The 57,671-nt window shown below is 35.1% G+C and carries 42 protein-coding genes and 1 tRNA gene; 21 read left to right on the forward strand and 22 right to left on the reverse strand.

The annotated features are described in order from the left end of the window. The first annotated feature begins 941 nt into the window (after nt 1-941). Nucleotides 942-1,015: transfer RNA gene (locus tag ACHRV5_RS14160), tRNA-Thr, on the forward strand. A 356-nt stretch (nt 1,016-1,371) separates the two neighbouring features. On the opposite strand, the gene ACHRV5_RS14165 is transcribed toward ACHRV5_RS14160, so the two are convergent. The 3 genes from ACHRV5_RS14165 to htpG form a co-directional block, all read right to left on the reverse strand. After that, on the reverse strand, nt 1,372-2,088 hold the full coding sequence (locus tag ACHRV5_RS14165; protein WP_395427200.1) for a DUF4369 domain-containing protein: 717 nt from the start codon (nt 2,086-2,088) through the stop codon (nt 1,372-1,374). A 135-nt stretch (nt 2,089-2,223) separates the two neighbouring features. Further along, a complete protein-coding gene (locus ACHRV5_RS14170) occupies nt 2,224-3,045 on the reverse strand; it encodes a hypothetical protein (RefSeq protein ID WP_395427201.1) in 822 nt (273 codons plus the stop codon). 306 nt (nt 3,046-3,351) lie between these two features. Further along, entirely contained in the window at nt 3,352-5,235 is a 1,884-nt protein-coding gene (gene htpG / locus ACHRV5_RS14175) for a molecular chaperone HtpG (protein ID WP_395427202.1), read from the reverse strand. A 203-nt stretch (nt 5,236-5,438) separates the two neighbouring features. On the opposite strand from htpG, the gene ACHRV5_RS14180 reads away from it, so the two are divergent. The 3 genes from ACHRV5_RS14180 to ACHRV5_RS14190 all read left to right on the forward strand — a co-directional run bounded on the left by ACHRV5_RS14180 (nt 5,439) and on the right by ACHRV5_RS14190 (nt 7,708). Further along, the gene (locus ACHRV5_RS14180; protein WP_395427203.1) at nt 5,439-5,942 is read left to right on the forward strand and encodes a lipocalin family protein; all 504 of its coding nucleotides are present in this window, start codon (nt 5,439-5,441) and stop codon (nt 5,940-5,942) included. Between the two features lie 17 nt (nt 5,943-5,959). Beyond that, on the forward strand, nt 5,960-6,655 hold the full coding sequence (locus ACHRV5_RS14185) for an OmpA family protein (RefSeq protein ID WP_047774156.1): 696 nt from the start codon (nt 5,960-5,962) through the stop codon (nt 6,653-6,655). 102 nt (nt 6,656-6,757) lie between these two features. Beyond that, nucleotides 6,758-7,708, forward strand: a complete 951-nt coding sequence (locus ACHRV5_RS14190) for an ABC transporter ATP-binding protein (RefSeq protein WP_047774154.1) — start codon at nt 6,758-6,760, stop codon at nt 7,706-7,708. Nucleotides 7,709-8,107: 399 nt separating this feature from the next. On the opposite strand, the gene ACHRV5_RS14195 is transcribed toward ACHRV5_RS14190, so the two are convergent. After that, nucleotides 8,108-10,519 carry a prolyl oligopeptidase family serine peptidase gene (locus ACHRV5_RS14195; protein WP_395427204.1) on the reverse strand — a complete coding sequence of 804 codons (2,412 nt, stop codon included), beginning with the start codon at nt 10,517-10,519 and terminating at the stop codon, nt 8,108-8,110. A 276-nt stretch (nt 10,520-10,795) separates the two neighbouring features. On the opposite strand from ACHRV5_RS14195, the gene ACHRV5_RS14200 reads away from it, so the two are divergent. From ACHRV5_RS14200 to ACHRV5_RS14210, 3 genes are all read left to right on the forward strand, one after another. Beyond that, a complete protein-coding gene (locus tag ACHRV5_RS14200; RefSeq protein ID WP_047774151.1) occupies nt 10,796-11,803 on the forward strand; it encodes a 3-oxoacyl-ACP synthase III family protein in 1,008 nt (335 codons plus the stop codon). Nucleotides 11,804-12,074: 271 nt separating this feature from the next. Then, nucleotides 12,075-12,398: a GIY-YIG nuclease family protein gene (locus tag ACHRV5_RS14205; RefSeq protein WP_395427205.1), complete on the forward strand. Its 324-nt coding sequence runs from the start codon at nt 12,075-12,077 to the stop codon at nt 12,396-12,398. A 239-nt stretch (nt 12,399-12,637) separates the two neighbouring features. Beyond that, nucleotides 12,638-13,309, forward strand: a complete 672-nt coding sequence (locus ACHRV5_RS14210; RefSeq protein ID WP_395427206.1) for a copper homeostasis protein CutC — start codon at nt 12,638-12,640, stop codon at nt 13,307-13,309. A 282-nt stretch (nt 13,310-13,591) separates the two neighbouring features. Here ACHRV5_RS14210 and ACHRV5_RS14215 read toward each other — a convergent pair whose 3' ends face one another. Continuing rightward, nucleotides 13,592-16,012: a TonB-dependent receptor domain-containing protein gene (locus tag ACHRV5_RS14215; protein ID WP_395427207.1), complete on the reverse strand. Its 2,421-nt coding sequence runs from the start codon at nt 16,010-16,012 to the stop codon at nt 13,592-13,594. A 707-nt stretch (nt 16,013-16,719) separates the two neighbouring features. Here ACHRV5_RS14215 and argS point away from each other — a divergent pair. From argS to ACHRV5_RS14230, 3 genes are all read left to right on the forward strand, one after another. Beyond that, nucleotides 16,720-18,501: an arginine--tRNA ligase gene (gene argS / locus ACHRV5_RS14220; protein WP_395427208.1), complete on the forward strand. Its 1,782-nt coding sequence runs from the start codon at nt 16,720-16,722 to the stop codon at nt 18,499-18,501. A gap of 718 nt (nt 18,502-19,219) precedes the next feature. Then, nucleotides 19,220-22,420 (forward strand): SusC/RagA family TonB-linked outer membrane protein, encoded by a 3,201-nt coding sequence (locus ACHRV5_RS14225; protein ID WP_395427209.1) that lies wholly within the window; start codon nt 19,220-19,222, stop codon nt 22,418-22,420. 14 nt (nt 22,421-22,434) lie between these two features. Further along, nucleotides 22,435-23,892 carry a SusD/RagB family nutrient-binding outer membrane lipoprotein gene (locus tag ACHRV5_RS14230; protein WP_395427210.1) on the forward strand — a complete coding sequence of 486 codons (1,458 nt, stop codon included), beginning with the start codon at nt 22,435-22,437 and terminating at the stop codon, nt 23,890-23,892. A 192-nt stretch (nt 23,893-24,084) separates the two neighbouring features. On the opposite strand, the gene ACHRV5_RS14235 is transcribed toward ACHRV5_RS14230, so the two are convergent. Beyond that, nucleotides 24,085-24,993, reverse strand: coding sequence for a DUF6607 family protein (locus ACHRV5_RS14235; protein ID WP_395427211.1), 909 nt, complete (start codon nt 24,991-24,993; stop codon nt 24,085-24,087). 107 nt (nt 24,994-25,100) lie between these two features. On the opposite strand from ACHRV5_RS14235, the gene ACHRV5_RS14240 reads away from it, so the two are divergent. The 9 genes from ACHRV5_RS14240 to ACHRV5_RS14280 all read left to right on the forward strand — a co-directional run bounded on the left by ACHRV5_RS14240 (nt 25,101) and on the right by ACHRV5_RS14280 (nt 38,607). Then, a complete protein-coding gene (locus tag ACHRV5_RS14240) occupies nt 25,101-27,167 on the forward strand; it encodes a TonB-dependent receptor plug domain-containing protein (RefSeq protein ID WP_395427212.1) in 2,067 nt (688 codons plus the stop codon). Nucleotides 27,168-27,193: 26 nt separating this feature from the next. Continuing rightward, nucleotides 27,194-27,829 (forward strand): HmuY family protein, encoded by a 636-nt coding sequence (locus tag ACHRV5_RS14245; RefSeq protein WP_395427213.1) that lies wholly within the window; start codon nt 27,194-27,196, stop codon nt 27,827-27,829. A 227-nt stretch (nt 27,830-28,056) separates the two neighbouring features. Further along, the gene (locus ACHRV5_RS14250; RefSeq protein ID WP_395427214.1) at nt 28,057-29,817 is read left to right on the forward strand and encodes a T9SS type A sorting domain-containing protein; all 1,761 of its coding nucleotides are present in this window, start codon (nt 28,057-28,059) and stop codon (nt 29,815-29,817) included. A 34-nt stretch (nt 29,818-29,851) separates the two neighbouring features. After that, on the forward strand, nt 29,852-30,313 hold the full coding sequence (locus tag ACHRV5_RS14255; protein WP_230003201.1) for a DoxX family membrane protein: 462 nt from the start codon (nt 29,852-29,854) through the stop codon (nt 30,311-30,313). A 201-nt stretch (nt 30,314-30,514) separates the two neighbouring features. Next, complete coding sequence (locus ACHRV5_RS14260; RefSeq protein ID WP_395427215.1) at nt 30,515-31,996, forward strand: SGNH/GDSL hydrolase family protein; 1,482 nt, start codon at nt 30,515-30,517, stop codon at nt 31,994-31,996. A gap of 82 nt (nt 31,997-32,078) precedes the next feature. Next, nucleotides 32,079-33,410 carry a GDSL-type esterase/lipase family protein gene (locus ACHRV5_RS14265; protein WP_395427216.1) on the forward strand — a complete coding sequence of 444 codons (1,332 nt, stop codon included), beginning with the start codon at nt 32,079-32,081 and terminating at the stop codon, nt 33,408-33,410. Between the two features lies 1 nt (nt 33,411). Then, entirely contained in the window at nt 33,412-35,094 is a 1,683-nt protein-coding gene (locus ACHRV5_RS14270; RefSeq protein WP_395427217.1) for an MBOAT family O-acyltransferase, read from the forward strand. A gap of 1,159 nt (nt 35,095-36,253) precedes the next feature. Continuing rightward, nucleotides 36,254-37,606 (forward strand): signal recognition particle protein, encoded by a 1,353-nt coding sequence (gene ffh, locus ACHRV5_RS14275; RefSeq protein ID WP_047774126.1) that lies wholly within the window; start codon nt 36,254-36,256, stop codon nt 37,604-37,606. A gap of 119 nt (nt 37,607-37,725) precedes the next feature. Then, a complete protein-coding gene (locus ACHRV5_RS14280) occupies nt 37,726-38,607 on the forward strand; it encodes a bifunctional 5,10-methylenetetrahydrofolate dehydrogenase/5,10-methenyltetrahydrofolate cyclohydrolase (protein ID WP_047774125.1) in 882 nt (293 codons plus the stop codon). A 217-nt stretch (nt 38,608-38,824) separates the two neighbouring features. On the opposite strand, the gene ACHRV5_RS14285 is transcribed toward ACHRV5_RS14280, so the two are convergent. The 10 genes from ACHRV5_RS14285 to ACHRV5_RS14330 all read right to left on the reverse strand — a co-directional run bounded on the left by ACHRV5_RS14285 (nt 38,825) and on the right by ACHRV5_RS14330 (nt 48,318). Beyond that, a complete protein-coding gene (locus tag ACHRV5_RS14285) occupies nt 38,825-39,571 on the reverse strand; it encodes a LytTR family DNA-binding domain-containing protein (RefSeq protein WP_047774123.1) in 747 nt (248 codons plus the stop codon). Continuing rightward, a complete protein-coding gene (locus tag ACHRV5_RS14290) occupies nt 39,564-41,294 on the reverse strand; it encodes an ATP-binding protein (protein ID WP_395427218.1) in 1,731 nt (576 codons plus the stop codon). Before ACHRV5_RS14290 ends, ACHRV5_RS14285 begins: the two co-directional genes overlap by 8 nt. Nucleotides 41,295-41,338: 44 nt before the next feature. Continuing rightward, on the reverse strand, nt 41,339-41,809 hold the full coding sequence (locus tag ACHRV5_RS14295; protein ID WP_047774120.1) for a hypothetical protein: 471 nt from the start codon (nt 41,807-41,809) through the stop codon (nt 41,339-41,341). Between the two features lie 266 nt (nt 41,810-42,075). Further along, nucleotides 42,076-43,464: a DUF4173 domain-containing protein gene (locus ACHRV5_RS14300; protein WP_395427219.1), complete on the reverse strand. Its 1,389-nt coding sequence runs from the start codon at nt 43,462-43,464 to the stop codon at nt 42,076-42,078. 59 nt (nt 43,465-43,523) lie between these two features. Further along, a complete protein-coding gene (locus tag ACHRV5_RS14305) occupies nt 43,524-43,814 on the reverse strand; it encodes a transcriptional regulator (protein ID WP_047774117.1) in 291 nt (96 codons plus the stop codon). Nucleotides 43,815-43,818: 4 nt separating this feature from the next. Then, complete coding sequence (locus ACHRV5_RS14310) at nt 43,819-44,433, reverse strand: hypothetical protein (RefSeq protein ID WP_395427220.1); 615 nt, start codon at nt 44,431-44,433, stop codon at nt 43,819-43,821. A 152-nt stretch (nt 44,434-44,585) separates the two neighbouring features. Then, entirely contained in the window at nt 44,586-45,515 is a 930-nt protein-coding gene (locus ACHRV5_RS14315) for a magnesium transporter CorA family protein (protein ID WP_230003190.1), read from the reverse strand. A 270-nt stretch (nt 45,516-45,785) separates the two neighbouring features. Next, nucleotides 45,786-46,598 carry a 23S rRNA pseudouridine(2604) synthase RluF gene (rluF, locus tag ACHRV5_RS14320; RefSeq protein WP_047774461.1) on the reverse strand — a complete coding sequence of 271 codons (813 nt, stop codon included), beginning with the start codon at nt 46,596-46,598 and terminating at the stop codon, nt 45,786-45,788. Between the two features lie 198 nt (nt 46,599-46,796). Next, nucleotides 46,797-47,144, reverse strand: coding sequence for an antibiotic biosynthesis monooxygenase family protein (locus ACHRV5_RS14325; RefSeq protein ID WP_395427221.1), 348 nt, complete (start codon nt 47,142-47,144; stop codon nt 46,797-46,799). 19 nt (nt 47,145-47,163) lie between these two features. Beyond that, the gene (locus tag ACHRV5_RS14330) at nt 47,164-48,318 is read right to left on the reverse strand and encodes a cytochrome P450 (protein ID WP_395427222.1); all 1,155 of its coding nucleotides are present in this window, start codon (nt 48,316-48,318) and stop codon (nt 47,164-47,166) included. Nucleotides 48,319-48,395: 77 nt separating this feature from the next. On the opposite strand from ACHRV5_RS14330, the gene ACHRV5_RS14335 reads away from it, so the two are divergent. Beyond that, a complete protein-coding gene (locus tag ACHRV5_RS14335; protein WP_395427223.1) occupies nt 48,396-49,073 on the forward strand; it encodes an ArsR/SmtB family transcription factor in 678 nt (225 codons plus the stop codon). A 95-nt stretch (nt 49,074-49,168) separates the two neighbouring features. Here the strand turns inward: ACHRV5_RS14335 and ACHRV5_RS14340 are convergent, their stop codons facing one another. From ACHRV5_RS14340 to ACHRV5_RS14350, 3 genes are all read right to left on the reverse strand, one after another. Then, the gene (locus ACHRV5_RS14340) at nt 49,169-50,020 is read right to left on the reverse strand and encodes an alpha/beta fold hydrolase (RefSeq protein WP_395427224.1); all 852 of its coding nucleotides are present in this window, start codon (nt 50,018-50,020) and stop codon (nt 49,169-49,171) included. Nucleotides 50,021-50,331: 311 nt separating this feature from the next. After that, nucleotides 50,332-51,111: a zinc ribbon domain-containing protein gene (locus tag ACHRV5_RS14345; protein WP_047774104.1), complete on the reverse strand. Its 780-nt coding sequence runs from the start codon at nt 51,109-51,111 to the stop codon at nt 50,332-50,334. Between the two features lie 3 nt (nt 51,112-51,114). Further along, nucleotides 51,115-52,209 carry a Nif3-like dinuclear metal center hexameric protein gene (locus ACHRV5_RS14350; protein ID WP_395427225.1) on the reverse strand — a complete coding sequence of 365 codons (1,095 nt, stop codon included), beginning with the start codon at nt 52,207-52,209 and terminating at the stop codon, nt 51,115-51,117. Between the two features lie 122 nt (nt 52,210-52,331). Between ACHRV5_RS14350 and lpxK the strand changes: the two genes are divergently transcribed. After that, the gene (gene lpxK, locus ACHRV5_RS14355) at nt 52,332-53,348 is read left to right on the forward strand and encodes a tetraacyldisaccharide 4'-kinase (protein WP_395427226.1); all 1,017 of its coding nucleotides are present in this window, start codon (nt 52,332-52,334) and stop codon (nt 53,346-53,348) included. A 17-nt stretch (nt 53,349-53,365) separates the two neighbouring features. Here lpxK and ACHRV5_RS14360 read toward each other — a convergent pair whose 3' ends face one another. The 3 genes from ACHRV5_RS14360 to lipA all read right to left on the reverse strand — a co-directional run bounded on the left by ACHRV5_RS14360 (nt 53,366) and on the right by lipA (nt 57,495). After that, nucleotides 53,366-55,537, reverse strand: coding sequence for an ATP-binding protein (locus ACHRV5_RS14360; RefSeq protein ID WP_395427227.1), 2,172 nt, complete (start codon nt 55,535-55,537; stop codon nt 53,366-53,368). 27 nt (nt 55,538-55,564) lie between these two features. Next, entirely contained in the window at nt 55,565-56,563 is a 999-nt protein-coding gene (gene gap, locus ACHRV5_RS14365) for a type I glyceraldehyde-3-phosphate dehydrogenase (protein ID WP_047774097.1), read from the reverse strand. A 65-nt stretch (nt 56,564-56,628) separates the two neighbouring features. Continuing rightward, nucleotides 56,629-57,495: a lipoyl synthase gene (lipA, locus tag ACHRV5_RS14370; RefSeq protein WP_395427228.1), complete on the reverse strand. Its 867-nt coding sequence runs from the start codon at nt 57,493-57,495 to the stop codon at nt 56,629-56,631. Nucleotides 57,496-57,671 lie beyond the last annotated feature (176 nt).

Below are 57,671 nucleotides of genomic sequence, written 5' to 3' on the forward strand. Positions count from 1 at the left end.
GTCTACTATTATCTCAGGCAATAACAACTTAAGGATGTCGATAAAAGAATCTTGCATTTATATATAATTTCAAAATACAAATATCTAATTTTTAATATTTCCCCACAACAATATGTCTTGATCCTTTTTTAACTTAGCGACTCTGCGTCTTTGCGAGAAATGATTTGAATCAGATGTAAAAGTTGTAAAGTAGTAAAACAGGAATGTGAAAATTTAGTTTGTCTAAAAAACACAGTCCCCGTTTACAAAATACGCCCCGGTTTGTCCTTTCGACGAAGGAGAAATCACATCCGATATTCGACAAAGATTGGCGATTTTCTATGCGGAATTTCTTGTGTGATTTCTCCTTCGTCGAAATGACAGAACTGCAGAAAATCTCGCGAAGACGCAGAGTCGCTAAGTTTTTGTTCTAATTTTTTAACTTAGCGACTCTGCGTCTTTGCGGGAAATGATTTGAATCAGATGTAAAAGTTGGATCAGGTCCAAAAGCTGTACAGCAGTAAAAAGTTGAATGTAAAAATTTAGTTTGTCTGAAAAACACAGCTCCCGTTTACACAATACGCCTTCAGTTTGTCCTTTCGACGAAGGAGAAATCGCATCCAATATTCGGCAAAGATTGGCGATTTTCTAAGCGGAATTTCTTGTGTGATTTCTCCTTCGTCGAAAGGACAGAACTGCAGAAAATTTTATTTTAGCTTTCAATCCTGTTTTGCTGACAAAAGAGAGTGATATCCAGAGAGAAATGAACAGGGATTCTAATCAAAAGTCTAGGTATTTAAGGCGAAATTGAAGAAATTTTTATAAAAAGAGAAAGTTTTTTTAGGGTTTAAAAATCTCATTTTCAGTTCAGTGTTTGCAGTGCTTAAAAAAAAGATTGCTCAGAGTTAAAATTTATTTTGGAAAAACGAAAAACCGTACTATATTTGCACCCGTAATGAGTCGCCAGCGTAGCTCAGTTGGCTAGAGCAGCTGATTTGTAATCAGCAGGTCGTGGGTTCGAGTCCCTCCGCCGGCTCAACATAAATTAACCATCACTTTTGTGATGGTTTTTTTTTGCGCTGAACTTTTGGGCTTTTTACTCAAAAAAATAGACGTATTATTTTTGGACAAAGCCCAGAAGTTGTGGGGGAATAATAATTATAACCTTATAAGTGTTATAAGTTCATTAAAGAGATTCGCACAGATTGTCTAGTCATTTTAATCTTTTAATCTTTTAATCTTTTAATCTGTGGCAAAACAAAAACAAGTTATAGCGTAAATAGGTTTGTGATTTCTAGTCGGCAATATATTCCTTTGTAATTGGGAATTTCCACATAAAAAAAATGCCTTGTAAAATTTTACAAGGCATTTTTTTTATGGAAAAAGATAAAATTACTTTTGTTCCTGTTTTTTGATTTCGCTAACGTACTTTGTTAGTTTTTTACCATAAAGAGATTGTGCTACTTTTGGAGTCATTGATTTTTGTATCGTATCCAGGAATTTAACGTTGATATCGTAAATCTCAGCTAACGCAATATAAGGCGCTATTTCGTGATCTTTGTGGTTGATGGCAAAGTTTGTAGCGTATAAGTATTTTCTTTTGATATTGGACTGTTGTTTTGCGTCAATACTGTCAACCGCTTTTTGATCTTGTCTTTTTAACGCTTTAAATTTTGATTCAACCATAGAAAGGTTTTCGTCATTAAAACGGGAGTTTATTTTTTTATACTCTTCATATAATTCCTGATTTTTAGATCCGGTAATTTTAGCAGCGTATATAAAGTTGTCTAAGTTGGTTTCGATGTTAAGATTTCCCGGTTCTGCGAAAAATAAAATATTATTGTCCAAAGAGTTTGTTACACCGCGATCCAGAAATAAATAAAGCATTTCCGGAGATTCTAATTTGATGTCTTTTTCAAAAGTTGAATTCCCGTCTATTTTGATAGAGTCAATCGCAACCAGGGAAGTATCTGATACTCTTTGAATATATAAAGTTCCGTTTTTTAATCCTTTTATGTTTCCGGTAAGATGTAAACCGTCAGTAGTTTCTTTTTTGCTGCAAGATGCCAATAGGGCAAGTGTAACAAAGGCAATAATTGATTTTTTCATTGGTTTTTTAGATTTTGCTGCAAAATAAAGAAAATAGTTTGAATGTGGAGAAGTAAGGGTTTAATTTTTGTTAAAAATAAAAATCCCAATCTATTTCTAAATTGGGATGTGCTTATTTTTTTAAAAATGAATAAGTTACATAGTCAGATTATAGGTATTGCCATTTTCATGAGTGTAGGTATAAGCGCTGTTGCAGTCATTGTTTCCGTAATCTACAACTCCGTTTAAATAACCGCCTTGGATTTTTAATTTTCCTTTTGAAATAAATTCACAAGAATACTTTTTAACTAAAGTTTCCTGAACTGTCAAAGTTAATGTGGCATCTTTGTCTGAAGTTACAGTGTGCGTTCCTTCGGTCATTTCATAAACATTATCGGCTAAGGTTGGCGTCAAAACTCCTTCAGTTTGTCGTATTGAATAGGTTCCGGTATTTAAGTACGCTCGTCCGTCTGAATCGGTCAATTTTCCATTAAGTACTTTTCGGGTCCATTTTGGAATTGTCTGTTCTGTTGTGGTATTCACATACTCAATAGTGCCTTCCAGTTTTAGTTTGTTAATAAAATAATCAATTCTTTCGATTGTCATTTTACTTCCGGTTGTAGTAACTGGTCCGGTAAGTGTGATTTTTAGTTTTCCTTTTCTTGTGATTTGATCCGTGGCACAGCCTGTTCCGTAATCTACTGTGAATATTTTTGGATAATTTTCGGCAGTAGGTTTTTCAACTGTAATAGTACCGCAAATCCCGGGTGCAGTTTCGGCTGATTTTGATGTGCCGTTATTTGTGGTTACAAGCAATCCGGTTTTAAGGTCCATTTCGTTAACGGCATCAATTAAGACAGAAGCTTTAATAGCAGCGTTGTCAGTTTGATTGACGATTTCGTTGTCGTCATTTCCGCAAGAAACATAGAATAGTGCTGTTGCACAAAAAGTTAGCGATAGAAAAAAACTTTTTTTCATAGTGGTATTTGTTAAGTGTTAGATAATAGTGGGCGCTCAAAAATAATAAAAAAAGGTTTCGGTTGTCAGAAATTTTTTGAATCTGAGTTTGTAGGGAGGTTTTTTTTAAAGGTGCTGAGGTTCTGAGTGGCTAAGGTTCTGAGTTTTTGGTCTTAGGTTTAAATTGCGACTGGGGGATGTAAAATGTGAGACTGAGACTGAGACCGAGAACCGAGACTGAGAACTGAGAACAGAGACTTTTTAAAATATAAAAAGCCTGCAAGAGTAAACTTGCAGGCTTTGAGACCAATTTGTACTAAAATTGGATTATTTGATCATTTCAAAACTTCTTTTTACAAAAGCAGTTAAAGCTTCTCCTTTTAAAAGGTTTTGCGATAATTTAGCTAAGTCTAAAGCTTGTTTTACCAAGTGCTCCTGATGTGTTTTGTCTTCTGTATTTAAAATGTTTGTTGCTAAGTCAGAATTGGTGTTAACAACCAGATTGTACATTTCCGGCATATTTCCCATTCCGAACATTCCACCGCCGCCGGATTGGCTCATTTCTTTCATTCTACGCATAAATTCAGGTTGCGTGATGATAAATGGAGCTGACTGGCTGTCCATTGCTTCCAATTGTACCGAGTAGGCTTTTGGAATATAAGATTCTAAAGACGTTTTTAAAGATTCTTTTTCTTCGTCAGATAATTTAGAAATCGTAGTCTCTTCTTTTTTGATTAAGTTATCAATATGGTCAGAATCTACACGAACAAAAGTTAAACCGCTGTTATCTCCTTCAATTTTTTGAATCAAATGTGAAATAATAGGAGAGTCTAATAGTAACACTTCGTATCCTTTTGCTTTTGCAGTTTCGATATAAGAGTGTTGTGCGTCTTTATTTCCGGCATATAAAACAACCAATTTTCCGTCTTTGTCGGTTTGGTTTTCTTTTAGTTTTTCTTTTAATTCTTCAATAGTAAAGTAGGTGTCGTCAACTGTTGGATATAATACAAAGGCACCTGCTTTTTCGTAGAATTTATCATCAGAAAGCATTCCGTACTCTAAAACGATTTTAATGTCGTTCCATTTTTGTTCAAAATCAGCACGGTTTTCGTTAAACAAAGCTTTTAGTTTGTCTGCTACTTTACGCGTGATGTAGTTAGAAATTTTCTTAACGGCACCATCAGCTTGTAGACCTGAACGAGAAACATTCAAAGGGATGTCCGGTGAATCAATAACACCTTTTAACATTGTCAAAAATTCCGGTACAATTCCTTCTACGTTATCGGTAACGTAAACCTGGTTTTGGTACAATTGAATTTTATCTTTTTGGATCTGCATGTCAGAACCTAATTTTGGAAAATATAAAATTCCTGTCAGGTTAAACGGATAGTCAACATTTAAGTGAATGTGGAACAAAGGATCTTCGAATTGCATTGGATACAATTCTCTATAGAAGCTTTTGTAATCTTCGTCACTTAATTCAGTTGGCTGTTTGGTCCATGCCGGATTTGGATTGTTGATGATGTTGTCTGTCTCAACAGTCTCGTTGATATAATCTTCAGGAGCATCTTCCGGTTTTGGAAGTGTTTCTGTTCTTGTTCCGAATTTAATCGGAATAGGCATGAACTTATTGTATTTGTTTAATAAACCACTGATTTTTGAATTTTCTAAGAATTCAAGAGAATCTTCAGCAACATGAAGGATGATTTCCGTTCCGCGTGAAGTTTTGTCAGCTGGCTCTAAAGTAAATTCAGGACTTCCGTCACATGTCCAGTGCGCTGCTGGTTCGTCTTTATATGATTTTGTAAGGATTTCTACTTTTTCAGCAACCATAAAGGCAGAATAGAAACCAAGTCCAAAGTGACCAATAATTCCGGAATCTTTGGCAGAATCCTTGTATTTGTCCAGGAATTCTTCAGCACCTGAAAAAGCGACTTGATTGATGTATTTTTCTACTTCATCAGCAGTCATACCTAAACCTTGGTCGATGATGTGGATTTTTTTACCCTCTTTGTCTACTTTGATTTCAATAACCGGATTTCCGTATTCTACTTGGGCTTCACCGATGCTAATAAGATGTTTTAGTTTTAATGTAGCATCTGTTCCGTTTGAAATCAGCTCACGTAAAAAGATTTCGTGATCGCTGTACAAGAACTTTTTGATTAAGGGAAAGATGTTTTCAACCGAAACATTAATTTTACCTGTTGTCATATTTTTTAATTTTTTAGTTTAATGTGATGTCTTTCATTTAGTCAAATAGAATACCAATTACTTTTTGAGTGACAAAATGTCTGAGGTGTTAATTATGAAAGAAAAAAAACAGATTCTAAAACAAAAGATGTTTTAATGAATCGTATCTTTGCGGTACAATAATTGCTTAAATGTGTAAGTATTAACTTAAATAAATGTACAAAATGAAGAAAATTATTTTTATTTGCATGATTGCCACGATGGTGTTTGCGTGTAAATCAGCTTCGTCTTCAACAGCTTCAACGGAAGCACCAACACTTTCGACTAAACTTGACAGACCTACTCAGGTAGCTATTAAAGGGAATTGGGTACTAACCAACGTATCTTATCCGGGTTCTGATTATATTAAAGTAAACTCATTTGATCTTGCTGATTCAAAATGTTTTATCGGAAGTACCTGGAATTTTATTTCAAACAATAATAAAGGAACGATGACACTTACAGCTCCAAGCTGTACTGCATTTACATCTCCAATTGTTTGGAGTATTAACAATCAAGGGCTTTTCGTACTTAAAATTGTAGAGCCTGGAACAAAATCAAAAAATGTTAAATCGGGGTATTTATTAAAAGTAGCAGGTTTGACAGATAATTCCTTTCAGTTGATTGATAACATTAATGTTGGTGGACAAACGAAAGATGTAACGTACCAATTTCAAAGAGCAAATTAATATAAAATAGATAGAACATGAGAAAGATAACAGTATTTGGTTTAAGTAGTTTACTTGTATTAACTAGTTTTTTTACAAGTTGTGACTCTGTAAAAAACGCAAATAATACTCAAAAAGGAGCCGGAATCGGAGTGGTTGCAGGTGGGATTATTGGTGGTATTTTAGGTAACAATTTGGGACGCGGAGGAAATGCTGCATTGGGAGCTGCTATTGGAGCTGCTGTTGGTGGTGGAACCGGAGCTCTTATTGGAAATAAAATGGACAAACAAGCTCGTGAAATCGACCAAGCGTTGCCGGGTGCAGATGTAGAAAGAGTAGGAGAAGGAATTCACTTAACTTTAAACGAAAATGCAGTTCGTTTTGATACTAATAAATCAACATTGACCGCTCAGGCAAAAGCTAATCTGGACAAATTAGTTCCTGTATTTAATGAGTATGGCGATACTAATATTGAAATCTTTGGTTATACAGACAGCACAGGAAAGCCAGAATACAATTTGACACTTTCAGGACAAAGAGCGGCATCTGTTAGAACTTATTTAGTTTCTAAAGGAATTAAATCAACTCGTTTTAAAACTTCAGGTTTAGGAATAGCTGATCCGATCGCAACAAATGATACTCCGGAAGGAAGAACTCAAAACCGTCGTGTTGAATTTGCTATTACTGCAAATGATAAAATGGTAAATGATGCAAAAGCAGAAGCTGGAAAATAATTTCCATACAATATAATTTGAAAAAAGCTGTTCGTAATGAATGGCTTTTTTTTTGACTTTCGGTTTTAAAGATTGTAAATTTGCCCCCTCAATTATAACGCAATGCTTGACATAAAAAATATCTCCTTTTCCTATACGGATACACCGGTTATTAAAAACGTGACTTTTTCAATAGAAAAAGGGCAAAATATTGCGATCATAGGAGAAAGTGGTTGTGGAAAAAGCACACTGCTTAAATTGATGTACGGATTGTATAATCTGGATGAAGGGGAAATGTTTTATAATGAAAAACCTATCTTAGGACCCAAATACAATCTGATTCCCGGAATGCCTTTTATGAAGTATCTGGCGCAGGATTTTGATTTATCTCCATATGAAACGGTAGCAGAAAACGTTGGAAAGTTTCTTTCGAATGGTTTTGCCAACATGAAAAAATTACGCGTTCAGGAATTGCTGGAAATGGTAGAGATGGATCAGTTTGCTAACGTGAAGGCTAAATTTTTAAGTGGAGGACAACAACAAAGAGTTGCTTTGGTAAGGGTTTTGGCCTTAGAACCGGAAGTAATTTTGCTTGACGAACCGTTTAGTCAAATTGACGCATTCCGAAAAAATGCCTTGCGACGTAATTTGTTCCGATATTTAAAACAAAAAGGAATTACCTGTATTATAGCAACGCATGACAGTACAGACGCTTTGTCGTTTGCAGACGAGGCTATTGTAATGCGAAATGGCGAAGTGATCGTAAAAGATAATCCGACAACAATTTACGAGGATCCACAAACTAGATATGTGGCCTCTCTTTTTGGAGAAGTAAATGAGGTACCAACACATTTGTTAGTTCCATACGAAGACGAAGCGCATAAAACGCTGGTATATCCACACCAGTTTAAAATGGTGACGGAGTCTGATTTACCGGTAAAAATCAGGAGAACTTATTTTAGAGGGAATCACTATTTGATTGAATCGGTTTATAAAAGACAATTGGTTTTCTTTGAAAGTGAAATCGACCTGCCGCTTGAAGAAAATGTTTTCCTGAGTTTGAATTATTTGTAGTAGAGTCTCAGTCTTCGGTCTCAGTCTCGGTTTCAGTCTCAGTCTCAGTCTCGGTCTCAGTCTCAGTCTCAGTTCATGTTTTCAGCTGACGCCCACTATCTAAAACTTAGAGCCTTAGTTACTCAGAACCTTAGGAACTTTAAGAAAAATAGTCTCAGTTCACATTTCACATTTTCAGCTAACGCCCTCAATCTAAAACTTAGAGCCTTAGTTACTCAGAACCTTAGAAACTTTAAAAAAAATAGTCTCAGTTCACATTTCACATTTTCAGCTGACGCCCGCTATCAAATACTTAGAACCTTAGTTACTCAGAAACTTAGCAGCTTAAAAAAAGAAGAAGCCGACTCTACAACAAGGTAGAATCGGCTTCTTTTTTTTTATAATAATCAGATTGACAGATTAGTTTTTTAGGTTTTTTTCTAAAAACTGATCTTGTTCCCAAAGTAAGTGTAAGATGTTTTCTTTGGCAGCATATCCGTGAGATTCTTTAGGTAAAATTACCATTCTTGCAGGAGCTCCTAAACCTTTTAAGGCTTGGAAATAACGCTCTGTCTGTAAGGTAAAAGTTCCAGGATTGTTGTCTGCCTCACCGTGAACTAACAAAAGAGGTGTTTTCATTTTGTCAGCATTCATAAAAGGAGACATTGTATTGTATACTTCCGGAACTTCCCAGTAATTACGTTGCTCAGATTGAAATCCAAATGGAGTTAAAGTTCTGTTGTAAGCACCACTACGAGCGATTCCACAAGCAAAAAGATTAGAGTGTGTTAGTAAGTTAGCCGTCATAAAAGCACCGTAAGAATGTCCTCCAACAGCTACTTTCTTTCTGTTAATGTATCCTAATGCATCTACCGCGTTAATTGCAGCTTCTGCATTGTCTACTAACTGTGTAATAAAATTGTCATTAGGTTCTGTAGTTCCTTCACCAATAATAGGGAAAGAAGCATCATCTAACACAACATAACCTTTAGTAACCCAGTATACAAATGATCCGTAAGAAGGAAAAGTAAACTCATTTGGATTCTGAGTAGATTGTCCTGCACTGTTTCTGTCTTTATATTCAGCCGGGTATGCCCAGATTAATAAAGGCATCTTTTCTTTTTTAGCTTTATCGTAACCAACAGGTAAGTATAAAGTTCCTGAAAGCTCTACACCATCTTTACGTTTGTATTTAATTACTTCTTTGCTAACATTTTTAATGCTTTCAAAAGGATTTTTGAAAGAAGTAATTGGTGTCAGGCTGTTTTGTTTTTTAATGTTTCTGAAGTAATAATTTGGGTAATCACTTTTTGATTGGATCATTACTAAAACTTTTCCAGTTTTAAAATCTTCGATCTCAATTAAATCTTCTTTTTTGTCTTTGTAAGATGAAGTGTAAAGACGCTTGCTTTTTAGCGTTTTAAAATTGAACTCATCAATAAAAGGAAACTGACCGTCTTTTGTAAAACCGTCACCGATCAGGTAAGCATTGTTGTTCTCAATGGCTAAAACATTTTTGTTGTACTCATTTTTTCTGGTTTCAAATGAACCCGGGTCTGAGTAAACATCCTGATAGTTTCTGTCATTAAGTACTTTTGGCTGTTGGCCTGGAGTTGATGGGTTTATTAAATAGGTTTTTACATTACGAGTATCGTACCATGAATCAGAAAGAATTGCAATCGCATCGTTCCCCCAAGTGATACCTCCAAAACGTTGAGGTGTTTTTACCAATGTAATAGCTTCGTTTGTAAAAGGTGCATCCCAAAGAAAAACTTCATCTCTGAAATCTACTTTGTTAGCAGGATTACCTTCGTCAAGAGCAGAAACATATACTAAAGTCGCCGGTTTGTCATTTCTCCAGGTCATTTCTCTTTTTCCTTTTTGTACCGCCATAAATCCTTTTGGGATAATTTCGTTTAAAGGAACCTCATTTACAACTTTGATTTCTTTTCCTCTACTGTCGTAAACTACTGTTTTAGAAGGGAATCTGAACAATGGTACAACATAAGAAAATGGTTTTTGAATTGTAGTCAGCATGATGTAATTTCCATCAGGTGAAATTCTTTCTCCAGCAAACATGGCAGCTTCTTTAAATAAAGTAGCAGTTCCATTAATGTTTACTTTATATAATTCTGAAGTGATGATGTTTTCAAAATTAGCCTCATCATTTTTGTTTTTCAACATATCAGGATACGTTCTGTTTTGAGATTTCTCTCCTGAAGTGTTAGAAACGATAGGACCGGTTGGTAAGTCTTTTTTAGAATCCAGTAAAGGTTGTCTGTTTTTAGGAAGCATCTTTACCAAGATCGTTTCATTGTCTAAAAGCCAGCTAAACGGATTGCCAAGATTTGCATTTACATTTGCTTCGGTAAGTTTTGTAGCTTTTGCAGTAGCAACGTCCAAAACCCAAAGTTCAACCCCTGTACTTGTAGTATGAGAGAACAAGATTTTTTTGTCATTTGGTGACCAAAGGATGTTACTGATTCTTGGATTAGCAGGTAATCCGGCAACTTGTACTTCTTCTGTACCGTTTATTTTTCGTACTTTTAAGTTGTTGATGTAGGTTACGGTACTTGAGATGTTCGTTACAGGATTTATCCTTATACCAGCCAAACGAAGTTCGTCTTGGTTTAAATCATCTAATGTTTTGTAAGTGTTTCTGTAAGAAAGCAGCATGTATTCTTTTTTAGTATCCATTGATACTGAAGGAGCTCTTTCGTAATCGGCTAAATCCAGGATGGATTTGGAAGGCTTTTGATAGGTTAAATTTTCTTGCGCAATCGCAGAAAAACCTAAGGTTAAAAATAAAAAGAGAGTAACCTTTAATTTCATAATTTGAATTTTAGGGGGTTAAATTAAGTAGTATTATTAATAAGTTTGTCTAAAGTAGTACAGACATGTTACATTTTAATGGAGAATTTTATTTTTTTAAGATTTTTTTAAGGTTTTAATGTATTAACTGCTTTTTCAGAATTTAAAACGATTCTATATGTCGTATTATTGAAGTATATTAAATTGTCAATCACGAAAAAAATAGTAATTTGTACCGTTATATTTTAAAGTATACTTAGATTTGCAATCCAATTTTTTAACAAATAATAAAAGAATATGTATCATTCAAAAATAGCGGGCTTAGGATATTATGTTCCTTCTAATGTTGTGACTAACGATGATTTGTCTAAAATTATTGATACCAATGACGAATGGATTCAGGAAAGAACTGGAATTCAAGAACGCCGACATATTATTCGTGGAGAGGATACCACAACCTCTATGGGGGTAAAAGCAGCTAAAATTGCTATAGAACGTTCTGGCATAGCCAAAGAAGATATTGATTTTGTGGTTTTTGCTACCTTAAGTCCGGATTACTATTTTCCAGGACCAGGAGTTTTGGTACAACGTGATTTGGGATTAAGAACGGTTGGAGCTTTAGACGTTAGAAATCAATGCTCGGGTTTTATCTACGGAATCTCGGTTGCAGACCAATACATCAAAACGGGAATGTATAAAAACATTTTAGTAATTGGTTCTGAAGTACATTCAACGGGATTGGATATGACAAGCCGCGGACGTGGCGTTTCTGTTATTTTTGGAGATGGAGCAGGAGCGGCTGTTTTAAGTCGTGAAGAAGATTTGACAAAAGGAATATTATCAACACACCTACACTCAGAAGGACAACACGCCGAAGAGTTAGCGCTACAAGCACCGGGAATGGGAGCGCGTTGGGTAACCGATATTATAGCAGATAATGACCCAAATGATGAGAGTTATTATCCTTATATGAATGGACAGTTTGTATTTAAAAACGCAGTAGTTCGTTTTGCTGAAGTAATCAACGAAGGTTTAGAAGCAAATGGCCTACAGGTTTCTGATATTAATATGTTGATTCCGCATCAGGCTAATTTGAGGATTTCACAGTTTATTCAAAACAAATTCAAATTGTCAGACGATCAGGTGTATAATAATATTCAGAAATATGGTAATACAACCGCAGCATCGATTCCGATTGCTTTAACCGAAGCATGGGAGCAAGGAAAAATAAAAACAGGAGATACAGTTGTTCTAGCAGCTTTCGGAAGTGGATTCACTTGGGGAAGTGCTATTATTAAATGGTAATTTTTTGTTTAAATAATATACTAAACCTGTTCAGTTTCTGAGCAGGTTTTTTTTTGGAAGAATTAGAGGTGATAATTTACTGTATTATTTTTCGTACATTTACAGCTTTAAACGAACTGTCAAGCTGAGCGAAGTCGAAGCACTTTAAGATGAATAGCCCTTCGGCTTCGCTAAGGGAGATACACTAGGTTTAAGAAATGTTTTTAAAATAACAACTGTCAGGCTGAGCGAAGTCGAAGCCCCTTTTTTCACTCCAAAACTTCTATTTAAAATGAAATTTTATTATGTTTATATCTTAAAATGTTCTGATGATAGTTACTATACTGGAATAACAAATAATATGGATCGAAGACTCAAGGAACATAAGTCCGGTTTGCATAAAGAAAGTTATACGTATGATAAAAGACCATTGGAATTAGTGTTCTGTACTGATTTTAATGATGTCAATCAAGCAATCTCTTTTGAAAAACAAGTGAAAGGATGGAGCAGAAAAAAGAAAGAAGCTATAATAAATGATAAATGGGAGGACTTAAAAAAACTTTCAGAATGTTTAAATTTAACGAGTCATAAAAATTTTATTAAAAAAGATGTTTAGTAGTGAACAGCCCTTCGACTTCGCTCAGGGTGACACTAAGGATTTTAGAGATGTTTTTTAGATAACAACTGTCAGGCTGAGCGAAGTCGAAGTCCTTTTAAGATGAATAGCCCTTCGACTTCGCTCAGGGTGACACTAAGGATTTAAGAGATGTTTTTTAAATAACAACTGTCAAGGTGAGCGAAGCCGACTGTCAGGCTGAGCGAAGTCGAAGCCCTGCTTTACAACAAATGAATACAATGAAAAAAAACCAACTCGAAATAGCCTGTTTCAATTACGAATCGGCTTTGATTGCTCAGGAGAACGGAGCAGACCGAATAGAATTATGCGAGAATATGCAACTCGGAGGAACAACACCAAATTATATTTTGGGAGCCAAAGTCCGCGAGAAATTGTCAATCAAAATGCATGTTATTATCAGACCCCGCGGTGGGGACTTTGTTTATTCTGATGAAGAAATTATCGTAATGAAACAAGACATCAAACAATTCAAAAAACTGGGAGTTGATGGTTTTGTTTTTGGAATTTTAAACGAAGATGGAAGTGTAAATAAAAGCGTAAATGAAGAATTGGTTGCTTTGGCGGCTCCTCATTTCAGTACTTTTCACCGGGCTTTTGATGTGGTGGCTGATGTAGAGCAAGCTCTTGAAGACGTCATTGATTGTGGTTTTAACGCCATTCTGACTTCTGGACAAGGAACGAATGTTCTGGAAGGGATCGCAGTTTTAGAGAAAATTCATGAATTGGCAGGGGATCGAATTGTGATTATGCCAGGTGGAGGTTTACGGTCTTCGAATATTCAGTTGTTACTGGAGAAACTGCAACCAACATTTTTTCATACTTCTGCGATTACAAATAATACAGAAACGGCAGATCCTTTGGAGATAAAAAAAATACAGGCTTATTTTTAAGGATTGGATGCAAAAATTGGGGATTAGGCAAAAAAGATTGGGCAATCTGATTTTTTTTAAAGTTATATTTCTGGCGACTCTAAATGGATACTAAAAGCTTTTAAACCATATAAGTGATGTAAGTTCATATTAAATCTGCTTGCGTTTCCCTTGCGAAAATCTTTGCGCACTTTTGGTTAAAATAATCCGATTATAATAACAATAAAAAAGGCCTGGAGTTGGCATACTCCAGGCCTTTTTTGCTACAAGAAAATTATTTAAATCTGCTAATTAAGAGTGGGACTAAAACATTCCGCCACCACCTTGACTAGTGTTGTCTTCTCTTTGTTTACGTTGCAAGTTTTTGATTTTTGCTCCTCCAAAGTTGTAGGTTAAACCTAAATAAACCGTTTGGCTTTCCCAGGTAAATTGTCCTGCGTGTGGATAAGGATATTGTGAATCAAAAGCATATTTCATCGTATTGAAAACATCATTAAAACGAACACTTATGTTCATTTTGTTGTTCAATAAGGTATAACGTGAACCCATGTCGATTTTGTACATTTCGTGACTGTTATTTTGAAGACCGTCAGATGGGCCTTTGTAGAATCCGAACAATAAGAAGCTCAAACGTTTGTTTACTTTAAAGTTTGAATTCATACGGGCGTTGAAAGCAGAAACTGTAATTTTTCTTTCAACTTGATCGCTTTCCTTTGTTACAGGATCGAACAAAGAAACATATCCTTGTTGTTTGATACTTGAGAAATCAATAGAAGGAGAAATATCCCACCATTTTGCGATTTTATAATTGAAGGAAGCTTCAAATCCATAAGCAGTGTTGCGATCAAAGTTAGCATAAGACAAGATTACCTTATTACCGCTCTCATTATCGACATTGTCAGGATACAAAACTCTACTGATTTGATCATTGATACTTCTCACATAAACTCCCGCAGTGAAACTTCCTTTTTCTAAAGTTTTAGTATAATTTGCTTCTACTGAGTTTGTAAACTGAGGTCTTAATTCAGGGTTTCCTAACGAAGTTACTAATGGAGTAGAAAACTCACGAAGAGGTTTTGTCTGCTCTAAACTTGGACGGTCTACACGACGGCTATAGCTTAATTGCAAAGTATTTTTTTCGCTTAGGTTATAGGTCAAATAAGCTGATGGATATAAAGTGATATAGTCATCATCAAATTTTTGTTGACCACGATTTAAATTAGCCGCTACTTTATAGCTTTCAAAACGAGCACCCAATTGGTAGCTGAATTTTTTGTATTTCTGACCAAAAGTTACGTACGCAGAATAAATATCTGTATCGTAAGTATAATTTGAGTTTACATTTTGATCAGAAAATGTTACGCCTGTTCTGGTGTAATCATTTCCTGTTCTGGTGATTCTGGCTTCAGCACCGGCCTCAAGAGTTGTTTTTTCGTTCAACGGATTAACATAATCTATGTTTAGCGTACTTAATTTACGATCTCCTTTGATCAAGTCATTGTAAATTAGATTTTTTGCAGTATTGTTTGGAGCTGTAGTTTTAGTATCAAAATACGCATTCTGAGATTCTTTACTATCGCTATAGTTTCCTTCGAAATCAAGTGTATGTCCTTCTTTTTTGAAGATGTGTTTGTAGGCTAAATTGTAAGTTCCTGTTTTTTCAGGTCCTGAATATTTAGAAGTTTGGTAAATGTTTTTGATGTCCGGATCACCATTATTATAATCAATATCGGTGTTTACAAAACCTTTTCCGTTCGATTTGTTTTGGTTGGTATAAAAAGACAACGTATTATGGTCATCAATCAAATAATCCATTCCGATTTTATACAGATAAGAATCATTATCGTTCTTAACATCGATATTCTGAACAACGTCCTGATCAAATCTTTTGATGAAACCATCGTTAAAGTAAGTTCCGAAGTTTTGGCCAACGTTTCCAAAAAGGTTTACTTTTCCGGTTTTATAATTCAAATCCAAAGACTGATTGTATTTGGCCGTTTCTCCAAAAGTAATACCACCACTGTAACTTCCGTTGAAACCAACATTAGTGTTTTTATGCAAAATAATGTTGATGATTCCTGACATTCCTTCCGGATTGTATTTGGCGCTTGGATTGGTAATCAACTCAATTTTTTTGATTGAGGTTGACGGAATTTGTTTTAATAACTGAGCCGGGTCAATGTTACTTGGTCTTCCGTCAATTAATACACGTACATTATCATTTCCGCGAAGCGAAAGTTTTCCATCCTGATCTACGTTTACAGACGGAATATTGTTCATGATGTCAGATGCTGATGCTCCGGCGGTGGTAAGATCTTTTCCAACAGTAACAACTTTACGGTCAATTTTTTGTTCAATTGTGGAGCGCTCGCTCACAATGTTTACGCCTTTAAGTTGTGTAGCTTCTTCTTCAAGAGCGACTTTAACAATAGCTTCTTTTTTGTTTTCATTTAAAAGAATAGAACCGATGTATTTTCTAAATCCAATGTATTGAATTTCGATGGTATAGTTTTTTAAGGCTAAATTTTTAATAGTAAAATCACCATTGTCGTCTGTGTTTACTCCGGAAACTACTTTTCCATTTTCTTTAATTGAAACAGTAGCATATGAAATGGGAGCATTGTTCGACTTTTCGGTAATTTTTCCTGAGACCGTCCCGGAATTCTGAGCTTGTGCTGTTGCCATTACACCCAGTAATGCGAACAGTAAAAATTTTAATTTCATAGTTAGGTAATTGATTGATTTGATCTGACTGATGATGATTGTTTTTTTAGTTTTTTTCTTTTTTGAAATAAATTCAAAGTCCCTATTAAGACTATTTTACCAGCGATATGTTACAAAAAAAATGAAATAAAAAATGTTCTTTTTTTGTTAAAGGCTGTTTTATAAGAGGTTAAGCTTCTTGAATTTTAATTTCAATAAATGTATTTATAGTACTTTTCTTTCGGCTAATAGTAGGAAATAGATACTCACAGTGATGGCAGAAAATGTCGTTTAAGGCAAAATTTTAAAGACGGGAGTACTGCCTCTTTTGAATGCAGCAAAAGTATCAGATCTTTGAATCGATAAACGGAATTCTTAACTCTGTGTTCCAGTTGGAAGTTCGTAGCGGCATGCACATTTGCGAATAGGTTTTGACTGTTCTAAACCCGGTCCGTGGCAGGTGTTTTTTCCTCCGGATTGATTCTGCTTTCACCATAATGACTTCTTCTATTTTATGAATGTTGTAGAAAAAATCAAAGAAGAAGAGTGTTGTTTTATGAATGTTCTGTTTTGGAGTAATTTAGTGTTTCGGTTTTTTGATTATTTTAACCATTTAAATAATTGTTAGTTTTTTTTAATTCTAAGGATTTTCGGGAATTTTATATGTTTTTGATTTTCTCTAATTGGTGAATAAGCAGTATCTTTGCTCACTTTAAAAATAAGTTTACATGTCATTATCACAAATTCTTACCCCTTCTATACAAAAAGCAATACAGGCATTATTTGATGTTGCTATTGAAAAAATCGAGTTTCAGACTACCAGAAAAGAGTTTGAAGGCGATATTACAATGGTTATTTTTCCTTTGTTGAAAGTGATTAAAAGTAATCCTGGCGAATTGGGTGCTAAAATTGGAAATTACCTGGTTGAAAATGTTGCTGAAGTAGCACGATTTAATGTGGTTTCCGGTTTCCTGAATATTGTAATTGCAGATCGTTACTATTTGGATTTCTTTAATGGAATAAAAGACAATACAAAATTTGGTTATGTAACACCAAATCCGGAAGAGAAGGCGATTATGGTGGAATATTCTTCGCCAAATACCAACAAACCATTACACTTAGGACATGTACGTAATAATTTGTTGGGGTATTCTGTAGCTGAAATTATTAAGGCTTCAGGCAAAAAAGTATATAAAACGCAGATCATCAACGATCGTGGGATTCATATTTGTAAATCGATGTTGGCTTGGGAAAAATTCGGAAACGGAGAAACCCCGGAAACTTCAGGTTTAAAAGGAGATAAACTGGTTGGTAAATATTATGTTGAGTTTGATAAAGCGTACAAAGCTGAAATTGCTCAATTAATAGAAACTGGTAAAACAGAAGAGGAAGCCAAAAAACAAGCTGCGATTATTATCGAAGCTCAGGATATGCTCAAAAAATGGGAAGCCGGTGATGAAAAAGTGATCACACTTTGGAAAATGATGAACCAATGGGTATATGACGGTTTTGCTACTACTTATAGCAATCTCGGAGTAAATTTTGATCGTTATTATTATGAAAGCAACACCTATTTATTAGGTAAAGATGTAGTTCAGGTTGGATTGGATAAAGGTGTTTTTGAAAAAGATCCTGATGGTTCAGTTTGGATTGATTTGACTGACGAAGGTTTAGATCGTAAAATTGTACTTCGTTCAGACGGAACTGCTGTTTATATGACACAGGATATCGGAACTGCTATTCAACGTGTAAAAGACATGCCAGATGTTGGCGGAATGGTTTACACCGTTGGTAATGAGCAGGATTATCACTTTAAAGTATTATTCTTAATCCTCAAAAAATTAGGTTTTGACTGGGCTTCAAGTTTGTATCATTTATCATATGGAATGGTTGATTTACCTTCGGGAAAAATGAAAAGCCGTGAAGGAACTGTCGTAGATGCAGATGATTTGATGCAGGATATGACCGATACAGCCAAACAAATTTCTGAAGATCTAGGAAAATTGGATAGTTATTCTGATACGGAAAAAGCGAAATTGTACAAAACAATTGGTCTTGGAGCACTTAAATATTACATTTTAAAAGTAGATCCTAAAAAACGTATCCTGTTTAATCCCGAAGAATCTGTTGATTTTGCCGGAAACACAGGACCGTTTATACAATATACGTATGCGAGAATCCAATCGATTATTCGCAAAGCTGATTTTGAGTTTAATGTAGCGCTGGATGGAGTTGAAGTGCTTCACGAAAAAGAAAAAGAATTGGTAAAACAAATCGAACTTTTTCCGGAAGTAATTCAAAACGCAGCTCAAAATCACAGCCCGGCCTTGATTGCTAATTATACTTATGATTTAGTAAAAGAATACAATTCGTTCTACCAATCCGTACATATTTTAGGAGAAGTGGATCTGACAAAAAAAATATTCAGAGTGCAACTTTCTCAAAAAGTAGCAGAAGTTATAAAATCGGCTTTTACTTTATTAGGAATAGAAGTTCCGGAGAGAATGTAAAATAGAAATATATCAAATTAAAAATAGGCTGTTCCCATACGAACAGCCTATTTTTTTGGATTATTACGAGGGTTGGTTGATTAGCCTTTGCTGCAGTTCTCAATTTGCAGTTCTGAAAGTCAGAACAAAAGAAAACGGATCAAGTCCGAAAGTTGTGGGGAAGTAAAAATCTCGCAGAGTCGCAAAATCGCAAAGTTTTAATGAAAAAACAGAAAAAAACTTAGCGGCTTGGCGTCTTTGCGAGATCGTCAAAGGGAGAAGTTAGGAAATTAGGTACTTAAAAAGCTCTGGCCAAAAAGTATATGATCTGCTACTTCTAACAAAAGAAATTTCTAAAAATTATTTCACAACTTTCTAACTTGATTCGAAATTGCAGAACTACAAGATATTTGTTCCTCCACAACAATATGTCTTGATCCAAGAAAACTTTGTCACTTTGTCCCTCTGAGCCTTTGCCTCTTCTTCTACACTCTTTCTTCCTACAAAAAGGATAAAAGGCATTTATTCAAAAAAATAATAATCCAGAATTGTAAGATTGTCCTTTCAGGAATAAATTATATTAACTGTCTTTATTTCAGTTGTTTGTGTACTTATTGTTTTCTTTTAAACATTAAAAAGTAATATTAGGATTACAATTTAATATGTTAAAATGGATAAATTTCTTGTTAAATTTATATTAATGAAGTAAGTTGCACCAAAATTATTTAAAATTTAAACAATGAAGCAAAGAATTAAAGTAATGGTAATGCTGTTTTTTGTACTTAGTTCGCAATTATTTTTTGCGCAGGAAAGACTTGTTTCAGGAACTGTTTCTGACAATATGGGCATGCCGCTACCGGGGGTTACCGTATTGTTAAAAGGAGCTAAATCCGGAACACAAACAGATTTTGAAGGTAAGTTCTCTGTTAAGGCAACATCGAATCAGATTTTGGTATTCAGTTACATCGGAATGAAAAATCAGGAAGTGGCGGCAAATTCATCGGTACTTACTATTAAATTAAGCGGAGATGCTCAGGAGCTGGATGATGTTGTAGTGTCCACGGCCATGGGAATCAAAAGAGAGAAAAAATCTTTAGGTTACGCCACGCAAGAGGTCAAAGGAGAAGACCTGACAAAAGTTAATACCGGAAACGTTGCAAATTCAATTTCCGGTAAAGTAGCCGGTATTGAAATAAAGAGAAGTGGTAATTTCGGAGGATCTACAAACGTTGTTATTCGAGGATCTAAATCGATTACCGGAAACAATCAGGCACTTTGGGTCGTTGACGGTATTCCGTTAAATAATGACAACTCAAATACAAGTAGTCAGAAATCAGGCGGTTCGGGGTATGATTATGGAAATGCCGCATCGGATATAAACCCTGACGATATTGAAACCATCAATGTGCTAAAGGGCGCAGCCGCATCTGCATTGTATGGATCAAGAGCAGGTAATGGAGTAATTATTGTTACGACTAAAAAAGGAAGAAAAGGAAAAGGATTAGGAATCTCTGTTAGTTCCGGACTTACTGTTGGGACTGCCGACAAAAGCACGCTTCCCGAGTATCAAAAACAATATGGAGGGGGAGACGGTTTTGTGTTCGGTTCAAATGCAGATTTAGGACGGGGTTCATTTCCAACTATAGTGCCCGAAGATTCTTCTTGGGGACCAGTATTCAATTCCTCCCAAAAGGTATACAGCTGGAATGCCTATTATCCTGAATTAGTAGCCACTTATGGAAAAACATCACCTTGGCAAGCAGCGAAAAACGATCCAAACTCATTTTTCAAGAACTCCACTACCTATACCAATAACGTTGCGATAACTAATGGAAATGAAAATGGAACTTTTAGATTTGCTTATACGAATTTGGATCAAACAGGGGTTTTGCCTAATAGCTCCATAAAGAAGCATAATTTTAATTTTTCCGGTAGTTATAAAGTTAGTAGTAAAACAGAAATTGCTGCAACCGCAAATTATATCACTTCTGGTGGAACGGGTTTGAACGATACGGGATACTCAGATAATATTGTGGGTAGTTTTAGACAGTGGTGGCATACTGATGTAGATCTTAAGGAGCAAGAACGTGCTTATCATTTAACAGGTAAAAATATAACCTGGAATCCAAGAGCGGTCTCAAATGCGATTCCGTTATATTGGGATAATCCTTATTTTGGTCGCTATGAAAATTACAATAATTTTAGTAGAGATCGTTTCTTTGGGAACTTTACAATTAATACTGAAATCACAAACTGGTTTTCTGTAACGGGAAGAGGAGCAGTGGATTCTTATGTAGAAAATCACGAAGAGAGAGTAGCTTTAGGGTCAGGAGCCAATAGTGGTATTGCCAAATATGCTAGATATGACAAAAGATTCAGAGAGGTCAATCTGGATTTACTGCTCAATTTTAAGGCTAAAATTACGGAAGGTGTTAACTTTAGGGGGCTATTGGGGGCGTCCAGTAGAAGAAGTGAACTTAGTTCTATTCGATCCTCAACCAATGGGGGGTTGTTAATTCCAAAATTGTATGCGCTTTCTAACTCTATTAGTTCAATTGAAAACCCAACAGAATTTTTAGAAGAGCGAGGAACGAATAGTGTTTATACCAGTGCCTCTTTTGATTACAAAGAAACTTTTTTTATTGAAGGAACGTACAGAATCGATGAATCCTCTACCTTGCCCGCAAAAGCAGCAAAATATAAGTATCCATCCGTTACCGGTACCTATATCTTTAGTAAACATCTTACGGTTCCTTGGTTAGATTTTGGTAAATTGAGAGTTAATTTTGCGCAAACCGGAAATGATGCTAACGTACATGTAATTAAGCCCGTCTATACTAAAGACACGAATTTTGGTGATAATGCTTTATTTTCTAATGAAAACATCCGTAAAAATCCAAACTTAAAATCGGAGACGATTGATGGACAAGAATTAGGGATTGAGTTGCAATTGTTCAAAAGGAGAATCGGTCTTGAAGCTTCGTTATATAAGAGTACCACGACAGATCTGATTATGGATATTACTACAGGTTCTGAGATAGGTTATAGCGGGACAACAACTAATGCCGGGAAACTTACCAATACTGGAGTCGAATTTACACTTACTTTGGTTCCTGTAAAAACAAAAGATTTCTCTTGGACTTCAAAAATTAACTGGAATAAAAACAAAAGTGAAGTAGTATCGTTAGCCGATGGTCTTCCGCAAATTGTTATTGGTACGTTTAATAAGGGAACAAGCTTAAATGCAATTCCGGGACAGTCATTAGGAGTAATTAAAGGCTCTGGTTATAAATACTTAAACGGAGAAAGAGTAGTGCTGCCAAACGGAAACTATGATAATGTTGGTGATAGGATTATTGGAAATATAAATCCAGATTGGACGGGTGGTATCAACAATATTTTTAATTACAAAAATCTAACGTTTAGTTTTTTAATTGATGTAAAAAAAGGAGGGGATGTGTTCTCTCTGGACCAGGCCTACGGACAATCTAGCGGTATTTACCAAAGTAGTGTCGGAACAAATGAGTTAGGGAATCCAATCCGTAACAAAATTACGGATGCAAATCCGGGAGGGCAAATTTTGCCGGGAGTACAAGCCAACGGTAGTCGTAATACCGTTAGAGCTATGGTAACAACGGCCACAGGAGAATCTAACTTAGGTTATAAATCTTTTCCCAATCAATATTTTGTTTATGATGCTTCATATGTAAAATTGAGAGAGGTTTCTATTGCTTACCAATTGCCTGTAAAATTATTAAAAGGGACTTTTCTTAACAATGTGATTTTTGAGGCAAATGGCAGTAATTTATGGATCATACATAAAAATCTTCCCTACGCAGATCCTGAATCGAACTTTGGTTCCGGGAACTTTCAGGGATTCCAAACCGGTGTTATGCCTTCGGTTAGAGAAATTAGCTTTAATGTAAAAGTTCAATTCTAAAAAAAAACAATAAAATGAAAAAAAGAAAATATCCTATACTTTTTGCATTGTTAGGACTCTGTTTGTATTCCTGTGATAACCTTGAGGGGTTAAACGATGATACCAAAGCGTATGTTACCCCTGTACCCGAAGCTCTTATGTCTTCGGCTCAAGAACAGTATGCTATCTTTTTAAATAATTCATCTGTAAATAGAAACAACTTTAGGTTGTATGCGCAACAATGGTCAGAGGTTGCTTATCCGGATGAGTCCAGATATGACATGGATTCCCGTCTGTTAGGAAACTCAAATTGGGTATTGTTGTACAGAGATGTATTAAAAGACCTGATCGATGCACAGAATAAAATAACAGCTGCTCCCGCAACGGGCGCCCAGGCTATAGTTGTAAAACAAAATAAATTAGCGATTATTGAGATTCAGATTGTACAAGTCTACCAAACGCTGGTGGATCTGTATGGTAATATACCTTATTCTGAAGCCATAAAAACAGGAGTTTTGCAGCCAAAATACGATGATGGATTAACAATTTATAAAGATTTGGCAAGCCGTTTAACTTTGGCAATAAGTAAATTAGATCTCACACAGGCTAGTTTTGGTAAAGCTGATTTGGTTTATGGTGGGAATGTGGCAAGGTGGAAAAAGTACGCAAATTCTATTCAAATCAGATTAGGGATGCAATTGTCAGATGTAGATCCGGTTCTTGCTAAGACCTTGGTTGAAACGGCCTATACTTCAGGTGCTATGACAAGTAACAGTGATAATGCTATTTTCCAGTACACCTCGGTTAAACCGCACTTCAATCCAAATTATGAGAGTTTCAAAAGCAGGGCAGACTATTCGATATCAAGTTTGTTTACAACTGCTTTAAATGATCTTACGGATCCGAGAAGAGATTTCTACTTTGACCCCGCTTCTAAAAAGGGAGGTGTATATGTTGGGGCACCATATGGTTTTAAAGCGGATGTTCAAACCGTATCCATATTCAATAAAGCCCTGAAAGAAATCAATTTCAAAGGAGATCTTTTTGACTATGCCGAAACTTCTTTTTTACTGGCTGATGCCGCAAACAGGGGCTGGGCAGTTGGAAGTCCTGCAAGTACGCATTACACCAATGGTATTACTGCAAGTATGAAATATTGGGGTGTTGCAGATGCAGACATAACCGCATATCTGGCACAGCCTAATGTTGCTTTTGCTACCGCAACAGGTAGTAATGCCAAAGAAAGAATTGCATACCAAATGTGGATTGCCTACTACAACAGGGGATTTGAAGCCTGGACGGCATACAGAAGACTTGATTTTCCTAAACTTGTGGCACCATCTACAGCAGTACCGGCTGCCGAGGGTAAGGTTCCCGTGAGAATGGTATACTCGCATTTAGCCCCTTCTACAAACGGAGCCAATTATGCAGCAGCTTCAAGTGCAATTGGAGGAGATAAAATGACGACTAAATTATTCTGGGACAAATACTAGGATTCAACTAAATTCTGATTAAACCCGGACTACAATAAAAACCTTTATTCATTTTAACTATTTTGAATTAGTAAGCTTTTAGAAAAAAAATAAAGGTAAACCGTTTAAATTAATTTTTAAACGGTTTTTTTAGGAATAAAAAAAGCCGGTGATCCTAAGATTACCAGCTTTTTTATAACTAACACACAATATTTATTGTTTTACAAACTTGTCGATTATAGCATCACTTTCTGCTTTTGTAGCAGTTGGTTTTAAATCGAATAGCAAAGAATAAAGTGCTTTTCTGTCTACTTTAGCCTCTAAGTTTAAGTCTTTATGTCTGTCAAAAAGAGTTTGCCATTTATCACGAACATTTTTCCAGATGGCATTATTTGCTGCCCACCATTTTTGACCAGCGATACATTTGATATCCGGAACCTTAGTATAAACATCGAATCCTTTTTCCTGAGCTAATACATAATCTTTTCCGGAATCATCTCTTACTACTTTATCGTTGTCTTGTTCATGGTTCCATCCTGTAGCAGTGATTTCATGAATGTTTCTTCTTTTTAAAACATTATAATCGTTACGTTTTGTTTGCTCTCTTCTTGGTAACGGTGCATCAGCAACATTTGTCCAGTAGTCTTTTCCGTCTACATGTACCCAAGTAGAAGAACCTTCATATCTTGGACTGTCGTCTACCTGATATACTTTTTGAGTCCATTGTCCTTTTACGGCTTTTTTGTCTAATTTTTTATATTTCCAAGAGCTGCTTTTGTCGAAAGAATAAAGATCTGTGTTTTCATACAACCAATCTTGTCTCCAGTGTTTGATGATCATGTCGTCACTTACAATTAACAAGTGCTGCATTACAACCTTATTTGGAGTATCTTCTAAAAGTTCTACCCATTCTAATGCCGATTCGTGTTTGGTTTGAGAAGGTTTATAAGTAAGAGTATCCTTCGCATATTGAAAAGTTTCAGCAAAATTAAATTTTACTTCATAACATCCACACATTGATTTTATTGACTTTAGGTCCTGTTGCTTTTTTGCATCCTGACTGAAACCAAGGCTGCAAGTCAAAGCCATAACGGCTGAAAAATAGAGGCTTTTTGTAATCATAACTTCAATTATTTTATTTTAAATTTTTCGCAAATATATGGCTTTTATTTAGAATAGATAAAAATAATTATATATTTGCATCGACTTATTAAGATTCAATAAAAATAATGAAAAGAAAAATTATCCTTTTTGCAGCCGTTGCATTTGTCCTAAATCTTTCAGCGCAGGAGAAGCAAAAAGATACAATTAATTCGAAGGAAGAATTGTCTGAAATAGTAATTACAGGTACAAGAACAGAAAGAGTCCTTTCGTCATTACCGTTGCCAATGACTGTTATTACATCTGAAGCAATTCTAAAAACAGGTGTTACAAGATTAAATGAAATTTTAAATGAGCAAACAGGAGTTATATTGATTCCGGATGAAAGTGGTTTCGAAGGGATTCAGATGCAGGGTTTGGATGCAGCCTACACTATGATTTTAATTGATGGTGTGCCACTTGTGGGTAGGTCTTCAGGAGTTTTGGACTTATCAAGAGTTTCTGTTGGAAATATAGATAGAATAGAAATTGTAAAGGGAGCGTCATCTGCTTTATATGGTTCAGAGGCAATGGGTGGAGTGATTAATGTAATCACAAAAAAACCAAAAAAAGATACGTTTTCAGGAGCTCTTTCTTATCGATATGCAACGTTTAATACCAATAATGCTAATGCTAATTTGCTTTGGAAGAAGAAGAAGTTTGCAGCTAATTTATTTGCCGATTTTTATTCGACTGCTGGCTATGATTTAGATAAAAATAGCCCTTTGAAAAATGTTGAGAGCTTTTATAATTATACCATTCAGCCAAAATTGTATTATGACTTTTCGGATAATCTAAAATTGACAGTAAGCAATCGTTTCTATAATCAGAAGATGGATAATCCGGCTATAATTGATGCTAAAAGTTATAAAGGAGAGGCAAAAGAAAACGAGTGGAATTCACAAATTAAATTAGAGCAGAAATGGAATTCTAAGCTGTACACAGAGTATGAATTATATGCGACAAATTATAAAAATGATTCCTTTTTAAACGATGAGAATAATGTAGCTTTTGATAAAGCCTATTATAATCAGTGGCTTTTTCGACCGGAAGTGAGAACTACACTGACAATAAATAAGGATAAGTTGACAGCAGGAGTAGGGGTGAATTACGAGAGTCTGGACAGAACCTATTTTGATAAAAATGTAAAATTTAATTCTCAATATGTTTTTGTGCAATACGATTATAATCCAGCGGACAGATGGAATATTCTTGCCGGATTCAGATATGATAATCATAGTGAATATGCATCACAATTAAGCCCGAAACTGGCGGTAAATTATAAAGTAAATGACAATTTATCTTTAAAAGGTTCTGTAGGTTACGGTTATAAAGCACCGGACTTTCGCCAATTGTTTTTCGATTTTACAAATCCGGCGGCAGGATACAGTGTTTTGGGGTACAATGTGGCTGAAGATCGCCTGAACCAATTCGAGAGTGAAGGTCAGATTGCAAGCAGAGTGCAGGGAATAAGTTTTGATAAACCATTAAATGCGGAGAGTGCTGTAAATTTCAATTTTGGTACTTTTTATAAAAAGAATAAACTTCGATTAGATGTTAATGCTTTTTATAATTCGATTGAAAATCTGATTGACACGAGAGTGGTAGCTACTAAGAAATCGGGCGGAAATATTTTTAGTTATTTTAATACAAGTAAAGTTTTTACCTATGGTTTGGAGTTTAATTCAACCTATAGTTTTACAAAAGAATTTGCCGTATCAGTAGGATATCAGTATCTAACGGCTAAAGATGAAGCGGTACTTGATAATTTCGAACAATATCAATACATAAGGAATTCGAAGCTAGAAACAATTCAACTTAATAAATCAGATTATTTCGGATTGTTTAACAGATCAAAACATACCGCTAATATCAAATTTGCCTACAGTATCCCGGTAATAAAAACAGATGTCAATTTGCGCGTTTTTTACCGAAGCAAATATGGATTGTTTGATACTAATGGAAATGCGATTTTGGACAAATACGATAAGTTTATCAGCGATTATTTTATAGCCAATTTAACGGCATCAAAAAACATTACAGATCAGTTATTCTTTCAGTTGGGGGCTAATAATTTACTTGATTATAAGGACCCAAGTGAAATTCCTAATCTTGCAGGTAGACAGCTTTTTGCACGAATTCAATATAATTTTTAATTAACAAATATTTAAACACTTTTACAATGAAAACAAATTTTTTAAAACTTTCGCTTTTAGCAGTAGCTATTTTTATGACATCTTGCAGTAGTGATGATGATAAGAAAGAAGATACAACCCCTCCAGCAGTTGTAACTCAAAAAGTTTCTGATATTTATGCGCCACAATCAGGTGGGATGGGACAACCAACAACTGGTGATTTTACAAAATTCAGTTTTTCTGAAAATAAAGTAGTAACAAGTGATAAGTGGGATATTGCTTTTCGTGGAACTGCCATTATTGTAAATGGTGGAACTGTAATTAGCGCTACAGCTGGGGAACCAAACAGAACAGGAAGTGGTGCGGTAAGTATTGTTTCGGGAACATTTGCTAGTGTGAATGCAATTCCTGCAGCAGCTACTTTTACTCAAGACGCAACTGCTGCCAGTGCGTTTCCAACTTCAGGAGCAAATGCATGGTATGATTATAATGGAGGAAATCACCTTATTACTGCTAAAGCAGGAAAAGTATTTGTTGTAAAAACACATGATGGAAAATACGCTAAATTTGAAATCTTAAGCTATTACAAAGGTGCGCCGGTAACACCAGACCCAGCAACAGCAACAGCTAGATATTATACTTTCAATTTTGCTTATCAAGCTAATAGCACAACGACTTTCTAAGGAATAAATAAATATGGAGTATGATAGTGTATGTCTTGAATCTACACTTTTGAGATATTCCAATGGATAGAATCTTGGTAAATAACCAAGATTCTATCTATAAATAACTTCAAAAACCAAAACGAAACAATCAGGTGAATACTATGAAAATAAAATTACTTTTTTTAATAACATTACTATTTTGTGTAGTAACTGGGTATTCTCAAAATACAGTGACTTACAGTACATTGAAAAAAACAATTGATCTCAATTCGGGTGTAGAAGGTGTTGTTGATATATTGGTCAATTGTTATGGTAGTAGTTCTTCTCCCGTGTTTCTTAATACAATGCAGTCTTGCGGTAATAATGATGGTATTCTTTCGAGCACATATACAAATGGAAATATTTTATCACCAGGAGGAAATACAACATTAAGATATAAGTTTAAAAAAACAGTAACGGCTAATACGCAGATCGTTTATAAATTTTCTACTGATGGGAGTTGTTTCCAAGAGGAGAAAAAAATGATTATAATTACTGTAAATTATAAAAGTGGATCTACAAACCCAACAGACCCAAAGAATCCAACGGATCCACCAACTCCAACGACTAATCCTAACATGATTACTTTTGCAGGAGCCCCTTATAAATTTGAAAATTTTTTTAATGTTTATAGAAATGAAACTGACAGATCTACTCCAATTATAGGGAGTGATTTGGGGGTAGGCTTTAGTTATCAATGGTTTAAAAGGATGAAATTCGGAGATGTTACGCCTACAATCTTGATTAAAGGAGCCAATGGTAAAGATTATTTACCTGCTGATTCAGAGGTGTTTGATTATTGGAGAAGAACATATAATTCGTCTACTGATTCATATGGATACAGTAATGTTCTTACGGTTAATATAATTCCTGCGCCAGCTTTACAAAATAATACAATAACTTTAAATGGATCTACAATTTACGGTAGTTTACCAACAGGAGGTATTAATGAATATCAATATTCTTGGGTTTTATGGGGAGGTGAAGAGCCATATACTTTTCCACAGACGGGACAAAATTTTGAACTGACTAAAGATATATATGACTATTTAAATTTGTATCCTAATCTTTTTATAAATAGAATAGTCACCTCAGGTAGGCAAACAATTACAAGTACCCGAGTTAAAATATTACCTCTTGCATCCTTAGAAAATAATACAATTTCAATTAGTGGTTCTACTATAACTGGTAGTCAGCCGACAGGAGGGAATAATTCATATCAATATTCTTGGATGTTAATGGGCGGTGAGGAACCATTTACTTTTGCAGATACAGGAAAAGATTTTGAGATTAGTGTTGACACTTATAATTATTTAAATTCATATCCTAATTTATTTATATATAGAACTGTAACATCGGGTAATAAAACTTCCGGTAGTAATTCGATTGTCATTTCTCCAGCTAAAGAAATCGGAAATAATATAATTACTTTGTCAGGAAATACTATTGAGGGATCATTGCCAACTGGTGGTACTGGAGGTTTTAAATATGAACATTATATTTATCATGAATTACCTGATGGAGAGGTTGTTGATGGGGTAACGGTAGTTGGACGCAATCAGAGTTATCAGGGAGTTATTCAAGGTTATTTGACGACTAAATTCTATAGAAAAGTTTACTCAGGTAATAAAATTTCTACAAGTAATACGATTACAATTTTGCCTAAAGGGAGTTCTGCAAAAACAGCTATTGCAAGTGAAAAATCAGTTCCAACTGATGTAACCGTTTACCCAAACCCAACAACACAATCTGTAAACTTTACAACCAATTTCTCTGCCAACAAAGAAATTGAAATTACCATTTTTTCAGAAGGGTTAAGAGAAACTAAATCTATTTTTAGAGGAACAGTTACTCCAAATCAGGTAGTGAATTGGAATTTCCCTTCTAACTATCCAAAAGGGCTTTATTTCTATAAGATAATGGCAGATAATAAAGAAGTGAAATCCGGTAAGATTTCGTTTCAATAGGTTTTGTTTTTGATAATTTAAATTGTTTGACAAGATGAAAACACTAAAAATACTAAGAATAATTTTTACACTAATTCTGGGAGGAATGATGATTTTAGGAGGATTCAACAAGTTTGAATCTCCTAGTCCTGCTCCGACAGAAATGGTAGAAACCATAAAAAAAGGAGAAGAAGTAGCACCAAATACCGAAGTTCTGAAAATTCAAAATTATATTTTCGGGATGCAACAGACCAATTATTTTTGGCAGTTTTTGGGATTTGTCGAACTTTTAGCGGGTGTGTTGCTGATCAGTCAGCTGTTCTCGCTAATGGGAGCTATTATCGCCTTACCTGTTACGATTAACATTTTTCTGTTCCATTTGTTCTTAGAACCCAATGAGGTTGGAGAATTGGTTCAGATGTCCGGATTGTTGCTTATCAACTTGGCTATAATTGGTTTTAGTTTTAAACTTTGGAAACCAATGTTATACAATAAAACGGCTTTAAAATTTAGTTAATCATTAGCTTTGTTTTTTTTATTTTTTTTTGAGAGAGGTTGGATTTATCCGGCCTCTTTTTTTGTTTTTATTTTAATCGTTAAAAAGAATTATAAATTAACGTTTAATCCTATCTTTGCAGCTGTTTTTTTAAGCGGAATTAATAGGAATTTTAAAGGCGCAAGTTTTTAGAAAACCAATCTTCAAATTTATAAGTACTAAGTGAATACAAAATCTTATTTCTTTCAGTCTTTTGCCATTGTAGCATTAGCATTCATAGCATTCATTGGATTTAAACAAATCTTACCGGATAAAATTTTTTCCGACAGTAAAATCGATTCCAAAAACATATTGATTGACAGTCTTCTTTTAGAGTCGGTGGCAAATGATTCGTTGTCTGCAGACGAAGACAGCATTTCTGAAGAAGAAAAAAGAGATGCAGGAGAAAATATCGTTTTTGATGAATCGGAAGGTATCGAATTCCCTTCAGAAACTTTTGAGGATTATAAAGGATTTCAATACCTGATTTCTTTTTACGAGAAATTATACCAGTTAGAGAAAAATCCACAAGCCAAAGTACGAATTGCATATTATGGAGATTCTATGACCGATGGTGATTTAATTGTACAAGACGTGCGAATGAAGTATCAGGAGCGCTTTGGAGGAACCGGAGTTGGTTTTGTTTCGATAATTTCAGAATCATCAGCATCGAGAGGTTCTGTAAAAACACTGTTTTCTAAAAACTGGAAAACACAATCCTACTTAAATGTAAAAAGACCCACAAGTCCTTTTGGAGTTAATGGACACGTATTCTTTGCCAATGACAGAGCCAATACAACCTGGGTACAATACGAGGCAGGATTAAATAAATTTTCTACTGCTTTAGACAATCCAACTTTGTTTTATGGAAGAGGATCCAAAAAAGGAAATGTGAATTTCATTATCGGTAAAGATACCTTACGAAAAAGCCTCGTTCCGAATAATCTGGTAAATACTTTAAAAGTGACTTCCGGAAGTATAAAATCATTTAAAGCCAACTTTATTAAGGCTGATTCTATTCCTGTGTATGGTTTTAATTTTGATAACGGTAGCGGAGTTCACGTGGATAATTTTTCACAGAGAGGAAATTCAGGATTGCCGATTTCAACGTTTAATGCAGGCGTAATGCAAGCATTCAACAACAATCTAAAATACGATTTGATTGTTTTACATTATGGAACGAACGTCTTGAACTACGGAACCAAAAATTATTCGTGGTACCAAAGAGGAATGACAAAAACCATCAATAAAATAAAAGAATCATTCCCGGGAGTTTCTATTCTGATTGTTTCAACAGCAGATAAATCGACTAAATACGATCTTGAAATGAAGACCGATTCAGCTGTAGTTCCGTTAATGAGAGCGCAAAAAAGATACGCCCTAGATACAGAATCCGGATTTGTCAATTTGTATACTTTGATGGGAGGAGACGGATCGATGGTGAAATGGGTTGACGAATCGCCGGCAAGAGCTAATAAAGATTACACCCACTTTAATCAGCGTGGTGCAAAAGCAATCGGTAATTTATTATACAGTCAGTTAAATAAAGGATACGAAGAGTATAAAATTCTGCGTGAAAAACGAGAAAGAGGCGAGGGATCAAGACCCGTCAGAAAAACGAAGACAGATTCCGTATCTGTCAAAAAAGATAGTATAGATGAATAGACTTATTATTTTCTTTTGTTGTTTCTTTTTTTCTACGAATGAAAAACCTCAAAAGACAGCACCACTTCCAATAACAAAAAGTATGACTCATAAAGTGGATACAACAGCGATTGATTCTTTTTCTGATGATCGGATTTATAATGCGAAAGAGTTAGAGAGCGTTTTCCAAAAATTAAAGGATAACGAGAGTCAAAAGAATAAGAAGATTAATATTGTACATATCGGAGATTCTCACATTCAGAGCGATCTTATGACCAATGAAATCAGAAAGAGACTTCAGCAGGAATTTGGTAATGGAGGTCGTGGTTTTGTTTTTCCGTATCAGTTGGCCAAAACAAATGGTTCTTATAACGAACGTTTCAAGTCAAGCAAAGGCTGGGAAAGTTATCGAAACATTCACCCCGTGAGAAACAATCCTGTTGGTTTAAGTGGTATTGCACTTTGGAGGGATAACGGAGGTTTTGTAGTAGAGCTAAATGTGAAGGATGCGGCTTATAAATTCAATTCAATCCGAATCATAACCCCAAAAAATCAAGATATGTTTGATTTGGCGGTTTCGTCTAAAACCAATACAATTCAGACGAGTGAGCCAAAAGTCATCACACATAAAATAAAAAAAGGAGAAGCACTTTCTACCATCGCAGACAAGTATAATGTTTCGGTTTCAGAACTAAAAAGAGACAATCATTTAAAGTCAAATGCAATTCGCGCTGGCAGAACGCTGAAAATTTCGACAAACGAAAAAAGAACAAGATCTGTTTCCGTATCAGAATTTGTTCCGTTACAGTTGCAATCCGATTCTTTTTCACATTATTATAATTCGGATAAAGCACTGGATAAAATTTTTCTGATTCCGAATAAAAGTGCCTCAAAATACGAACTTAGCGGACTTGTTTTAGAAAAAGATGCTCCGGGATTATTGTACAGCAGCATTGGAGTAAATGGAGCCAAGTTTTCAGATTACAATAAATATCCCTTGTTTTTTGAGCAATTAAAAGCGCTTCATCCCGACATGCTGGTTTTTTCATTAGGAACAAACGAGAGCTATGATAAAATGGACGCTGCGGCTTATATACAACAGTTGCGTGAGTTTATAAGGAATGTGAAAGCACAAGGCATTAATGTTCCTATTATTGTCGCAACACCCCCTCCGTCTTTGCTTAAAGCCAGAAGACCTAATATTTTTGTTGCCGATTATGCCCGACATATCATTGAAGTTTCTAAAACAGATGATTTTGCAGTTTGGGATTTATACGATGAATTTGGAGGTATAAATGGGGTTCGAAGATTAAGAACAGAAGGATTAATAGGACCGGATTGGGTTCATTACTCTAAAAAAGGATACGAAAAACAAGGAAAATTGTTTGCCGAGGCATTTTTAAAAGCATACGATAATTTTAAATTAAAAAAATAAGTTGATAACAGTTAATAGCATAAATGATTGGTTTGTTCATAATTTTGGTGAAATAACCATCGAACAGGTTAAAGGTTGGTTTATATACAATCCCGAAGAAAAGTTACTGTTTAATACCGGTTTGTTTCTCGGATTGTTTTTGGTTTTTTATTTCGTTTACGCCTTTTTGCGTAAAACATTCTATTTGCGATTGACCTACGTGATATTGTTTTCGCTTTTCTTTTATTACAAGTCAAGCGGGATTTACTTTTTATTGTTACTGCTTTCTTCCGTAGTCGACTATGGTCTGAGTCAGATTATTTACAGACAAAAGAAAGACACAATCAAGAAAATTTACCTGGTGATAAGTGTTATTCTGAACTTGGGATTACTGGGATATTTTAAATACATGAACTTTATGATTGTGACCTACAATGATATGTTCAATGGTCATTTCCAACTTCACGATGTTTTCCTTCCGGTGGGGATTTCGTTTTATACTTTTCAGTCGATGAGTTATATCATTGAGATTTATCGGGAAGAAATCAAACCAACAAAAAATTACATCGAATATTTGTTTTTCGTTTCTTTCTTTCCACAATTAGTGGCAGGGCCAATTGTACGTGCCAAAGATTTTCTTCCTCAGATTTATCAAAAGCTGAATCTGACCAAAGAAGATGTAAACAATGCGTTGTTCCTTATTATTGGAGGATTAATCAAGAAAACCGTTATTTCCAATTACATCTCTGTAAACTTCGTGGATCGTGTTTTCGATACGCCGATGACCTATACATCATTTGAGAATTTGATGGCCTCTTATGGTTATGCGATTCAGATTTACTGTGATTTTTCAGGATATTCAGATATGGCAATCGGTATTGCTTTATTGTTAGGATTTAAGTTGCCGGCCAACTTTAGAACGCCGTATAAATCAACCTCAATTACCGATTTCTGGAGAAGATGGCACATTTCGTTATCGACCTGGTTAAAAGACTTTTTGTATATCTCTATTGGAGGAAACCGCGAAGGATCTTTCGCAGGATATTTGTTCCCGAGTTTATTTTTCTTCGGATTGTTATTATGGGGAATTACAAACATCAATGTGAGTATAATTCCGTTAGTTATTGCGATTAGTTCAATTGTTGTTTTTGCGCTTACCTTTTTACTTTCAAACAAAAAAAGTCAAACCGCAGTAACCAATTTTAACTTGTTTACGACGATGCTTTTGGGTGGATTGTGGCACGGAGCAGGGGCACAGTTTATTATCTGGGGAGCTTTACACGGTTTAGCATTGGCGGTACACAAAATCTTTCTGGAATTTTTCCCGGCCAAAAAAGAAAGTAAAAGACCCGCTATTTGGACTTTTATTTCAATAGCTATAACCTTTCATTTCGTAGTCTTTTGTTGGATCTTTTTCCGCGCCAGAGACTTTGATACGGCTTTACAGGTAATCAATAATATTGGTCAATTAACTTTCGAACCGGAACAATGGAAAGCAATAGTTTTAGGATATAAAAATGTATTTCTTTTAATGCTTTTCGGTTACGTTTGGCATTTCTTACCGGAGTTATTCACCACAAAATTAAAATGGACTTTTGACAGAACACCATTGCTTTTAAAAGCGGTAGTCCTAGGTTTTGTATACTGGATCGTTTACGCAACCGCAGTTGCAGGTTCACAACCTTTTATTTACTTCCAGTTTTAGGAGGATTGTTAGAAAGGTACAGAGGTACAAAGGCGCAAAGTTTATTCTTTGTGCCTTTTTTTGTAATGTGAAATAAAATAGTCTCAGTTTGCAGTTTCAGTTTACAGTTTGAAGTTGAGTTGTCGACTTGTTTTTAACTTGTTTTTTTTCACGCAGATCTGGCAGATTTAGCAGATTTTTTTGTGTGGGGATGAAAGACAAAATGATTTTTATCAGAGACTAAGTAAATCAGCCCAATCTGCAAAATCTGCGTGCTAAAGAAGAACCTTTGCGTCCTTTTTTGTATAAAGTTTGAAAAAAAAACAGTTTCAGTTTCAATTTACAGTTTCAGTTTACAGTGTCGGGTTTCAGTTAACAGTTGAAGAATAAATTTATTTCTGATTTGATTTTTTTCACGCAGATTTTGCAGATTAAGCAGATTTTTTTTGTGCGGGGATAAACGAAAAAATGGTTTTATCAGAGATAAGTAAAATCAGCCCAATCCGCAAAATCTGCGTGCTAAAGAAAAAACTTTGCGTCTTCGCGCCTTTGTGAGCAAAAACAACAAGGCTTCTTTGTCTTCAAGTTTTTTATACAAAGTTCGCAAGGCCTTTTTACAAAAAAGAGAGTAAAACTTTGCGTCTTCGTGCCTTATTTTGTAATGTGAAAGAAAATAGTCTCAGTTCTCAGTTTGAAGTTGAGTTGTCGACTTGTTTTTAACTTGATTTTTTTTCACGCAGATCTGGCAGATTTTGCAGATTTTTTTTGTGTGGGGATGAAAGACAAAATGGTTTTTGTTAGATACAAGTAAAATCAGCCCAATCCGCAAAATCCGCGTGCTAAAGAAAAAACTTTGCGTCTTTGCGAGCAAAAAGAATAAGGCTTCTTTGTCTTCAAGTTTTTCACACAAAGTTCGCAAGACCTTTTTACAAAAAAGAGAGTAAAACTTCGCGTCTTCGCGCCTTTGCGTGCAAAAAAAAAGCCCCTTACCGTCAAATTCCCCACAAATACAAGAGCCAAAAAGCAATTTAAACCTGAGCAACAGTCACACTTTACAGTCCCAGTTTCAACCTGAAACTTGAAACCTGAAACAAAAACTCCCCACCAACTTTGACACTAAATAAAAATTGCCTAAAATATCTAATTAGATTATCTTTGCAGCTCAAATAAAGAAAATAGTATGTTTGATAATTTAAGTGATAAGTTAGATAAAGCGTTCCATATATTAAAAGGACACGGGAAAATTACAGAAGTAAACGTTGCCGATACCTTGAAAGAAGTTCGTCGTGCCTTGTTAGATGCCGATGTTAACTTTAAAATTGCTAAAGATTTTACCACCAAAGTAAAAGAAAAAGCAATAGGTCAGGACGTTTTAACAACACTTCAGCCAGGTCAGTTATTGGTAAAGTTAGTAAAAGACGAACTAACTGAATTAATGGGTGGAGATGTTGCAGGAATTAATCTTTCCGGTACCCCGAGCATTATTTTAATGTCAGGATTGCAAGGATCAGGTAAAACAACTTTCTCTGGAAAATTAGCCAACTTTCTAAAAACAAAGAAAAATAAAAAACCACTATTAGTAGCATGTGATATCTACCGTCCTGCGGCGATTAACCAGTTACATGTAGTAGGAGATCAAATAGGGGTTGAGGTATACTCAGAACCGGAAAACAAAAATCCTGTTGAGATTGCGCAAAATGCAATCAAACATGCAAAAGCAAACGGTTTCAACGTTGTGATTGTCGATACAGCCGGACGTTTGGCAGTGGATCAGGAAATGATGGATGAAATTGCACGTGTTCACAAAGCAATTCAACCACAGGAGACTTTGTTCGTTGTAGATGCTATGACAGGACAAGATGCTGTAAACACCGCAAAAGCGTTCAACGATATCTTAAACTTTGATGGAGTTATCTTAACGAAATTAGACGGTGATACTCGTGGAGGAGCTGCAATCTCAATTAAATCGGTTGTAAACAAACCAATCAAATTTGTAGGTACCGGCGAGAAGATGGAAGCAATTGATGTTTTCTATCCGGATCGTATGGCAGAGCGTATCTTAGGTATGGGAGATGTTGTGTCTCTTGTTGAAAGAGCGCAAGAGCAATTTGATGAAGAAGAAGCCAGAAAACTTCAAAAGAAAATCGCTAAAAATGAATTTGGTTTTGACGATTTCCTGACGCAGATTCAACAAGTGAAAAAAATGGGTAATATGAAAGACCTGGTTGGAATGATTCCGGGAGCTTCAAAAGCCATGAAAGATGTTGAAATTGAAGATGATGCTTTCAAACATATCGAAGCCATCATCCACTCGATGACGCCAATCGAAAGAAGTAAACCTTCCCTAATCGACGTAAAAAGAAAAGCCAGAATTGCTAAAGGTTCCGGAACGAAAGTCGAGCAGGTAAATCAGTTGATGAAGCAGTTTGACCAAATGAGTAAGATGATGAAAATGATGCAAGGTCCGGGCGGAAAAAATCTGATGAAAATGATGGGAGGCATGAAAGGAATGCCAGGTGGAATGCCGAGATAAAATAAAAAAAGTTTCAAGTTTTAGGTTTCAAGTTTTGAGACCGGAATTTGGAACTTTTTTGCTATAATAATTAGAAGTTTCACTTTGAAACTTGAAACATTAAACTTGAAACAAAAACAATGCAACTACTAGACGGTAAAAAAACAGCTGAAGACATTAAAAACGAAATCGCAGCCGAAGTTCAATCAATAAAAGATGCTGGAGGAAAAGTACCTCATTTAGCAGCCGTTATTGTAGGGACAGACGGAGCAAGCTTAACTTACGTGGGAAGTAAAGTAAGATCTTGCCAGCAAATTGGCTTTGATTCTACTTTGGTAAGTTTACCTGAAGATATTACTGAGGAAGCGTTGTTGGCAAAAATCAAAGAATTAAACGAAGATGATGCACTTGACGGATATATCGTTCAATTGCCTTTGCCAAAACATATTGACGAGCAAAAAATCTTAATGGCGATTGATCCTATTAAGGACGTAGATGGTTTTCATCCAACCAATTTTGGAAAAATGGCTTTAGAAATGGATACTTTCATTCCGGCAACGCCATTTGGAATTATGCAATTATTGGAGCGTTATAAAATTGATACAGCCGGTAAGCATACCGTTGTAATTGGAAGAAGCCATATCGTAGGACGTCCAATGAGTATCTTGATGAGCCGTAAAGGAAATCCGGGAGATTCAACCGTAACGTTAACCCACAGTAGAACTAAAAACATAGAAGAGTTCACCAGAAATGCAGATATTATTATCACTGCTTTAGGAGTTCCAAATTACCTGAAAGCAGATATGGTAAAAGACGGCGTGGTAGTGATTGACGTTGGAATTACAAGAGTAGACGATGCTTCACATCCAAAAGGATACATCATCACCGGTGATGTTGATTTTGACGGAGTAAGTAAAAAAGCTTCCTATATTACACCTGTTCCGGGCGGAGTAGGACCAATGACTATTGCAATGTTACTTCAAAATACGCTTTTAGCACGTAAAATGAGAAACGCAAAATAAGAGTTAAAAGGCTTAGATGTCAATAAAGAAAGTCCATCCATTGTGATGGGCTTTTTCTTTTATCGACTAGTCTCGGTCTCAGTCTCAGTTTTCAGTCCCAGTTTCCAGTCCCAGTTTCCGTCCCAGTTGAAACATGAAACATGAAACATGAAACATGAAACAAAAAAAACCGCTTCCAATGAAACGGCTCTTTGTTATATAGACACTCTTGTAACTCCTACTTTAAGATGCGGAAGTTTTTTACGAAGTCTTTGTATTTATCACTTAGGGTGATTTTATGATTTCCTTTTAAGATAACCAGATTGTCATTTACAATTATTTCTTCAATTTTTGTCGCGTTTACGATGTAGTTGCGATGGGTTTGAAAAAACTTCGTTTCATCTAACAGCTGAATAATCTTAGTTAAAGAAATTAGAATGACAAATTTTTCAACATCGGTTATAATGTTGCAATATCGATCTTCTACTTCAATGTAGACAATATCCTCAATGCGGACTTTCTTTAAAGCTTTATTTTTTTTGATAAAAAGTGATTCATTGCTGATCACGGTATTCTGATCTTCACTATGAAATACATTGGTCTGTCCGTAGAATTTCTCTACAGCCATTTCCAGCGCATACAAAATTTCGAGCTCATTGAATGGTTTTAGCAAAAAACTAAACGGTTTGGTCAACTTGGCTCTTTCAAAAATTTGGCGATCCTTAGAACTGGTTAAAAAAACAAAGGGTTTTATACCGTTCGGAACAATGGTAATCGTCTCGGCAAAAGTAATTCCATCCGGATTTCCGTTGAGAAAAACATCGATCACAACAATATCAATCACATTGTTGTAAAATAGCGTCAGTGCTTCGCTGTAGGATGTTGCAATTCCAACAATATTGTAATTATTCTCGGTAAGCACTTTTACAAGCGCATCACTTTCCGCAGGAGTGTCTTCGATAATAAGTACATTAATATTATCCATGATTTTTAAACTTTTGCAAGGCAATGATTATTTTCGTCCCTACGTTTTCTTCGCTTTCTATGTCCAATTTTCCACCATTTTTATGAATCAGGCTTTTGCACAACTGCATTCCTAAACCGGTTCCTATGATGTCGTCATTTTTCTTCTTAGAAAGTAAAACGGTTTCTTTTAGTAACTCTTCTCTGCTTGCATTGCTCATTCCTAATCCCGTGTCTTCAATTACTAAATAACAAAAGTCTTCGGTTGAAGGGCGCGAGTAGACCGAAATCGTTCCGTTTTCTTTAGAGAATTTAATCGCATTATCTAAAAAATTCCGAATGATGATCTTAAGCGAATCCAAATCAGCAAATACATACTCTGATGGCGTTACTTCATTTTTATAACTTAGCTTTTTATCCAGCATCAAAGGCTTGTAGTTGTACTCTACATGTTGCACAATCGATACCAAATGCAACGATTCCTGATAAAAGTAGGCTTGTTTGGTTTGCAACAAAGCCCAATTGAGCAGGTTGTCCAACAGATTGTAAGCACCTGCAGCAATAGTGCTGTTGTTGTGAAGCAAAACATCTAATTCTGTATACTTTTTGTTTTCCAGATTCTCGATTAGTTTACCATTACTTACTTTTAAAGCATTTACCGAAGAGCGTAAGTCATGACTCACGATAGAAAACAGTTTGTCTTTTGTGGCGTTCAACTCATCCAATTCGTTTTTCTGCGCTAGGATGATTTTGTTGCTTTTGATCTTTTGTCTGTAAAAATAAACACCGGCACCCAACAATACCAGCAATAAAACCGAAGAAATGAGAAACCCATTTCTTTCGGCTTTTTTTACTTTATTCTCGGCTTCGAGTATGTTTACTTCTTTTTGCTTTTGTTTGACAGCAAATTTTTTCTCCAAATCTGCAATCGCCCAGACTTTGTTTTGATCGTTTAAGGAATCTTTCCAGGCCTCGTATTCTTTTCTATAGGTTAAAGCTAAGGGGAAGTTTTTTCTGTTTTCTTCAACAACTGCCATATTCATTGCTGTTGCCCTTTTTAAATTAAAAGATTTTACTTTTTTAGATAAATGGTACGCTTTTTCATAGTAAGGAATTGCTAAATTATCTTTGTATTGTTCATAATACAAAGTTGCAATATCTAAATAAGATTCAACAACCAATATTGTATCTTTTTCAACCTCATTTAACTTAGAATTTTTTAGTAAATATTCTTCAGCTTTATCAAATTTCTTAAGATGCAAATAACACAATCCGATGTTTTTTAAAACATTACTTCTGTTAAAGTCATACGAACCCGAATTTGGAAGCTTTTGGATTTCCTCAAAATAATGTAATGCAGTTTTAAATTGATTCTGATTTAAAGCAATTTCACCTAACTTGAGTTTCACCTTATAATAAAAGGCAAATTTTACTGAAACTAAATTAAATTCACGCTTAGCCTCTTCTAAAAGTTTTTTCTGGGTAAAACTTACCCCTCTAAAATAATGACAGTAGTCATTTAACTCTGTTATAGGAAGCCTGTTTAGTTGCTTCATAGAGTATACTAATGTTGAATCCCAATTTTCTTCTAAAAAAAAAGATTGCGCTTTTTTAAAATTGACTTCTTTATTGAATTCAATTACTTTTTTTTTAAGCTGAAAACTTAATGATTCATTGTTTTTCTTTTGAGAAAAAAGAATAAAAGGAAAAACTATTAATATACATATATAAATAATTTTATTCATTTGTATATCCAATTTAAATTCATTCAAATACAATTGTGAAAGTACTAAGTTGGTCTCACGATTGTTTCTGTTCCTCTTGATGATATCGGATCAATATCCCAAAGAAAAGTTTGAATTGTTTCTACATCAGAAAGGTTTCCTGGAAATATATCTTGTTTGGCATGAAAATCAATTTCATAAATAGTAAAGTCTTTTGATATTTTTTCCGGCATATCATAAGCAATAAAAAATTGTAATTGTGATTTTCCATTCATGTCAACATAACAATTTTGGAAGATAGAGCAAGTGAAGGTCTCATTTTGTGAAACATTTACATCAACATAAACAACCGCTCTTGCTGTAAGTATGTTTTTATCAGCGTTGTAATATGCTTCGACATAAGGAGCCAAAATTCCTTCTGTTTTTCTTTTCGGAAATGAAACACTTCCTACTGAAGTATACGTTTTGTCATCGATAATTTCTATCCCCGGAGGATTAATAGTGGCAACAGGCGATTTTAAAAGAGTTTTTTCCATGGTTTTTGTTTTTGGGTTAAATTATATTCGTTCCTTATGTTTTTAAGAAATTGGCTGATTAGGCAAACATAAAAAAGGGGGTTTTTCAGAAATCAAATATAGTAAAGATATTCTTAATAAGTTTTTAATGTTTGCAATAAGTGCAATTAATTAACAATTGTTTCTTCTTTTTTTATAAATATAAAGTTAACAAACGCAATTTGTAAAGAGAATAACACTAACTCGTTTAAGAAAAAATCCCACTCGTTTAGAATGGGATCGGAGCTTTATTTTTTTTCGTTTATAAACTCATAGTATAACGCTTTAGATAAAAAAGAGTCTCTTTGATGGCTCTGAATTTCACCCTCTCTTGGGTCATGTACAAATAGGACGTTTAAATCGTTTTGTAAAAAGTACGCTCTGCGAGTCTCATCGTTAAAGTTTAAATTGCTCAGGAATCGGGGTTCCACTCCTTTGTTTACCGAAATATTGTAGGTTGTAATCAGATTTCCCCAATTGACAAAACTGCATAAAAGAACTGTGCCATAAAAATACCAAACCATCTGATTGAAAAGATAGGCATTCGTTTTTTGTTTTATTATTTTTAAAAACGCATAAACCAATCCGATAATCGCCAGTATCAAAAAGGCGTATACTCCTAATCTTTTATAAGTCAATCCAAAGAAGGAAACATATTCTGAGTTTTTAATAATGGTGCTGACGATTAATATTCCGTTTAAAATAATCCATAATTTGGCTAAGCGTTTTAGATTTGTTGCTTTTTCATCAAAATTAAATCCACCTTTAAAATAAAATAAGATCACACCAACAGCCATAAGTATAGAAAAAATAACCGAATTTACGCGCTCATGTGTGTCGGCGCTTAGTTGTGTTGTTTTTACTACTTCAAAAAACTGTTCATAATTGTAGGCTCCTATAAAAATCAATAACAACACATTTAAAAGTAGTAAAGTAATTTCCCCGCTTTTACGTTCAAACTCTAAATCCAGAAAGGAAAAGGTATTTTGATTTTCAATTTCAATTGTGGTATCAAAATCATTATCTAATATGGAATTCTTTTTGTAACAGATCTCCGGTACCCAATAATTCCAGAAAGAAAAAGAAATGTAAAAGCCTAAACAAGCAATCACAATAAGGTGTAAAATATCAATGTCTAACTTATAATCGGTAAACAAAGCCGAAAAATGATCGCTTCCGAAAGAATATACCACAAAGAATAGCACTAGGAAAATGGCTGGAATCAGAACATAAGCGATTAGTTTTTTGGCTAAATTATTACTGACTTTTCGTTGTGGAAGCCATTGGCTAAACATAAGAACTCTACCCAACGAGGCAAAGCCATTCAGGAATATCAGCGGAAAAATCTGAATCATTTTTAGTTCGGTTTCCTGCGTTTTGAACTGCAGAAAAAGGACAGACAATACTAAGGCTAAAAAAGAAACAAAATCACCATACCACGCAAAAGCAATGCAGGATAGCACCGATGTGATCACTAAAACCAAATGAGAACGATCTACAAACCGATCCTGAAAACAATACGAAATCAGACCCGTTAAGACCATACCAAAAATAGCGAGATTAACGCCTAGGGCCTCGTTGTAAAAAAGCAGTATAAATAGCATACTGCTGACTAAGATAAAATGGATTTTTTTCATGATTAAAGATTTTAAAAGTACTTTGTATTTCAAAGTAATTAGATAAAAAAATAGAGTTATTAGAATTTCATTAATTTTTCGAGGCTATTCAAATGTTCTTTAAAAGCGGCACGCCCCAGATCAGTAACGCTATAGGATGTTTTAGGCTTCTTGCCTACGAATTCTTTTTTAATTTCAATGTATTGTGCTTTTTCAAGGGCAGCAGAATGACTTGCTAAATTACCATCGGTGATGTTCAAAAGCGTCTTCATTTCGGTGAAATCAATCCACTCGTTTACAATCAGAATAGACATTATACCTAATCTGACACGACTTTCGAAATCTTTATTTAATTTATCAATGATTCCCATTGGTTTATTTGTATTTTCTGAACATGACTAATCCGTATATAATATGCAAAATACCAAATCCTAAAATCCAAAAAATCAAACCGTATCCTAGGTAAAACAAAGAGACAAATCCTAAAACTAATTCGCAAAAGCCCAAATATTTCACATCCGAAAAAGTATATTTTTCAGCATTTACAAGAGCCAGACCGTAGAAAATTAAAGTGGTTGGTGCGATTAACACATATATTTCATGATAGAGTAGTGCTAGACAAAAAATCCCTCCGGCCAGTAACGGAACGGCTAAATTAAACAGCAAATTTTTGCTGGCTGTTGTCCAGATTGGCAAATTGTGCTTTTTGCTCTTGCGAAGCGTAAAAAACACCCCAAACGTCAAGGCCGACATTAATATTGCTAAACCGATAACAATTAGTTCTGAAACCAGATTAAAGGAATACAATCGGTCTCCATCGTCAAAAGTATCCAGACCGTTAGCTTTAAGCAATTGATAAACATACAATCCTCCAATTAAAGCGGAAAGCCCTGCAAAAACTCCTGAGAGGCCGCTTAAGGATATAAATCTTGAAGAACGCTCCATCATGGAACGAATATGCGATAAATCTTCTTGGTGCTTCTGATTCATAATTAAAGTACTTTGTACTGCAAAGTTATATTTTATTCTGAAATGACAAACATTTATTTCATTTTTTTTAGTTGCAATTAAAAACAACAAAGCCCGTTCCGTAGAACAGGCTTTGTTTATTGCAATTTTAGGATATATCGTTTTCTAATTCTTTAAAACCATCTTTTTCTTTTGAACAAAAAGACGCCAAAAACAGAGAGAATAATGGATACAAAAAGGAGGATCCAAATACCGTACTGACTTTCTTCCAAACCGTTCGGAACGTTCATTCCGTACAAACTGGCGATTAAAGTTGGGATCATTAGAATAATCGAAATAGAAGTCATCTGTTTCATAATATTATTCATATTGTTGGAAATTACGGAAGCATAGGCATCCATCATTCCGGTAAGAATGTTGCTGTAAATATTAGCCGTATCTTGTGCCTGGCTCAATTCGATTTCAACATCTTCCAATAAATCCAAATCATAATGGGCTTTTTGAGCTTTTAAATTTCTGATGCGATGAAACAAAACATCATTTCCTTTTAAAGAAGTAATAAAAAACACCAAACATTTTTCTATCTGAAGCAAGGCTTGCAGTTCTTCGTTTTTTATAGATTTCTCTAAATTATCTTCTGCCAGCTTTATTTTCTGATTGATTTGTTTCAGATACTTTAAATACCAAATACTGGAAGACAATAATAGCCTTAGTACCAAGTCAAAATTATCTTTTATCTCAATGTTTTTTCTTTGGGTGTAAACGACGAAATCTGACATGATTTCTGTTTCATAAAAGCTGATGGTAACGCAGATGTCTTCTTTGAAAATTAATCCGACCGGAACAGTCTGAAAAGGTAACTTTACATCATTGCTTTTTATGGGAACACGCAGAATAAACAAAGTCCAGCCATCCTCGGCTTCCATGCGGGGTCTTTCGTCAATGTCTTCAATATCATTGTAAAAGGCTTCGGGGATTTGGAGCTCTTCTAATAAGTATTTTTTTTCTTCGAGGGTTGGAGATTCAATGCTAATCCAGCAATTCGGAATCCATTCTTTGATTTCGATTAATCCGTTGTTATTATTTTTGTAAAAGGCTTTCATTTCAAAATACAGGGTTTTATCATAGCATTTTGAAAGAATTCAAAAGCTATTTTCAGTTTAACACTAACGAATAATAATCGTCCATTGGAGAAGTTTTTTTTAAGTGTTGCAAAAGTATCCTTTATTTTTAAAACCCGAAACTTTAAACTATTAATTATATATTAAAATAAAGAAGCCCATCAAATGATGGGCTTCCATATAGTCTAAAGATTGGAATTTAGAATTTCAAGACTTGGAATTTGGAATTTCAAAAATTTGGAATTTCATTTCTTAGTAGTCTCCCTTTTTCTTAAACCTAGGATCATGTTCTGAGATGAACTCTGTTCTGCGTTTTGGAGCTTCAGCTTTTGGTAAACTCGCTTCTTCCGTTTTACTGGAGGGTTCGATTAAGTGATTGAGTTCTTTAATCTCATCATCCGTAAGATCACGGTAGCGACCAACAGGAATATCCAATGAAATATTGATAATTCGGATTCGTTTTAGTGCCGTTACATCATAACCTAAATACTCCGTCATTCTTCGAATCTGACGATTCAAACCTTGTGTCAGTATAATTTTGAAAGTGTATTTGCTGATCTGCTCTACCTTACATTTTCGGGTAACGGTATCCAAAATCGGAACACCATTTCCCATGCGTTGTATAAAACGATCCGTAATCGGTTTGTTTACCGTTACCGTATATTCTTTTTCGTGATTGTTTCGAGCACGTAAAATTTTATTTACGATATCACCGTCATTCGTCATAAAGATCAATCCCTCACTGGCTTTATCCAATCTTCCGATAGGAAAAATACGTTTAGGGTAATTGATATAATCGACAATATTATTTCTAACTTCCAGATTAGTCGTACATTCAATTCCAACAGGTTTGTTGAAAGCCAGATAGACCAATTTTTCGTGTTTCTCCACGATTAACTTTCCGTCGATGCGTACTTCATCGTGCGGAGAAACTTTTGTCCCCATTTCAGGTACAACTCCATTTATAGTTACACGCCCTTCTTCGATAAGTTTATCGGCTTCACGACGGGAACAATAACCGGTTTCCCCAATAAATTTATTAAGACGTTTTAAATTCTCTTCCATATTGCAAAAGTAGTCAAAATTACCGGAAAGAGAAAAAGAGACTACTGGGGAATGTAAATTCTAATATTTTGAAATTTCAAGTTTCAAGTTTCAGGTTTCAGGTTTCAGGTTTTTGGTATGCAGGAAATTGGTCAGGATTTAGGGCAGTTTTTTTTTTGCTTTAGAAACCTTTGTTTCTTTGCTACTTTGAAATTTTACTCAGTGATTGTGAAATTTAAAACTGTCTTTTGGTGCTTCTTTGCGGTCGAACATTCCGTAATCGCGACTCACATTGGCAATTCGCAAATGATACTCCTTGAAGATCTCTTCGCGTCCTTTTGTTTGTGCAAATCTGTGCATTTCAAGATTTCGCCATTGTAAAATACTTTCCTCATCTTTCCAGAAAGACAAAGACAGGACTTTATCGGGATCATTAAAACTCTGAAAGCGTTCTATAGAGATAAAGCCTTCTATAGCATCCAATTCGGGTCTTAATTTTGCTGCAATGTCAAGGTATGCTTCTTTTTTCCCTTCGTTGGGAATGACTTCAAAAATTACTGCTATCATGTTGTTGTTGTTGTTTAAATTATAAAAGTGAAATCCAAATTGCTTTCGGCAGTCGGGCGTTGATCATAGGTTCGTATTCGATTTCATTTCCTGAAATCGAAATGTTTTTATAGTTGTCGACTAAGTAATACAAAGTTTCGGTTGCAATAGTAACGGAGAAATGTTTCGCCAGGCACATATGTCCGCCCGTTCCAAAAGTCAAATGGTCGTGATTATTATTTCTTTCGGTGTCAAAATCCATAGCATTTGTAAAGTGATTGGGGTCACGGTTTGCTGCGGCAAGAACAAGCAATAGGGAATCATTTTTTTTAATGGTGCTGTTATTTAATTGAATATCTTTAGAAGCAATGCGTCTGGTGTTGTGAATGGGCGGGTCAAATCTTAAGGTTTCCACAACCATTTTTTGGATCCAAATTTTATCAGCTTTGTCTTTAGAAAAATTTTCTTTTGAAAGTAGTTGTAGCAAGGAATTGCTCAAAAGACCGCTGCCGGCATCATAACTTTGGATAAATAATCCGATTAGATTACTTATGCAGATCGAAAATATTTCCGTTTGGGAGATAGGGTGCAAGTTTGAAATTTTACGGATCAAAGTTTCATGAAACGGAAGCGTTACAAAATGTCTTTCTGTGATGGAATAGATTTCTTCCGCAACTTTGTTGATTTCTTCGATAGTTTCAGTTGTTTTATGGGGTTGCATTATTTTCACGAGCTGCGCTATTTTTTTACAGATGAAGTCGGAATCTTTTTCATTGAAATTAAAACTTTTTAAAACCGTTAAGACAGGTAACTTTTTGCAAACCAAATCAACCCAGTTTATTTGGTTTTGAATTAATCTTTCGGGTAACAGTTCTTCTAAAATTGTATGGATCCCTACTGTTTTTAGATGTGAAAAAAGAACAACGGCAGTTTCTTTTGCTATTTCGTGTTGAATACCGTTTGATAATCGCGCCAGATTCTCAATGATTGTGGTCGCAGATTTATTGAGTTTGCTGTTTGCAGTTAAGACTGGAATAGTTGCAGCCGTATTGTTTAATAGTTCAACACAGACTGCATAAGAATAAATAGCCCAGATTTTATTTGTTTCATCCCAATAAACAGGCTGCTCTTTTGTCATTTTTTGATAAAAAGAATACGGATTTTCGACTTCGGATTGTAGAAATATAGCTGACATGTTGTATTTGTTTTTGACAAAGTTATTTAACTTTACAAGGCAATACTTCAGTGTATATTTAACTATGATTACATAAAATGGAAGATCAATTTATAAAGGTTGCTTCGTTACTTGGAGATCCAACCAGAGCAGTCATTATGTGGGCCTTGCTCGATGGTAAAGCATTTACGGCAACAGAGCTGGCTATTGCGGCTAATACATCGCCACAAAATATAAGCATGCATTTGGCTAAACTTTTAGATGCTGGCTTACTCTGTGTCGAAAAACAAGGGCGTCATAAATATTACAGATTCTCCAATAAAGAAGTTGCTTATGCGATTGAAGCAATGGCAAGTTTGATTCCGCCGGTAATGCTGGAAAAGAAGAATTCCGAAAAACATTCGCCCATCAAACATTGCAGGACTTGTTACGATCATTTAGCTGGAAAAATAGGGGTTGCAGTTGCCGAAAGCTTAGTAGAACAAAGTATTCTTTTGGATTCTGAGACTAAACTGGAAGTGACTTTAAAAGGGGTAAAGTGGTTTTCTGATTTTGGAATTAATATTGAAGAGATAAAAAAACAAAGGCGATTATTCCTGAAGCCCTGTTTAGACTGGAGTGAAAGAAAAAATCATATTGCCGGTTCACTCGGTGCATCCTTACTGGATAAAATGATTGCCGATGACTGGTTAAGAAGAACAAAGGATTCACGAGCCATACAAATTACCGGAAAAGGAGAAAAAGAACTTTTTAGGTATTTTAAAATTGTTGTTTGAGTGTGAAATGTAAAGAGTAAAAAGTGAAATGTATAATGGGAGACGAAGATTTTAGTCTCAGTGAGCTGCCTCTGAACCCCTCTAACTATTAACCTTTACTCAGAAAACAAAAACGCAATCACTTTCTGATACAATTCATCATCATGCATGCCGTGACCTAAGCCTTTGGTTTCAATAAACTGGCTGTTTTTCCAGTTGCTTGCGATTTTTTTTCCTTCTTCAAAAGCAACTACTTTATCTGCGGTGTCGTGCGCGATTAATCCGGGAATGTTGAATTGTGAAGCAAATTTCTGTCCTGAAAAATCTTCCATTTTAAAATTAAACCGATCAATAAAACGGCTTTCTAAAAGAGAAAATGTTTTAGTATTCAGACTTAACATCGAAATATAATTGTCTATCAAAACTTTTAAGTCTGATGGTGCTCCCAGAATCACCATTTTATTGATGCTCGTATCGGGAAACAAATATTGATGATAAACGCAGGCAGCGCCACCAATAGAATGACCTATAATTAGGGTAGGCTGATATTTTTCTACCGCTTTGTTAATGAATTCGGCATAAAGCGGAATATTAAATTCTTTACCGCTACTTTGTCCGTGAGCGGGAGCATCAATCGCAATAATGGTACTTCCGGATTTCTGAAGATGAGGTAATGTTTTTTTCCAGCGTGAAGCATTACTTTCCCAACCGTGAACGAGTAAGATTTTCGTTTCGTTACCCTTCCAGACATACGTCTGAAAATGATGTTCATTGTGATGAAACGTCTCTTTTTCTGTGTTTTGTAATACTTTAGGGAGTTTGTTCTTGTCTAATCGGCCCACTCGCGGCTGGCTGAATAGGGCGTAAGAAAGTGCGACTGCTTTTTTCGGGCGAACATAACTCAGGAAGTTAATGTAGGATCCGACCGATTTTAATGTAATAAAACGAATTCCTTTTTTAATGGTCAAAACTTAATTTTTTATAAAGATAAAAATTGGATCTTAAACAGATTAAAAAAAATGCCACAGATTTCAGGAAAATATCTTTAGGGCTTTGATAAATAAGTTGTTTTGGATTGTTTTGCCACGAATTGCACGAATTGCCACGAATTATTTTTTTGCCACTGATTAAAAAGATTCTCACAGATTATTTAATCATTTTAATCCTTTAATCTGTGGCTATTTTTTTTTGCCCATAAGCCTTTGAAGTTAGGAACTCTTTGTAAGCTGCAACGAAAAATAAGGGTAAAAAAAAGTCCCGATTAGATCGGGACTAGTATTTAGAATTTAGAGAACAATTGTTCCATTTTTTCTTTTTCTTCTTCAGCTAATGCGCTGTCAACCAAAATTCTTCCTGAATGCTCATCAGTGATGATTTTCTTTCTGGAAGCAATCTCTACCTGAGTTTGTGGCGGAATAGTAAAGAATGATCCTGCAGATGCTCCTCTTTCGATTGATACAACCGCTAAACCATTACGAACACTAGTTCTGATTCTGGTATAAGCTGCTAATAGTCTTTCTTCAATTTGAGAAGAATACTCAGCAGATTTCTCTGTTAAGAAGATTTCTTCTTTTTGAGTTTCTGACATAATAGCATCCAGTTCTGATTTTTTATGTTTTAAATGAGAACTTTTTGCGTCAAGTTTTTCTTTTAAATTAGAAATAACTTCTTTTTTATGTTCGATAGAAGCTTTCATTTCTTTGATTTGCTTTTCAGCCAATTGAATTTCCAATTCTTGAAATTCAACCTCTTTAGTCAAAGAATTAAATTCTCTGTTATTACGAACTGATTCTTGTTGTTTTGTGTATTTTTTGATAACCTCTTTGTGCTCATCAATGGCAATTTTCTTCCCTTTGATTTGCTCCTCAACCACTTCAAGTTCTCCCTTCAGTTTCTCTGAACGAGTGCTCAAACCTGCAACTTCATCTTCTAAATCTTCCACTTCTAGAGGAAGTTCTCCTCTTACGTTTCTGATTTCGTCAATTCTAGAGTCAATAAGCTGTAAATCGTATATTGCTCTTAACTTGTCCTCAACACTTAATTCTTTCGTATTCGCCATATTCTATAAGTACTTAACTGGATTTGTATTTTCTTCTGATAAAATGATGGCAAAATTAAGGATTTTTTTTCGAAGATAATCAACAATATAGTTTTTTGTATAGCGTTCGCTCTCAAAATGACCAATATCTGCCAAAAGTAATCGATTTTCGGCTTCGTAAAATTGATGGTACTTTAAATCGGCAGTCAAAAAAGCATCTGCTCCGGCCGAAATGGCATTTTTTATCGCAAAACTACCTGAGCCACCCAAAACGGCTATTTTCTTTACTTTTTTTCCTAAAAAGGCGGAATGACGAATACCATCGGCAATCATTTTATCTTTTACGAAATGCAGAAAATCATTCTCGTTCATTTCGGTCTCCAATTCACCAATCATTCCTAAACCAATTTGCTGATGTGAGTTTTGTAAATCATAAATTTCATAAGCTACCTCTTCGTAAATATGATGGGCAAAAAGGGCTTTTAAAATTTTAGATTGCAAATGTTTTTCAAATGTAACCTCTATTTTTACTTCTTCCGTTTCAGTGTGTTCATTTCGTACTCCAATTACGGGATTACTGTTCTCATTTCCTTTGTATGTTCCGATTCCGTTAGAGTTAAAACTGCAGTCGTCATAGTTGCCAATTCTTCCGGCACCGGCTTTAAATAAGGCTGTTCTAACTTTATCTGCGTTAGAAGGAACGGTATAGGTTACTAATTTCTGAATGAAATTTTGCTTCGGAATCAAAACTTTGGTGTTGAGCAATCCTAAAGCATCACAGAAAATTTTATTGACACCTTGGGAATGATTGTCGAGTGCGGTGTGGACGGCATAAATCGCAATGTCATTTTTAATCGCTTTTAAGATCGCGCGCTCCACATAATTTTTGCCGGTAATTTTTTTAATGCCCGAAAATAATATGGGATGAAAACAAACAACCAAATTGCATTTTTTTGCAAGAGCTTCGTCAATGACAGTTTCTAGTGCATCATGGCAAACTAAGACTCCAGTAGTTATGCTATCAGCATCACCGACTAAGAGTCCTACATTATCAAAATCTTCCGCATAGGCTAATGGAGCCATTTCTTCAAGAACCGCAATTATTTCTTTTAGTTTCATTTTTTTGTTTGAAGTTTCAGGTTTCAGGTCTCAAGTTTCAAGTTTCAGGTTTTTGGGGTGCTGAAAAAGGAAAGCTGAGACAGATTACCACAAATTAACGAAAAAAATTATACTTTCGTAAAATGAATGTACTTCGAAAACTACTTTTTCCGTTTGCGATTTTATACGGATTGATTACTACGATTCGTAATTTTCTTTTTGATAAAGGGATCCTGAAATCTACCTCGTTTGATCTGCCGGTTATAGCGGTTGGAAATTTGAGCGTTGGCGGAACCGGAAAAACACCTCAGATCGAATACCTTATTCGGTTGTTGGTGGATATTTACAAAATAGCAACTTTGAGTCGTGGGTACAAACGACAATCTGAAGGTTTTGTTTTGGCAGATGCTACATCAAATGCTGCTGTTTTAGGCGATGAACCTTTTCAGTTTTTTCAGAAATTTCCAAATGTTCAGGTAGCTGTTGATGCGAACAGAACGAACGGTATCACACAATTGCTTTCGCAAACAACAAAACCGGAAGTTATTTTGTTGGATGATGCTTATCAACACCGAAAAGTAAAAGCCGGATTTTATATTTTATTAACGGCTTTTGATGATTTGTACGCAGATGATTTTATGTTGCCAACCGGAAATTTAAGAGAAAGCAGAAGTGGTGCAGATCGTGCAAATATTGTTATTGTAACAAAATGTCCTAAGGATTTATCGGTTGAAAAACAAAATGAAATCCAGGCAAAATTAAAATTATCCGCCTCCCAGCAATTGTATTTTACTTTTATAGCATACGATGATTTTATTTATAGCAAGAATGAGAAAATTGCCGTAAAAGAGATTGAGGATGAACCAAAACTACTTTTGGCCGGAATCGCAAAACCGACTTCCTTTTTTAATTATTTGAAAAATGAAAAGGATGAATGTCTGACTTTTCCGGATCATCATCATTTTTCAGAGTCCGATTTGGAAATGATTCAGAACAAAGCTCAAGGAAAAAAAATCATTACAACAGAGAAAGACTACGTTCGCCTGAAAGACTCGAAATTGGTTTCGCAGTTGTATTACCTGCCGATAAAAAGCACGTTTATTAGTAAGCACCAAAATTTTGATACTGCGATTTTAGCGTATGTAAAAGGAGACGTTTGATTTCAGCGTTTAAGGAATCAATCAAAAAAGCGGGCAATTATACTGTAAAACTCGTCCGGAACAAAAGGTTTTGTGATAACATCATTCATGCCATAAGACAATAACATGTCTCTGTTTTCGTCTAGCGAAATAGCGGTTAGAGCAATAATTGGTGTTATTTTGTCAAATTCTCTGATTTGTTTTGTGGCCGTTGTTCCGTTGATTCCCGGTAAGTGAACATCCATTAAAATCATATCGAATCGTTTTACTTTTAAAAGTTCAACTGCATCTTCGCCATTATCGACTATCTCGCATATGATCGCTTTATTCTCCAGCATTTTTCGGGTAATCATCTGATTGATTTTGTTGTCTTCAATCAGTAAAATCGATTTGTGTTTCAATTGTTTGTCGTTGTATGGTTTTGATTCTTCTTTGACCTCGAGAGGTTCATTGTTGATTTTAAAGTTTAATTTGAAGGTAAAAGTAGAGCCTTTGCCAACTTCACTTTTTAATTTGATTTCGCCGCCCAACAACTCAATTAATTTTTTTACGATGGTAAGTCCAAGGCCGGTTCCGCCGTATTTTCGGTTTACTTCTACAGAGGCCTGAGAAAAGCTTTCAAAAACGGTTTGCAGTTTGTCTTCAGGGATTCCGATTCCAGTGTCGACAATTTCAAAATAAACGGTGGCATTTTCTTCTTCAATAGCATATAATTTGGCAATTACATTTACATGTCCGTTTTGAGTGAATTTTAACGCGTTGTTGATCAGGTTAAGTATGATCTGAGATAATTTGGTAGGGTCACCAATTAAATTATCGGGAATTGCTTCGTCCATTTCAAGGTTGAAGTAATTTTTGTTAGCCGTTGCGAGCTCTTTTAAGGAGCTTTGAATGTTGAATAACAACTCTTTCAGATGGAAAGAAATATGTTCGACTTCTACTTTTGTGGAGTCAATTTTGTTGATTTCAAGAATCTCGTTGATAAAAGTGGTCAGGTAGTTTCCGGAGAATTTTAAAGACTCGAGGTACTTTAGCTGGTTCTTTTTAGGGCTGTCTTCGAGCAATAAATGCGTAATACCGTTGATTGCATTTAAGGGAGTCCGGAGTTCATGACTAACAGTTGACAAAAATTCTGATCTGGCTTTTGATGCTTTCTCTGCTTTGTTTTTAGCCAGAATGAGTTCTTTGTTTTTCTCTCTCAAAAGTAAATTATTCTGATTTCGAATAATGTTGTTTTTATAAAGAGCCAGACTCAAAAGAGATAAAATCGAAATTAAGGCAATCGCCAAGATGCTTACGAGTTTGGAGTATCGATACGTTTTTAATTGAATTTTCTCCTCGTTCTCTCGCTTTAAAGTAGTGCTGACAGACTGGCTGTGTTTGAATTTTTTAAACTGATTGGAGTCTAATTTGGCACTTTTTATTTTTAAAAGAGAGTTCTCGATCTGGTAGTATTCATCCAGATAGGAGTAAGCAAGGTCAAAATGTTTGTTTCTTTTGTAGTACTGACTTATGGCCAGAATTATTTTTGATTTTTGAACCAGATCATTGGTTTTGGCGTTTATTTCTAAAGCCTTGTCGAAATGAATGATAGCAGAATCATTTTGTTTCAGCTGCGTTTCAATTAATCCCAGTTGATAATACGCGTCAGTTTTAGTTTTTAAATTGGGCTTGTTGTCCGGTTTTTTGACTATTTTTTGAAAAGTTTCTATCGCTAAAGGAAAGTTGTTGCTGGCCTTAAACGCGATTGCTTTTTCGTAGTGCAAAATTTCAGCTTTGTCAACAATATTTAATTTCTTTAAAAGAGAATCTGCTTTTTTATAATAAATTTCAGCGAGCTGATAATTGCCTTTTGCTACATTGGTTATGCCTATGTAGTGTAGTGCCAGCGCTTTGGTACAGGTTGGTTTTGCTTTATCAAACAAAGAAACACTTTTGTAAAAGTTTTTTAAAGCTTCATTATAATTTCTTTGGTTGTAGTAAATTTTGCCAAGCTTAAAAGTCTGATTGGCCAAATTATCAGGAAAGTTGTTTGTAGCACAAAAATCAATTGATTTCTGTGTAAAAAAAACAGCCTGATCGAATTTTTTGTTTTGAAGATTGGCGTTGGCTAACTTATTATAATAGAAAGCACTATCTGTATTCTGTTCCACTTGAGAATACAAAAACAGACTAAAAAAACTAATAAGAATTAAAAGATAATGTTTCATGTATCGCAATGCTTCTTACAATGAATCTTATGTTTTTTTCATCAGTAAAATCAAATCAATCAATCGTGATGAATAGCCAATTTCATTATCGTACCAACCCACAACTTTTACCATTTTGTCAATAACGGAGGTTAGTTGCGCGTCAAACAGACACGAATTTGTGTTACCAATCACATCAACCGATACAATCGGATCTTCTGTGTAATCTAATATTCCTTTTAAATTTGTATTTGAGGCTTTTTCAAAAGCGGTGTTGATTTCTTCGATCGTTACGGCACGTTGCACATTAAATGTGATATCAGTTAATGAACCATCCGGAACGGGTACTCGAATTCCACAACCCCCTATTTTTTCATGCAATTTAGGGAAAATTTTTGTTAAAGCTTTAGCTGCACCCGTAGTTGTTGGAACAATTGACTGACTGGCACCTCTCGCACGGCGTAAATCCTTATGTGGTTGGTCGTGAAGACTCTGATCAGTAGTGTAAGAATGTATTGTTGTAATGTATGCCTGCTCAATACCGCATAGTTCTTCAATGATTTTAATCATCGGAGCAGCGTTATTTGTTGTGCAACTTGCATTCGAAACTATCGTTTCATTACCGTCCAGTATATGTTCGTTTACTCCAAGTACAACCGTTTTTATAGTGTCAACTTCAGAAGGAGCAGAAAGAATCACCTTTTTGGCTCCAACTTCAATATGTTTGTTTAAATCTTCATGGGTCTTATACTTTCCTGTTGATTCGATTACAAAATCAATAGAATGACTTTCCCAGTCTAAATTTGAAATACTTTTTTCATGAAAAAATAAAAAATGCTTTCCATCAACAATAATCCCTTTTTCATCATGACTTACTTTAAAAGGCAAGACACCATGTATACTGTCGTATTTGATCAGATGAGACATTGTTTTGTTATCTGCAATGTCATTTATAGCAACGACTTCAATTTCTGAGTGGTTTAAAAGTAAACGAAATAAATTTCTTCCAATTCTTCCAAAACCGTTAATAGCAATTCTTGTTTTCAAGCGATTTAGTATTCAGTTAGTCCTTTTATCGGATCAAAATAAGCAATCGAATAGAAGGATAAATTTTATAAAATATGTTTTTGTGCTTTGTAGGAAGAACGAACTAAAGGCCCACTCTCCACATGACGGAAACCTAATTCAAGGCCAAATTTTTCGTATTTAGCAAATTGATCCGGTGTTATGAATTCTTTTACGGGCAAATGTTTCTTGCTTGGTTGCAGGTATTGACCAATAGTCACTACATCTACATTTGCATTACGTAAATCGCTCATCGTCTGGAATACTTCTTCTTCCGTTTCACCAAGACCCAGCATAATTCCGGATTTAGTTCTGTTGATTCCTTTTTCTTTCAGGTAACGCAATACTTCAAGGCTACGATCGTATTTAGCCTGAATACGCACCTCACGTGTCAAACGGCGTACCGTCTCCACATTATGTGAAACTACTTCAGGATTGGCTTCAACAATTCGGTCGATGTTTCTTTCGATTCCCTGGAAATCCGGAATTAAGGTTTCAAGAGTGGTATTTGGGTTCATTCTACGAATTGCTTTTACCGTTTCAATCCAGATGATAGAACCACCATCTTTTAAATCATCTCGGTCAACACTGGTAATTACCGCATGTTTGATGTTCATGATTTTTATAGATCGGGCTACTTTTTCAGGTTCATCCCAATCGACAGTTTCCGGTCTTCCGGTTTTTACACCGCAAAATCCGCAAGAACGCGTACAAACATTTCCAAGAATCATAAAAGTTGCTGTTCCTTCACCCCAACATTCTCCCATATTTGGGCAGCTTCCTGAGGTACAAATAGTATTTAAACTATACTTGTCTACCAAACCACGAAGCTCTGTATATTTTTGTCCAATTGGAAGTTTTACTTTTAACCATTTCGGTTTTCCAGTTGGTATATTTTCAATGACTGTTTCCATAAATCAAAATTCAAAGCACAAAGATACGGAATGTAGTTTATTTGGAGATTCGTTTACCGGTTAATTTGCTGTTGATATCTATTAACTGATGGTATGGCTTTTGCGTATAATTTTGTGTTACTGTTAAAATTATGATTTCATTCGGTAATTATGATTTATTTATTTGATTTTTGATT

The sequence above is a fragment of the Flavobacterium sp. FlaQc-52 genome, assembly GCF_044007495.1.
Lineage (GTDB): Bacteria > Bacteroidota > Bacteroidia > Flavobacteriales > Flavobacteriaceae > Flavobacterium > Flavobacterium cupriresistens.

Bases quoted from the DNA above. Each gene is read 5' to 3' on its own strand.
- ACHRV5_RS14255 (WP_230003201.1), top strand. From the start codon at position 29,852: ATGAAAACACTAAAAATACTAAGAATAATTTTTACACTAATTCTGGGA.
- ACHRV5_RS14315 (WP_230003190.1), bottom strand. From the start codon at position 45,515: ATGAAAGCCTTTTACAAAAATAATAACAACGGATTAATCGAAATCAAA.
- ACHRV5_RS14190 (WP_047774154.1), top strand. From the start codon at position 6,758: ATGCTTGACATAAAAAATATCTCCTTTTCCTATACGGATACACCGGTT.
- ACHRV5_RS14235 (WP_395427211.1), bottom strand. From the start codon at position 24,993: ATGATTACAAAAAGCCTCTATTTTTCAGCCGTTATGGCTTTGACTTGC.
- htpG (WP_395427202.1), bottom strand. From the start codon at position 5,235: ATGACAACAGGTAAAATTAATGTTTCGGTTGAAAACATCTTTCCCTTA.
- ACHRV5_RS14165 (WP_395427200.1), bottom strand. From the start codon at position 2,088: ATGAAAAAATCAATTATTGCCTTTGTTACACTTGCCCTATTGGCATCT.
- ACHRV5_RS14310 (WP_395427220.1), bottom strand. From the start codon at position 44,433: ATGAATCAGAAGCACCAAGAAGATTTATCGCATATTCGTTCCATGATG.
- ACHRV5_RS14205 (WP_395427205.1), top strand. From the start codon at position 12,075: ATGAAATTTTATTATGTTTATATCTTAAAATGTTCTGATGATAGTTAC.
- ACHRV5_RS14180 (WP_395427203.1), top strand. From the start codon at position 5,439: ATGAAGAAAATTATTTTTATTTGCATGATTGCCACGATGGTGTTTGCG.
- ACHRV5_RS14210 (WP_395427206.1), top strand. From the start codon at position 12,638: ATGAAAAAAAACCAACTCGAAATAGCCTGTTTCAATTACGAATCGGCT.
- ACHRV5_RS14230 (WP_395427210.1), top strand. From the start codon at position 22,435: ATGAAAAAAAGAAAATATCCTATACTTTTTGCATTGTTAGGACTCTGT.
- ACHRV5_RS14195 (WP_395427204.1), bottom strand. From the start codon at position 10,519: ATGAAATTAAAGGTTACTCTCTTTTTATTTTTAACCTTAGGTTTTTCT.
- ACHRV5_RS14300 (WP_395427219.1), bottom strand. From the start codon at position 43,464: ATGAAAAAAATCCATTTTATCTTAGTCAGCAGTATGCTATTTATACTG.
- ACHRV5_RS14170 (WP_395427201.1), bottom strand. From the start codon at position 3,045: ATGAAAAAAAGTTTTTTTCTATCGCTAACTTTTTGTGCAACAGCACTA.
- ACHRV5_RS14240 (WP_395427212.1), top strand. From the start codon at position 25,101: ATGAAAAGAAAAATTATCCTTTTTGCAGCCGTTGCATTTGTCCTAAAT.
- ACHRV5_RS14215 (WP_395427207.1), bottom strand. From the start codon at position 16,012: ATGAAATTAAAATTTTTACTGTTCGCATTACTGGGTGTAATGGCAACA.
- ACHRV5_RS14245 (WP_395427213.1), top strand. From the start codon at position 27,194: ATGAAAACAAATTTTTTAAAACTTTCGCTTTTAGCAGTAGCTATTTTT.
- ACHRV5_RS14325 (WP_395427221.1), bottom strand. From the start codon at position 47,144: ATGATAGCAGTAATTTTTGAAGTCATTCCCAACGAAGGGAAAAAAGAA.
- ACHRV5_RS14305 (WP_047774117.1), bottom strand. From the start codon at position 43,814: ATGGGAATCATTGATAAATTAAATAAAGATTTCGAAAGTCGTGTCAGA.
- ACHRV5_RS14350 (WP_395427225.1), bottom strand. From the start codon at position 52,209: ATGAAACTAAAAGAAATAATTGCGGTTCTTGAAGAAATGGCTCCATTA.
- ACHRV5_RS14185 (WP_047774156.1), top strand. From the start codon at position 5,960: ATGAGAAAGATAACAGTATTTGGTTTAAGTAGTTTACTTGTATTAACT.
- ACHRV5_RS14295 (WP_047774120.1), bottom strand. From the start codon at position 41,809: ATGGAAAAAACTCTTTTAAAATCGCCTGTTGCCACTATTAATCCTCCG.
- ACHRV5_RS14265 (WP_395427216.1), top strand. From the start codon at position 32,079: ATGACTCATAAAGTGGATACAACAGCGATTGATTCTTTTTCTGATGAT.
- argS (WP_395427208.1), top strand. From the start codon at position 16,720: ATGTCATTATCACAAATTCTTACCCCTTCTATACAAAAAGCAATACAG.
- ACHRV5_RS14335 (WP_395427223.1), top strand. From the start codon at position 48,396: ATGGAAGATCAATTTATAAAGGTTGCTTCGTTACTTGGAGATCCAACC.
- ACHRV5_RS14225 (WP_395427209.1), top strand. From the start codon at position 19,220: ATGAAGCAAAGAATTAAAGTAATGGTAATGCTGTTTTTTGTACTTAGT.
- ACHRV5_RS14290 (WP_395427218.1), bottom strand. From the start codon at position 41,294: ATGAATAAAATTATTTATATATGTATATTAATAGTTTTTCCTTTTATT.
- ACHRV5_RS14200 (WP_047774151.1), top strand. From the start codon at position 10,796: ATGTATCATTCAAAAATAGCGGGCTTAGGATATTATGTTCCTTCTAAT.
- ffh (WP_047774126.1), top strand. From the start codon at position 36,254: ATGTTTGATAATTTAAGTGATAAGTTAGATAAAGCGTTCCATATATTA.
- ACHRV5_RS14330 (WP_395427222.1), bottom strand. From the start codon at position 48,318: ATGTCAGCTATATTTCTACAATCCGAAGTCGAAAATCCGTATTCTTTT.
- ACHRV5_RS14280 (WP_047774125.1), top strand. From the start codon at position 37,726: ATGCAACTACTAGACGGTAAAAAAACAGCTGAAGACATTAAAAACGAA.
- lpxK (WP_395427226.1), top strand. From the start codon at position 52,332: ATGAATGTACTTCGAAAACTACTTTTTCCGTTTGCGATTTTATACGGA.
- ACHRV5_RS14360 (WP_395427227.1), bottom strand. From the start codon at position 55,537: ATGAAACATTATCTTTTAATTCTTATTAGTTTTTTTAGTCTGTTTTTG.
- rluF (WP_047774461.1), bottom strand. From the start codon at position 46,598: ATGGAAGAGAATTTAAAACGTCTTAATAAATTTATTGGGGAAACCGGT.
- lipA (WP_395427228.1), bottom strand. From the start codon at position 57,495: ATGGAAACAGTCATTGAAAATATACCAACTGGAAAACCGAAATGGTTA.
- ACHRV5_RS14345 (WP_047774104.1), bottom strand. From the start codon at position 51,111: ATGGCGAATACGAAAGAATTAAGTGTTGAGGACAAGTTAAGAGCAATA.
- ACHRV5_RS14285 (WP_047774123.1), bottom strand. From the start codon at position 39,571: ATGGATAATATTAATGTACTTATTATCGAAGACACTCCTGCGGAAAGT.